The sequence below is a fragment of the Bacillus methanolicus PB1 genome, assembly GCF_000262755.1.
Lineage (GTDB): Bacteria > Bacillota > Bacilli > Bacillales > Cytobacillaceae > Bacillus_Z > Bacillus_Z methanolicus.
Genome location: NZ_AFEU01000001.1, coordinates 461,372 through 519,042, shown reverse-complemented (window position 1 = coordinate 519,042; position 57,671 = coordinate 461,372). Strand labels below are relative to the sequence as shown.

The 57,671-nt window shown below is 36.7% G+C and carries 52 protein-coding genes, 3 pseudogenes and 1 riboswitch (1 of these 56 cut by a window edge); of the genes and pseudogenes, 42 read left to right on the top strand and 13 right to left on the bottom strand.

All coding sequences use genetic code 11. The annotated features are described in order from the left end of the window. From PB1_RS02390 to PB1_RS02345, 9 genes and pseudogenes are all read left to right on the top strand, one after another. Positions 1 to 1,498: the 3' portion of an ATP-dependent nuclease gene (locus tag PB1_RS02390; protein ID WP_003350534.1), read on the top strand. It extends 635 nt beyond the left edge of the window; 1,498 of the gene's 2,133 nt are visible here — the last part of the coding sequence; its start codon lies off the left edge, out of view; its stop codon occupies positions 1,496 to 1,498. A gap of 776 nt (positions 1,499 to 2,274) precedes the next feature. Then, a complete protein-coding gene (locus PB1_RS02385) occupies positions 2,275 to 2,742 on the top strand; it encodes a hypothetical protein (protein ID WP_003350532.1) in 468 nt (155 codons plus the stop codon). Positions 2,743 to 3,264: 522 nt separating this feature from the next. After that, positions 3,265 to 3,456 (top strand): hypothetical protein, encoded by a 192-nt coding sequence (locus PB1_RS02375; RefSeq protein WP_003350530.1) that lies wholly within the window; start codon positions 3,265 to 3,267, stop codon positions 3,454 to 3,456. Between the two features lie 566 nt (positions 3,457 to 4,022). Continuing rightward, positions 4,023 to 4,186, top strand: a pseudogene (locus PB1_RS17305) (IS1595 family transposase); the annotation flags it as partial. Between the two features lie 905 nt (positions 4,187 to 5,091). After that, the gene (locus tag PB1_RS02365; protein ID WP_003350526.1) at positions 5,092 to 5,655 is read left to right on the top strand and encodes a hypothetical protein; all 564 of its coding nucleotides are present in this window, start codon (positions 5,092 to 5,094) and stop codon (positions 5,653 to 5,655) included. 457 nt (positions 5,656 to 6,112) lie between these two features. Next, the gene (locus PB1_RS02360) at positions 6,113 to 6,346 is read left to right on the top strand and encodes a hypothetical protein (protein WP_003350524.1); all 234 of its coding nucleotides are present in this window, start codon (positions 6,113 to 6,115) and stop codon (positions 6,344 to 6,346) included. Between the two features lie 106 nt (positions 6,347 to 6,452). Beyond that, positions 6,453 to 6,695 (top strand): hypothetical protein, encoded by a 243-nt coding sequence (locus PB1_RS02355; RefSeq protein WP_003350523.1) that lies wholly within the window; start codon positions 6,453 to 6,455, stop codon positions 6,693 to 6,695. Positions 6,696 to 6,712: 17 nt separating this feature from the next. Next, complete coding sequence (locus PB1_RS02350) at positions 6,713 to 6,922, top strand: helix-turn-helix domain-containing protein (protein WP_003350522.1); 210 nt, start codon at positions 6,713 to 6,715, stop codon at positions 6,920 to 6,922. Between the two features lie 90 nt (positions 6,923 to 7,012). Next, complete coding sequence (locus tag PB1_RS02345) at positions 7,013 to 7,897, top strand: hypothetical protein (protein ID WP_003350521.1); 885 nt, start codon at positions 7,013 to 7,015, stop codon at positions 7,895 to 7,897. 463 nt (positions 7,898 to 8,360) lie between these two features. Here the strand turns inward: PB1_RS02345 and PB1_RS02340 are convergent, their stop codons facing one another. Then, positions 8,361 to 9,575: an IS4 family transposase gene (locus PB1_RS02340; protein WP_003350293.1), complete on the bottom strand. Its 1,215-nt coding sequence runs from the start codon at positions 9,573 to 9,575 to the stop codon at positions 8,361 to 8,363. 579 nt (positions 9,576 to 10,154) lie between these two features. Then, positions 10,155 to 10,244, top strand: a riboswitch (cyclic di-GMP riboswitch). 270 nt (positions 10,245 to 10,514) lie between these two features. Here PB1_RS02340 and PB1_RS02335 point away from each other — a divergent pair. The 5 genes from PB1_RS02335 to PB1_RS02315 all read left to right on the top strand — a co-directional run bounded on the left by PB1_RS02335 (position 10,515) and on the right by PB1_RS02315 (position 16,787). Further along, positions 10,515 to 12,260: a methyl-accepting chemotaxis protein gene (locus PB1_RS02335; RefSeq protein ID WP_003350520.1), complete on the top strand. Its 1,746-nt coding sequence runs from the start codon at positions 10,515 to 10,517 to the stop codon at positions 12,258 to 12,260. Positions 12,261 to 12,308: 48 nt separating this feature from the next. Further along, positions 12,309 to 15,260: an amino acid adenylation domain-containing protein gene (locus tag PB1_RS02330; RefSeq protein ID WP_003350518.1), complete on the top strand. Its 2,952-nt coding sequence runs from the start codon at positions 12,309 to 12,311 to the stop codon at positions 15,258 to 15,260. Between the two features lie 36 nt (positions 15,261 to 15,296). Next, positions 15,297 to 15,872 (top strand): 4'-phosphopantetheinyl transferase family protein, encoded by a 576-nt coding sequence (locus PB1_RS02325; RefSeq protein WP_003350516.1) that lies wholly within the window; start codon positions 15,297 to 15,299, stop codon positions 15,870 to 15,872. Positions 15,873 to 16,047: 175 nt separating this feature from the next. Continuing rightward, positions 16,048 to 16,359 carry a hypothetical protein gene (locus PB1_RS02320; RefSeq protein ID WP_003350515.1) on the top strand — a complete coding sequence of 104 codons (312 nt, stop codon included), beginning with the start codon at positions 16,048 to 16,050 and terminating at the stop codon, positions 16,357 to 16,359. A gap of 149 nt (positions 16,360 to 16,508) precedes the next feature. After that, positions 16,509 to 16,787, top strand: coding sequence for a type I restriction enzyme endonuclease domain-containing protein (locus PB1_RS02315; protein WP_003350514.1), 279 nt, complete (start codon positions 16,509 to 16,511; stop codon positions 16,785 to 16,787). A gap of 39 nt (positions 16,788 to 16,826) precedes the next feature. On the opposite strand, the gene PB1_RS02310 is transcribed toward PB1_RS02315, so the two are convergent. Together PB1_RS02310 and PB1_RS02305 are read right to left on the bottom strand one after the other, a co-directional pair. Continuing rightward, positions 16,827 to 17,579, bottom strand: coding sequence for a M48 family metallopeptidase (locus PB1_RS02310; protein WP_238533074.1), 753 nt, complete (start codon positions 17,577 to 17,579; stop codon positions 16,827 to 16,829). Positions 17,580 to 17,856: 277 nt separating this feature from the next. Then, positions 17,857 to 18,765 (bottom strand): LysR family transcriptional regulator, encoded by a 909-nt coding sequence (locus tag PB1_RS02305; protein WP_003350512.1) that lies wholly within the window; start codon positions 18,763 to 18,765, stop codon positions 17,857 to 17,859. A gap of 322 nt (positions 18,766 to 19,087) precedes the next feature. Here PB1_RS02305 and PB1_RS02300 point away from each other — a divergent pair, with 322 nt between their 5' ends. The 5 genes from PB1_RS02300 to bioC all read left to right on the top strand — a co-directional run bounded on the left by PB1_RS02300 (position 19,088) and on the right by bioC (position 25,647). Further along, positions 19,088 to 20,908: an assimilatory sulfite reductase (NADPH) flavoprotein subunit gene (locus PB1_RS02300; RefSeq protein ID WP_003350511.1), complete on the top strand. Its 1,821-nt coding sequence runs from the start codon at positions 19,088 to 19,090 to the stop codon at positions 20,906 to 20,908. Positions 20,909 to 20,935: 27 nt separating this feature from the next. Continuing rightward, positions 20,936 to 22,654, top strand: coding sequence for an assimilatory sulfite reductase (NADPH) hemoprotein subunit (gene cysI / locus PB1_RS02295; protein WP_003350510.1), 1,719 nt, complete (start codon positions 20,936 to 20,938; stop codon positions 22,652 to 22,654). A gap of 268 nt (positions 22,655 to 22,922) precedes the next feature. Beyond that, entirely contained in the window at positions 22,923 to 24,104 is a 1,182-nt protein-coding gene (gene bioF / locus PB1_RS02290) for an 8-amino-7-oxononanoate synthase (protein ID WP_003350509.1), read from the top strand. Continuing rightward, positions 24,101 to 24,826: an alpha/beta fold hydrolase gene (locus PB1_RS02285; RefSeq protein WP_003350507.1), complete on the top strand. Its 726-nt coding sequence runs from the start codon at positions 24,101 to 24,103 to the stop codon at positions 24,824 to 24,826. The genes bioF and PB1_RS02285 overlap by 4 nt, the downstream gene beginning before the upstream one ends. Further along, positions 24,823 to 25,647 (top strand): malonyl-ACP O-methyltransferase BioC, encoded by an 825-nt coding sequence (bioC, locus tag PB1_RS02280; RefSeq protein WP_003350505.1) that lies wholly within the window; start codon positions 24,823 to 24,825, stop codon positions 25,645 to 25,647. Before PB1_RS02285 ends, bioC begins: the two co-directional genes overlap by 4 nt. Before the next feature lie 360 nt (positions 25,648 to 26,007). Here the strand turns inward: bioC and PB1_RS02275 are convergent, their stop codons facing one another. Together PB1_RS02275 and PB1_RS02270 are read right to left on the bottom strand one after the other, a co-directional pair. After that, complete coding sequence (locus tag PB1_RS02275) at positions 26,008 to 26,535, bottom strand: hypothetical protein (protein WP_003350503.1); 528 nt, start codon at positions 26,533 to 26,535, stop codon at positions 26,008 to 26,010. 317 nt (positions 26,536 to 26,852) lie between these two features. After that, positions 26,853 to 28,289, bottom strand: coding sequence for a DDE-type integrase/transposase/recombinase (locus tag PB1_RS02270; protein ID WP_003350502.1), 1,437 nt, complete (start codon positions 28,287 to 28,289; stop codon positions 26,853 to 26,855). A gap of 168 nt (positions 28,290 to 28,457) precedes the next feature. Between PB1_RS02270 and PB1_RS16515 the strand changes: the two genes are divergently transcribed. The 10 genes from PB1_RS16515 to PB1_RS02220 all read left to right on the top strand — a co-directional run bounded on the left by PB1_RS16515 (position 28,458) and on the right by PB1_RS02220 (position 38,474). Beyond that, positions 28,458 to 29,150 carry a TetR/AcrR family transcriptional regulator C-terminal domain-containing protein gene (locus PB1_RS16515; protein WP_003350501.1) on the top strand — a complete coding sequence of 231 codons (693 nt, stop codon included), beginning with the start codon at positions 28,458 to 28,460 and terminating at the stop codon, positions 29,148 to 29,150. Between the two features lie 92 nt (positions 29,151 to 29,242). Further along, on the top strand, positions 29,243 to 30,514 hold the full coding sequence (locus PB1_RS02260; protein ID WP_003350500.1) for a DUF445 domain-containing protein: 1,272 nt from the start codon (positions 29,243 to 29,245) through the stop codon (positions 30,512 to 30,514). Between the two features lie 166 nt (positions 30,515 to 30,680). Further along, entirely contained in the window at positions 30,681 to 32,171 is a 1,491-nt protein-coding gene (gene glpK, locus PB1_RS02255; protein WP_003350499.1) for a glycerol kinase GlpK, read from the top strand. 284 nt (positions 32,172 to 32,455) lie between these two features. Further along, the gene (gene dhaK, locus PB1_RS02250) at positions 32,456 to 33,451 is read left to right on the top strand and encodes a dihydroxyacetone kinase subunit DhaK (protein ID WP_003350498.1); all 996 of its coding nucleotides are present in this window, start codon (positions 32,456 to 32,458) and stop codon (positions 33,449 to 33,451) included. A gap of 19 nt (positions 33,452 to 33,470) precedes the next feature. Next, positions 33,471 to 34,094 carry a dihydroxyacetone kinase subunit DhaL gene (gene dhaL / locus PB1_RS02245; RefSeq protein WP_003350496.1) on the top strand — a complete coding sequence of 208 codons (624 nt, stop codon included), beginning with the start codon at positions 33,471 to 33,473 and terminating at the stop codon, positions 34,092 to 34,094. Next, positions 34,094 to 34,486 carry a dihydroxyacetone kinase phosphoryl donor subunit DhaM gene (gene dhaM / locus PB1_RS02240; RefSeq protein ID WP_003350494.1) on the top strand — a complete coding sequence of 131 codons (393 nt, stop codon included), beginning with the start codon at positions 34,094 to 34,096 and terminating at the stop codon, positions 34,484 to 34,486. The genes dhaL and dhaM overlap by 1 nt, the downstream gene beginning before the upstream one ends. 25 nt (positions 34,487 to 34,511) lie before the next feature. Beyond that, the gene (locus tag PB1_RS02235; RefSeq protein WP_003350493.1) at positions 34,512 to 34,757 is read left to right on the top strand and encodes an HPr family phosphocarrier protein; all 246 of its coding nucleotides are present in this window, start codon (positions 34,512 to 34,514) and stop codon (positions 34,755 to 34,757) included. A 332-nt stretch (positions 34,758 to 35,089) separates the two neighbouring features. Then, positions 35,090 to 36,379 carry a UDP-glucose dehydrogenase family protein gene (locus PB1_RS02230; protein WP_003350492.1) on the top strand — a complete coding sequence of 430 codons (1,290 nt, stop codon included), beginning with the start codon at positions 35,090 to 35,092 and terminating at the stop codon, positions 36,377 to 36,379. After that, the gene (locus tag PB1_RS02225) at positions 36,376 to 37,335 is read left to right on the top strand and encodes an NAD-dependent epimerase/dehydratase family protein (protein ID WP_003350491.1); all 960 of its coding nucleotides are present in this window, start codon (positions 36,376 to 36,378) and stop codon (positions 37,333 to 37,335) included. Before PB1_RS02230 ends, PB1_RS02225 begins: the two co-directional genes overlap by 4 nt. Before the next feature lie 62 nt (positions 37,336 to 37,397). Then, on the top strand, positions 37,398 to 38,474 hold the full coding sequence (locus PB1_RS02220; protein ID WP_003350490.1) for a glycosyltransferase family 4 protein: 1,077 nt from the start codon (positions 37,398 to 37,400) through the stop codon (positions 38,472 to 38,474). A gap of 211 nt (positions 38,475 to 38,685) precedes the next feature. Here PB1_RS02220 and PB1_RS02215 read toward each other — a convergent pair whose 3' ends face one another. From PB1_RS02215 to PB1_RS02200, 4 genes are all read right to left on the bottom strand, one after another. Further along, on the bottom strand, positions 38,686 to 39,057 hold the full coding sequence (locus tag PB1_RS02215) for a hypothetical protein (RefSeq protein ID WP_003350489.1): 372 nt from the start codon (positions 39,055 to 39,057) through the stop codon (positions 38,686 to 38,688). A gap of 61 nt (positions 39,058 to 39,118) precedes the next feature. Continuing rightward, complete coding sequence (locus tag PB1_RS02210; protein WP_003350488.1) at positions 39,119 to 39,598, bottom strand: hypothetical protein; 480 nt, start codon at positions 39,596 to 39,598, stop codon at positions 39,119 to 39,121. Further along, positions 39,591 to 40,667, bottom strand: coding sequence for a CotS family spore coat protein (locus PB1_RS02205; protein WP_050979082.1), 1,077 nt, complete (start codon positions 40,665 to 40,667; stop codon positions 39,591 to 39,593). The genes PB1_RS02210 and PB1_RS02205 overlap by 8 nt, the downstream gene beginning before the upstream one ends. 15 nt (positions 40,668 to 40,682) lie before the next feature. Further along, positions 40,683 to 41,819: a glycosyltransferase family 4 protein gene (locus tag PB1_RS02200; protein ID WP_003350486.1), complete on the bottom strand. Its 1,137-nt coding sequence runs from the start codon at positions 41,817 to 41,819 to the stop codon at positions 40,683 to 40,685. A gap of 216 nt (positions 41,820 to 42,035) precedes the next feature. Between PB1_RS02200 and PB1_RS02195 the strand changes: the two genes are divergently transcribed. The 5 genes from PB1_RS02195 to PB1_RS02180 all read left to right on the top strand — a co-directional run bounded on the left by PB1_RS02195 (position 42,036) and on the right by PB1_RS02180 (position 48,108). After that, complete coding sequence (locus PB1_RS02195; protein ID WP_003350484.1) at positions 42,036 to 43,121, top strand: CotS family spore coat protein; 1,086 nt, start codon at positions 42,036 to 42,038, stop codon at positions 43,119 to 43,121. A gap of 325 nt (positions 43,122 to 43,446) precedes the next feature. After that, a complete protein-coding gene (locus tag PB1_RS17760) occupies positions 43,447 to 43,614 on the top strand; it encodes a hypothetical protein (RefSeq protein WP_003350482.1) in 168 nt (55 codons plus the stop codon). Positions 43,615 to 43,797: 183 nt separating this feature from the next. Further along, the gene (locus PB1_RS02190; RefSeq protein WP_003350481.1) at positions 43,798 to 44,598 is read left to right on the top strand and encodes a cyanophycinase; all 801 of its coding nucleotides are present in this window, start codon (positions 43,798 to 43,800) and stop codon (positions 44,596 to 44,598) included. A 4-nt stretch (positions 44,599 to 44,602) separates the two neighbouring features. Continuing rightward, entirely contained in the window at positions 44,603 to 47,239 is a 2,637-nt protein-coding gene (gene cphA, locus PB1_RS02185) for a cyanophycin synthetase (RefSeq protein ID WP_003350480.1), read from the top strand. 125 nt (positions 47,240 to 47,364) lie between these two features. After that, entirely contained in the window at positions 47,365 to 48,108 is a 744-nt protein-coding gene (locus PB1_RS02180; protein WP_003350479.1) for a hypothetical protein, read from the top strand. 118 nt (positions 48,109 to 48,226) lie between these two features. Here the strand turns inward: PB1_RS02180 and PB1_RS16745 are convergent, their stop codons facing one another. Together PB1_RS16745 and PB1_RS16740 are read right to left on the bottom strand one after the other, a co-directional pair. Beyond that, a complete protein-coding gene (locus PB1_RS16745; RefSeq protein WP_003350478.1) occupies positions 48,227 to 48,340 on the bottom strand; it encodes a YjcZ family sporulation protein in 114 nt (37 codons plus the stop codon). 22 nt (positions 48,341 to 48,362) lie between these two features. Next, entirely contained in the window at positions 48,363 to 48,473 is a 111-nt protein-coding gene (locus PB1_RS16740; RefSeq protein ID WP_003350477.1) for a YjcZ family sporulation protein, read from the bottom strand. A gap of 363 nt (positions 48,474 to 48,836) precedes the next feature. Between PB1_RS16740 and PB1_RS17970 the strand changes: the two are divergent. From PB1_RS17970 to PB1_RS02170, 3 genes and pseudogenes are all read left to right on the top strand, one after another. After that, positions 48,837 to 48,987, top strand: a pseudogene (locus tag PB1_RS17970) (NAD-dependent protein deacylase); the annotation flags it as partial. 55 nt (positions 48,988 to 49,042) lie between these two features. Continuing rightward, a complete protein-coding gene (locus tag PB1_RS02175) occupies positions 49,043 to 49,279 on the top strand; it encodes a YueH family protein (protein ID WP_003350476.1) in 237 nt (78 codons plus the stop codon). 154 nt (positions 49,280 to 49,433) lie between these two features. Further along, positions 49,434 to 51,017: a peptide chain release factor 3 gene (locus tag PB1_RS02170; RefSeq protein ID WP_003350474.1), complete on the top strand. Its 1,584-nt coding sequence runs from the start codon at positions 49,434 to 49,436 to the stop codon at positions 51,015 to 51,017. Positions 51,018 to 51,089: 72 nt separating this feature from the next. Here the strand turns inward: PB1_RS02170 and pdxR are convergent, their stop codons facing one another. Beyond that, entirely contained in the window at positions 51,090 to 52,490 is a 1,401-nt protein-coding gene (pdxR, locus tag PB1_RS02165; protein ID WP_003350472.1) for a MocR-like pyridoxine biosynthesis transcription factor PdxR, read from the bottom strand. A 169-nt stretch (positions 52,491 to 52,659) separates the two neighbouring features. Here pdxR and PB1_RS02160 point away from each other — a divergent pair, with 169 nt between their 5' ends. The 5 genes and pseudogenes from PB1_RS02160 to PB1_RS02140 all read left to right on the top strand — a co-directional run bounded on the left by PB1_RS02160 (position 52,660) and on the right by PB1_RS02140 (position 57,268). Further along, complete coding sequence (locus tag PB1_RS02160) at positions 52,660 to 53,973, top strand: APC family permease (protein ID WP_003350471.1); 1,314 nt, start codon at positions 52,660 to 52,662, stop codon at positions 53,971 to 53,973. Continuing rightward, a pseudogene (locus PB1_RS16730) lies at positions 53,940 to 54,173 on the top strand (aldehyde dehydrogenase family protein); the annotation flags it as partial. The gene PB1_RS02160 and the pseudogene PB1_RS16730, both read left to right, overlap by 34 nt. Positions 54,174 to 54,467: 294 nt before the next feature. Beyond that, positions 54,468 to 54,938 carry a hypothetical protein gene (locus PB1_RS02150; RefSeq protein WP_003350469.1) on the top strand — a complete coding sequence of 157 codons (471 nt, stop codon included), beginning with the start codon at positions 54,468 to 54,470 and terminating at the stop codon, positions 54,936 to 54,938. 315 nt (positions 54,939 to 55,253) lie between these two features. Next, positions 55,254 to 56,000, top strand: coding sequence for an RNA polymerase sigma factor SigI (gene sigI / locus PB1_RS02145; RefSeq protein WP_003350468.1), 747 nt, complete (start codon positions 55,254 to 55,256; stop codon positions 55,998 to 56,000). After that, positions 55,997 to 57,268 (top strand): anti-sigma factor domain-containing protein, encoded by a 1,272-nt coding sequence (locus tag PB1_RS02140; protein WP_003350467.1) that lies wholly within the window; start codon positions 55,997 to 55,999, stop codon positions 57,266 to 57,268. The genes sigI and PB1_RS02140 overlap by 4 nt, the downstream gene beginning before the upstream one ends. A 30-nt stretch (positions 57,269 to 57,298) precedes the next feature. On the opposite strand, the gene PB1_RS02135 is transcribed toward PB1_RS02140, so the two are convergent. Continuing rightward, positions 57,299 to 57,499 carry an alpha/beta-type small acid-soluble spore protein gene (locus PB1_RS02135; RefSeq protein WP_003350466.1) on the bottom strand — a complete coding sequence of 67 codons (201 nt, stop codon included), beginning with the start codon at positions 57,497 to 57,499 and terminating at the stop codon, positions 57,299 to 57,301. Positions 57,500 to 57,671 lie beyond the last annotated feature (172 nt).

Here is a 57,671-nt window from a genome sequence, read left to right as displayed (position 1 = left end):
TAGAGAGCCTGCTAATCAGTTAAAGGCAAATAACTGGACTTGGTACGGTAAACTACTTAAATCACTGTGGGATAGTAAAAGTGAAGGTATTAATGAGGAAATTAAAACTCAAAGTGATTTAATAAGAAAGTCTATTGATAAAGTCTTTGAGGATGCAACTGAGGATCTAAAAGAAAAACTACATGAATTAATAAATTACAGTTATATTAGTTTTAGAATGCTTCCGAATGCTAATGATGATGCATATAAAAATATAAGTATCTATGTAAACGATGGATATGAATCGAAATTATCGGAAAAGGGTTCTGGTATTCAGAGTGCTTTAATAATAGGTCTCTTTTCATATTATTGCTCTACTTTTCATAAAACAAATTCAGTATTAGCCGTTGAGGAACCAGAACTATTTCTACATCCTCATGCTCGAAGGATGTTATCAAATAAATTAGATGAATTTGTTTCTCTGAATGATAATTTCAATAATCAAGTAATTATTGCTACTCACAGTCAAGAGTTCATTAGAAATACAGAAATTGAAAATATTATTGTAGTAAGAAAACCGAAAAATAGTAACAAAACTAAAACTTATAGTCTCTCTAAGGATGAAAAAACTATTCAAGATATACAAAAAATAAAACAATTATTATGGAGTAAAAATTCTGAGTTATTTTTTGCAGATAAAGTAATATTAGTTGAAGGTGGAGAAGAATATATAATTCCATCTATTGCAGATTTCACTTTTGACCAACATGGCATTTTGGATAAACAAAATGTATCGGTAATTAAGGTAGGAGGTAAAACTCAGTTTGGAATATATTTAACTTTATTGAAGGATTTGGGAATTGATTATTTTGTTATTGCAGACTTTGATTATTTAGAAAATGGATTAGAACAAATCGGAAACTTTATTGACGGTTTTGATCATAATGCTCTTGGCCAAATCAGAACTGAGATGATGAAGTATAAAGATGATTATAAAAAGTCAAAAGAAATTAGAAAGAAGATATTAGATCCTAATCAAAAAGACGCAAAAACTCTTTGCTATATTTTGGATGATATGTGTTCAAAGCAAGAATTTAATGATGATTTATTGAGTTTATGGGAATTTTTAAGACCAAAGGTTATTAAAAAAGTAAGTTATAAAGATTTTGAATCGGATTTATATTTTAGAAAAAAGTTAGATGAATATTTAGATAATTTGTTAAAAAATAATGTGATGATACTAAAAAGTGGTGAACTAGAGGATTATTATAAGGAATTAGCAATTGAAGTAACAAAAGGGGTTACTGGAAAAGAATTAAAGGTTTTAAAACTGTTAGAAATAGTAGATAAGGGAGATTATAAAATTAACGAATTACTTAATATAGATGATTATCAGAAAGCAATTTTACAGGTCTTATCTATAGGTAAAACATCAAAGCCAAAAAACAATAAAATTTCAAAATCTGAACATATAGAGTTGGAACTTACTGTGAGGCAAGAGGATGAAATCCGTATATAATGAAATTGGATTAAAAGAAGGAAAAATAGTAATTTCCGAAGGAGTAGAAAATTTCAAAAAGATTCTTAAAGAAAAAGGCAGCCATTTTTATTTAACAACATAAGTTTACTACTTTAAAGTAATTTCCAAAAGAATTAGATTTTCCAACTGTTATTGAAAATGGGTAAGATAAATTCTGGTTCGCTTCATCTTAGTCTTCATTTGCATTAAAGATTTGAATTAAGTGAATAGGAAGTAAGAGAGAATGCAAGGAAATTAGCAGCAGAATTTATATTGGCTTCTAAGATTGGTAAGGGTAGAGGTGTAAAAACTCTTTCTATTAATTTTCCCGCTTCGTCTGTTTAACTTAAAATATAAGTAAATAATAATATCATTCACACTCTTTCTTTACACAGCCGTTCACAATCTGTACTAAGAGGTAAGGAGTGTGATTTTTTATGCCTACTATTGCTTTATCTTACATTGAATTTATAAATTTAGCAAAATAAGGAAAATGAGAGGTTTTCGAAGAATTAATACATAGATATTGCTTCCGGTTTGGACAAGAACGACATTTATCAAGAGGTTCTCAAAGGATTGTTCAATGCCGTGAGGTATCGAATATAATGGAGAGAGACATTTTGAAAGCCTTGCTTCTACAAGTATTTTCCAAAGGGATAAAGTAGAACAAATAGTTCAAACATTTATTCGTGATCGGACCTGACAGCCAATCCGCAAGTGCGTTAATATGGTCATATATATACAAAATATAGATTCGGAGAGGAGTGATAGAAAAAATGAATAAAGTTATAAACTTTTCAATAAATACAGATGTTGCATATAGACTATTAGAAACACGTCGTCAAAAGTTAGCATTTATATTGCCATTTATATTTTTTTCTGTATTTATTACTGCTATTTTAGATACTGCCTTATTCTTTATGCCATTCCATAACCCTTTGCAGGGTTTGATTTGCTATCTGATATACCCTCCTCTGATGTTTATGTTTGGACTTTTGTACTACAAGAATTATAAGAATATTTACATTAAAAGAGATAAAATGAAGATAAACACTCTACCGCTTGGGATTGGATATTGTGTCATTGGATTCCTCGTTGGATCTGCAATCTATCTTATTAGTGGGCAAATCGTGTTTTTGTTAATCTTTACTGTTATTGCTGCCTCTGGAACATTCATTTGGATGAATTGCCAAGAGTTTATTCATCGGATGGAAGAAGAAATATGGGCGGAAAAAAATAAATAAAAATTTAATGTTTGACACTCTTTTTTTGTGCGAGCGAGACCTATCGAAGTCAGAAGGAACTCTCCTTTTCGGAGGGTTCTTTTTTGTTTATCTACTCGAATGTTCGTTCTTATTTTCGTAGATAAAAAGCAGTGTTTAATCTTTAAATATTCAATAGATAAGTATATTGAATCCCAAACTGAAAAAGAAATGGAAGCAATTATATATTACTTTATGTATGGTTATACAACACGCGAAATAGCGAATGAACTTGGTACCCACCATACTACTTACAACGATACAAATGAGAAATACAAAAAATTGTATATAAATTTTTTGTAACACCTACAAACAAGGCTAAAGAAGTCGTATACATAGTGAAGGCAATTGCAACTGCTTGTTTGCTTTCATATATATCACCTTCTCTTGTTCGGCACTCTTTTTAAAAATGGGGCGATCGGTGTATGCTAGTCGATCCGTTTTTATTTATTTTTAATGTAAATAATGTTAATAATGGGAATAAAAACAAAAGAGGTTATGAAAATGAAATATTTCTGGTATTTCTGTTTCTTGTTATCACTAATGTCAGGATTACTTGGAGTGTTTGCCGTATTTCTAGATACATTATTTTTTGAAGAGGTTATCTTCACAGCAATGGAGGTATTTCAATTCATTTATTTACTGGCACTAGCAGCACTAATAAAAGTATATATTTTTCCAAAAATAAGGGGCTAGATGTGTACTTCATTTATCAAAGTAATAGGACTTATGACTTCCTATCTTATACTTCTGAATACTATAAGAAGAAAGAAAACAGGAAAGGATTAATTTCTTTATACATAGCATACTGTATCATAGTAATGAAATGGAGATAGTAGCAGTGCTATCTTCTTTTTTTATTTTCTAGGTTTTGTTAATCAATACTGTTGATAAAATTAATAAAGTAAAAGCGACCATACTAAGAAAGGTCGCTTTAAAAACTATCTTATACTATTTTGCGGAGTTTTTATAAAACGCATTAAAAGTGCAGTTCCTGTAATGTTTGAAATTATACTTATACCAAGCAATACACTCCATAGAGGGGTAGGCAAGGTAAGAGTTAATGATAACATTAAGAAAATTAAACCGAGTGACACAAAAACAATATTTTTATTATTCAATTTCATCACCTCACTTTTGTATATTATAGCAAATGATTTCCAATTTTTATTATTGTTATTAGTTTTTTTATTTACGGTTAATCCATTAAATGGTTTCCGTTTCTTACATTAATTATAGATAATTGTTCTAAGACTGTTATTTTTCAAGGAGTTGCAACAAATTACTTGGATAACTACCTTTATTATTTCCGTTGGCTTGAAATGGGTAAAAAAATAGCACTAGATGAGCAAGTTAATCAAATGCTTATTTCTGCTTGTCAAAATCTAATAAGATAACAGTCAACAATTTAAGAGGAATTGTGTAAATATCAATTGTTACTAAGTCTTTTTATGCCTAAATGTAAGATTAAACCCATCATACTCCAGATATTTAAAATAATACCTGCTATTAGTAGGAACCACTCTACAAACTGAGGGGAATTTGTAGTTAAAGGAATAGTTGTGGTGCTGCAACCTATTACTAACATTGCTAATAACAAAGGTAAGTTCTTTACCAAATCATGGCACCTCCTATTTATATTTAACAATAATTGTATTATTATAACATACTCTATTTTTTTCAAAAAACAACAAAGTTTACGAAAACAGCCTTCCAGAAAAAGGACTTCCAACTGGTCCTTAATTTTTTTACTGATTATCAACAGTTATCGTTTAACAGAGCCATTTTCTAAAAAATTTTTTCTAAAGAAAAAGGGTTTCTTAATTTGAAATGGAAGAGTCCATCATAAAACTTGTCACTCAAGACAGTTTTGGTATTCTCCTTTCTGTAAAGGTAAGATTATATACGCTTCGGGAGTAGTTCCTGCTCCCACCCTTTTACAGAAAAATACACACTATTAGGAGGTATGATCTCTATGACAGTATCTTTTATCACACAATTTACAATGGGTTTTGTTTATCTAACTTTGCTCCTAATTGTTTTAGGAATGTTTACTTCTATATATCTTTTATCTAAAAGAGAATAAAAAAGAAAAGTTATCAGAAAAAGTAAGTGTGATATTCTCTCACATATTCACATTCGTATCTACTGGAGGAATTATCTACTAAGTATTAACAACTGCTATATTATGGTATTTTTTATTGTAGAACTAAAAGAAGTTTACTCAAGAGAATTTGTACTTTGGCCAAAAGACAAATGGAAAGAAGGCAGGAAAGAAAGAGCACCTGTCTTCTTTCTTTTATAAAAAACATTTATTAGGAGTGTGTAAAAATGGATTACAACAGATTAACAAGACCTTTTGAGCCTAGCCAAATCCGTGAACGGCAAGGAAAAAAGAATATGATATATAGATATGTTCCTGTTTATCATATTGAAGAGAGATTAATGGAATTACCTCCCGGATCTTGGAGTTTTGTTGTAAAAGATCATTTCGAAAAGAATGGGGAGATTGCTGTTCTTGGTTCTCTTACAATCAACGGAACAACAAGGGAGGCTTGGGGAAGTTCTGCTTTAGAAGGAAAAACTCTAGGAGACTGCATGAAGAGTGCAAGTGCCCTTTCACTAACGAAATGTGCCTCGCTGTTCGGTGTGCCTTGTGTATTCAGAGAAACTTCAATCAGTCAACAACAGAGACCGCAGCAACAATATCAACAACCTCAACAACGGCAACAAGAGATTAAAAATGTTCAATATGCTTGTATGGATTGCGGATCTATTATTTCAGAGGCAGAAGTTAATTTCAGTAAGAAGTATGCTGACACTTTCTTTGGGAAAACTCTTTGCAGAGAATGTCAACAGTTTTACAGAAATAATCAAATAAGGAGAGTTAAGTAATGACTAAGCAGGTAGATTGGAAAGAGTTTATCAAACAATTTATCAAGAGATTAGAAAAAGCAGATAAGAAAAAGAATTTTAAAAATTTTAAAGTTATCAAGTAGAAGATTTTTTTCTTCTACTTTTTTGTTTTTTTTTGCAAAAAGGTCCTTTACAAGAAATTTATTCTATAGTAATATAAATATACAAACAACATATATATACATTTAACTAAACTCTTATTTATACAAGGATAAAATATACACGTACAATTAAATACCCATCTTTTATACTATACACTATTTTTCTTATTTTAGAATTTAGTATTGTGGGTATTGTTGTGTAATTTGCCTTTGTATAAGTAAGAGTTTTTTTGTTGCTTTTATTTGTTTCTTATATATATGCTGTTTTTTTGCCTCCTAAAAAATACACAAAGAGGTTTTATACCAAATACATTTAACTTTAGGAGGAGTGCAAAATGCAAATAGTAGACAAACCTTACAAATCTTTTATGTTTACATTATTAATCGAAAAGGAAGGGCAACAAACAAGAGAAATTCACTTCGAAGGAAATTTAGAAAACATTTTCGAAGAAGAACAATTTCTCAAGGAACTTGATGAATTACCAAAATTCGCTCAATCAATCTTTTCAATGTTGGAGTATGCTGCATCTAGTAAAGTTTTATCAAAAGCATACTTCAACATATTATAGACGCTAATAAATTATGAGGCAGGTCTTCCTGCCTTATAAAACCTCCTAAAAAATACACAGAGGGGTTTTATACCAAAAAATATTCCATTTTAGGAGGAGATTAATTATGAAAAATTTGATTGAACAAACATTATTAGAAGGAAAGTTAGTAATACAATACGTCCACAGAGAAACCAAAATAGAAGAATTTATCAATAATTTTAAAAGAGTATCAGACGCATTAACTAGATATCAAATGATAATACCGAACACTGTTAAACATTTCTTGGAATTCGCAGATGGACTTAAAGTTAGTACAGAAGAGGAGGCAAGTTCTAAATCAGTTAGAAAGTTTTGTTTCATTTACTAAAAAAGGGGGTATCCTGCATGGCTAAAAAGATATACACATCTGAAGAGGATATCCCTTTTGTTCTCACTGCTGAAGACATAAGAGATATTCTAGGTATAGGAACAACTTCTGCGTATGAATTGCTGAACAGTGGAGAGTTCCACACGGTCAGAGTTGGAAAACAGATAAGAGTAAGTAAAAAAGTATTCCTTGACTGGCTATATTCTTCAAAAGAGGTTGCATCTTAAGATGTAATCTCTTTTTTTTATAAAAAAATAAGGAAAAATATAACAATTATTGATAGAATATTTTTAACTGAATATAAAGGAGGATATAGAATGACAGAACAACTGATATTTGATATAACTTCTTGTGAAGAAGCATTAAAATCACTAGAAGCATTTTTAGATTTAAATGAACGGGAAATTGTTAAGTTTATTGCTAATAATAAAGGAGATATTTCATCAGAAGATTTCATTGAAGCCTTTAATATTTCTGAAGAAAAATTACTTTCAAAAGAACTATTACCTGTCTCTTTGCATGTAACAACAAATAACGATAACTGTGCCACTATTAAAAAATTCGGTTTGATGGATCTACAAAAGGCAGTAACACTTGATACTCCACTAAATAGATATCTAAAAAGTATGGGAATAACAATTGATGTAGAAAATAAAGAGATTCATTATAAGGACAAAGTGTATGATATTAGTAAGAAATATAATGGGATTAATGCGGGAAGCAAGGATGAATCTTTGAATTCTGTCATTCACAAGTTGTTCATAGACTTTCAAATAAATTCTTTTTTCTATGATAAGAATGTATTAAATTATGATGGAGATATCAGAAGAGGACCGGAGTTCTTAATAAATTTAGCAAATTTATTAAGGAATAGTGATATCGAAAATATTTGGAAACAAAACAAAGATAATAAATGTTATGTTATAAAGTTTTTTGCTCCTCTTTCCAAATATACAAATTACTCTTTTTTGAATTATGTAGATGAGGATTGGGAGGAAGAAGCACTAAAATTAGAAATGGTGAAAGCAATTATTAAAAAATCTCTTTATCGTATACATGATGATATTTTTTATGATGGTGCAGAGGAAGGTTTCTCATATATCAAACCTCATGAGGTTATTCCATTCTCAAATATTATAAAAATATATTCTGAGGAAGAATATTTAGAAGCATACAATATTAAAGAGGAATCTACGTGGTGAATCACGGTGAATTTTTGGTGAAGTAGTAGATAAAAAATGATAGAGTTAGATAATGCTAGATAAGAAATTAAATCTCTTTAAACCCGCTTAAACACATAGTAGATAAGGCTAAATGCAATTACATGAAATCAGTCAGAAAACAAAAATGCTACTTTGACAGGGTTGGGGTCGGCGGTTCGAGCCCGTCACAGATCATCACAAGAAGGAGGCTGTCTCATAAGGGTCTGACCCCATGCACATTTATCAATATATAGCACATTTATCCAATATTATGTCCTATATATTGTGTTATGGGGTCTGACCCCACTAGCCTTGCATAAAAGTAAATAAATTCAATATTTTACTTTATTTAACATAATCTTTTTTAATCTAGATGCAAAAAAGGCTAACTCCATTTAAGTTAGCCTTTTTTGTCCCATTTATTTGAATTTATGTATATTAATTGTAATTTATACTTCGTTTATTATTTTTCCTTTTTTGGCTTTATCATTGCTACTTTTTCTGCAAAAACTAAGTCTTCTTCCTTTTTTTTAGGTACTTTTTGTCGCCCTTTTGATGTCCTTGTACACCTTCGATTCAGTTCTTTTTCAAATTCCTGCCAAGATAAATGTAAATAGGTTCGGATTAACCGCAGTACTCCCCATATTGTTTTTTTCGTTTGTGTCTTTAGTTTTATTTGTAGTACTAGCCCATAGGCAATCAGCGAAAGAAACATCTGATTCCAGATTCCTTGGGGTTTTGTACTCCAAATTTTGGTTGAACGAAGATGTTGTTTAATCCATCTAAAGAAGATCTCAATCGCCCACCGATGACGGTAGATTTCCATTATTTGTTCAGGCGGTAAGTCAAAGCGTGTGGTAATAATTCGGTATAGATGTCCTTCTTCATCAAAAAATTCGACGAGACGTACCGGGTGCAATTTCTCGTTCGAGGTTACACCAATCTTTACTGTCGCATCCATACGAATCAACGGATGGTTTAAAATTTTTCTATCGAGATAGATTACCTTGTGCTGCTCTTTAATTCTTACAATGAAAGAAATACCACGTTCCGCCCAGTTATTGATTTTTTTATGAGAAGCATATCCACGATCCATGACGTAAGTTGAATCAGATTCAACCACAAGGAAGTCGGAACCTTCAAAATCACTGACATTTCCAGTTGATGGAATAATTTGGTCTGGAAAAGCAATGTCTGGAGAAGCTACCACTAAACGGGTGTGCATTTTTACCTGAGTAGAATTTTTTGATACATAAGCCCAGTTAGCTAACTGTTCAGGCAGCTTAAAGGAAGAAGAGTCAATTATGGCTAATCTCCCAATTCCCTTTGGTAGACCAGATAAATTTCTAGTTTGAATTTCAATATCTTTGACCACTCGAAAAAAAAGATCTTGTACCCATTCAGTTGGTAATTCATTTATCCTACGGCTTAGTTGTGAACCACTTATGCTTTCTAAATTTAGGCTTTTCATGAGGTCTTTATCAGCCCGTAATTTCTCCTCTATATCAGTATATGAGCTCCAATTACCCAGCTGAGCAGCAACAAAAATTTTTACAAGGGCATCAGCTCTTAATTTTTTTTGATCATAGTTTAAAAGAGGACAGGAAAGCTTTTCCGTAGATAAAAGGGAAAAACATTGACGAACAACAGATGGTTGAGCTATATTTACATTGCTCATGATAAAAACTCCTTTGTAGAAAACTTGTTGATGGGACAACAAGCTAACAATTCTACAATAGGAGTTTTTTTCTTTTTAGTAAACCTTTTTTTATTTTCCTGAATTTGTAACCTTTGCAAGGCTAGTGGTCTGACCCTTGGGCTTTTGAGACAACCTCTTTTTTTGTGTATAATTACGAACATATGTACTATTATATGTTTATAGATTCAATAAAGGATGGATTCATGTGCAGAAATTTTGAAAATGAATTAAATAATATCAATAATCTTTTGTTAGCAAACGGATAGCAAACAACGAAATGAAATACTAAAATGAATCTGTTTCATAAAATGTGTCCAAATTAGGGGGGCAAACCGATGTCAGCTATATATGTGCTGCTTCATACGAAGAGAAATGTGTAATAATGTAACCTAAAATTCTAAATACGGGGTAAATTGTTCAATACGCTCATTAAATTTCACAAATAATAAGAACGATATGTGACGAATTTGTGAATTTTTTTGAACGAGGTAAAAATTTCTTATCTTTTGCCGGTATATATAGTAGAGGCTCACTTTTGGTTCTATTTCTTAAATTTACATATTTATTTGGCAAACTGCTCGAAAGGGTAGGACGCAAAGCTAAAGGGGCTACATCTATTTATAATAGACATGCCAGCCAGTTGCACTTCGTCTTAAATTTCGTTTCGATTCTTTACGAAGTTTTTTAGATGAACTCGTCCAAGCACCTGTCCTCTTTAGTTTACTAGACTAAAGAGGACAGTTTTTTTTGTAAGTTCAGATTGAAAAATCGACATAAGTTGTATAATCAAGTGAAGTAAAAGAATAGTTCAAATGGTTTATACATATGTCTGAAAATCAATCTGTATTTATGTAAATTCAAGCAGCAAACTAGCATTTACATAATAAAATGCTACTTCATTTTGAGGAGGAATAAAAATTGTTAAAAAACATGAATTTTTTCACCAAGAATATGTTGTTTTCGATAGTGAGTGTTGTGATTGTAGGAGTAGCACTTATTGGGATGGGCTATATTATCCAAGGTAATTTGTTAGAAAATCAGTTAAAACAGCAATCGGAAGAAATTACAAGATCTTGGATGAAGAAGATAGATGCCGATAAAGTAAAAAAAGCTTATAAAACCGAAGATATAAAAAGTAAAGAACATCAAGAGTTAACTGCTTTATTAGATCAGTTAAGTGAATATAATCCGAATATTGCTCAAGGATACATATTTGGTACTGAATTGGCGGGGAAGAATGGAAATGAAACATCTATTGTCGCGAATTCTACCAAAATATGGGAGGTGTTGAGAGAATCAGGATTAAAAGTAGGGGATATGTATGCTCAGCCTGATGTGGTAGTGGAAGCAATTAAGAATTTAAAGAAAGAAAAAAAAGTTCAATTTACTAAAATTTATAAAGATGATTTAGGTACTTGGATGACAATTTTACATCCGATTATAAATAGTAAAGGTGAGGTATTTGCTTATTTTGGAGTTGATATAGATGCTTCAAACATAGCGGAAGGGCAAAAAGATTTACTGTTCAACTCAGGAATCTCTTTAATTGTTATTTTAATGTTATTAATTGCAGTGCAATATTTTTTATTAAAAATTTCATTAAAGCCGTTAACTAATTTAATGCAAGGTATTGAAGAAGCAAGTAAAGGAAACTTGAATATTTCTGTGAAAGAAGGAAAAGATGAATTAGGCCAGGTGAATCAAAAGTTTAATGGAATGATCAATGTAATAAAAGGTACGGTAAGTAGAATTCGACATACTTCGAAAGAGATTGCCGAGAATTCAGAAAGACTTTATGCATCGTTTGAAACAAGTTATAAAGCAGCTTACAATATTACAAACTCGGTAGAAACGGTACAAAAATTATTAGAAAGACAAGCTAAATCTATTAATGAGTCTTCGGTTTCGGTGGAACAGATTTCTAAAGAAATAATTAGCATTGCCAATAATACGAATGAAGTTTATGAGCTTTCAGAAGGGGTAACTAAGCTTTCTGATATTGGGAAAACGTCTACTGATAAAGTTGCAGAGCAGATGGAGAAAATTAATCTTAATGTAGAAAACTCCGATAAAGCAATCAACGAGCTTGTGATTGTGTCGGATGAAATTCAAGAAATATTACAAGTAATAACCAATATTTCAAATAATACAAATTTATTGGCATTAAATGCTTCGATTGAGGCTGCCAGAGCAGGCGAGCAAGGGAAAGGATTTGCTGTAGTAGCAAATGAAGTGAAAAAATTATCGGAGCAATCTGCAAACTCGGTAGAGAACATACAAAAACTGATTGATAAAGTAAAAGAACAAGTAAATAAAGTAGTAGATTCTATGGAAATCATAAAAAATGATGTGAGTGAAGGGATTGAAATTACAGTAAGTACAAATGAAGTATTTGGAAAGATTTATGATTCTATATTGGAAGTAGCTAATAAATTGCAAGTAGTCTCTTCTTCCTCTCAACAAATTTCTGCAGGAGTTGAAGAATCTTCTGCTATGATTATTGAATTGTCAAGCAACGCTGAAAATATTACTAAAAGATATGATGATATTGTAGAAAATATCCAGGAACAAGAATCTTCGTTTGAAAATATAAAAGAGACAGTGAGTTACTTAACAGAAACATCAAAAGAATTAAAAAAGCTTAGTGATCAATTTAACATATAATTGAAACCTCCTAAAAGAGGGTTATTCAACAAGAATGGAGGGTATCAAATGAAGAATATTGTGGAAGGATTTAAATTATCTGTAAAAAAATTTCCGGATCAAATAGCGATTAAAGATAAGAATCGATATTTAACATATAAAGAACTAGATAAAAAATCGTCGCGTGTAGCTTTGGAATTAATAAAAAATGGACTAAAAAAAGGACAGTTTGTAAGCATTTTTCTTAAAAGAAGCGTCGATACTGTAGTCTCCATTTTAGGCATTTTAAAAGCTGGTGGAGCGTATGTACCATTAGATCCAGCACATCCTGAAGAAAGAAATCGATATATTATCGTAGATACTCAATCACCATTTTTGATAACGAAATCAGATTGGCTTGAAAAAATTAAAAAACTAAATGTAAGATCGAAAAATATATTGTTGGATTGTTTAGCTGACAATGATGAAGATGTATCGGTAAACATTCAAGAGAATGATTTAGCTTATGTGATTTATACATCAGGCACTACCGGCAATCCTAAAGGTACTTTATTGAGACATGTCGGGGTATTAAATTTAGTTTCATGGAAACAGAGAGTGTTCAATATTAGACCGGAAGATCGAGTATTACAATTTGCTACGTTTAGTTTTGATGCTTCAGTACCTGAAACATTTGTTTCCTTATTTAATGGTTCGATTTTGTATTTAATTGATGATGAGGATAGAATGTCTGCTGAACATTTTCTTAAAACAATCGATAGAGAAGGAATTACTGTCATTCCTGCCATACCGACTGTATTTTGTAACCAGTTATCAAAATATGCTAAAACACATGGCAAACGGAAACTTGGAAAGGTAAGGGCTATAGGAGTAGCAGGAGAATTGCTAACAGGTGAGGTTGCAAGAAACTTTAAAAAGCAGTTTGGAAATGAAACGACATTATTTAATTTATATGGACCAACGGAAACGACGGTAGCGGCTTCGTATTATAAGGTACCTGATGAAATAGATGAAAATTTGTATAGTGTTCCAATTGGAAAAGCAATTGATGGTACTAAGTTATATGTAGTGAATGAGAAAGAAGAGAGATGTAAAGTAGGCGAGATTGGTGAATTGTGGATTGCATCTGCAGGTATTTCTTTAGGTTATTTGAATCAACCAGAGAAAACTGCAGAAGTGTTTATTAAAAATCCTTTTGAGGATATTTTTGAAGGAATGGTATACAAATCCGGAGATCTAGTAAAAGAATTAGAAGATGGGAACTTAGTGTTTATCGATAGAAAAGATACTCAAGTTAAAATTCGAGGACATCGTATTGAGATTTCTGAAATTGAGAATCGGATGTGTCAGATTGAAGGAATTCATGATGCTGTAGTAGTCGTAGAAGAAGACAACGCAGAGAAAATATTAAAAGCTTTTTACATTTCTACGAATGAGTTGGGCCATGCTTTTATTATCAATGAGTTAAAAAAGAAATTGCCGCGTTACATGATTCCTTCTAAAATGAAAAGAATTGAAGAGTTGCCTTTTGCTCCTACAGGAAAAGTAGATAGAAAGAAATTAGCGATGACTGAAGCTGATCGAGTAATATTAGTGACCGATGATATTGTACATCCTAGAAATCAGGTAGAGGAAGATATTTTAAATGCGTGGAAAAAAGTATTAAACATTGAAGGAATTGGAATAAAAGAAGATTTCTTTGAAGTTGGTGGACATTCTTTAAAAATTATTGAAGTATTAGCAGAGATAAAGAAAAAGTATAGAGGATTATTTATTAAGGATTTCTTTGATTTGCGCACAGTAGAAAAATTAGCCGCAAAAACAATGGAAGAGCACAAAAAAGCGGTTCAAGTAAAAGAAAAAACATTTGTACAATTAAAAGAATATCCTGTGTTAAAAGTAGATAAGATCTTACCTAAAGTAAAGAGTGTGATATTAACAGGGGCAACCGGATTCCTCGGTAGTCACTTATTGAAAAGATTGGCCGATAAGAAAATTCATATGTATGCGATTGTGCGAGGAAACCAACCTGAAGAGCGATTGAAAGAAAAGTTGAATAAATATTTTCACATGGAGATGAATGAGTATATTCACGTGGTGAATGGAAACTTAACACAGAGATTTTTAGGGTTGCCTGTAGACCAGTTTAAGGAGTTAGCTTTCAAAGCTGATGCTGTTGTACATAGTGCCGCGGATGTTAGGCATTATGGAGAGCGGCAGCATTTTGAGAAAGTCAATGTAGAAGGTACGAAACATATGTTAGAACTATTGGATGTGAATCCAGATTTGGTATTCCATCATATTTCAACGGTAGGAACTGTGGAAGATTTACTATTAGAAGGAAAGTGGATGGAGTTACAAGGAAAAACCAATATTCCGGAGGATTTGCAATTAAATAATGTGTATACAGACACGAAATTGAAAGCTGAGAGATTGGTTTTAGATAAAGTCAAAGAAGGCTATCAATCATTTATTTATAGAATGGGAAATTTAACGGGAAGAGCATCTGATGGAGTATTTCAGGAGAACATTGATCGTAATGCATTTTATCGGATGATGAAATTAATGATACTAGTTGGAAAAGCACCTGATGTAAATTGGATGGTTGATTTTACACCCATTGATTTTGCCAGTGCAGTTTTAACGACTTCCCTGCTGAAAACTCATCATGATAGACGGGTCTATCATGTCAATCATCCAGAACCTATTCATTATTGCAAATTTATAGAGTTATTGAATAAAGTGGGTTATAAGGTAGAATTGATGGATAAGATAGAATATGAAGAATTTGTATTAAATCTAGAAACTTCTGAGGAAGCTAGAAATTTATTGGTTGCACAATTAGACGGTGACGGTGCGAAAGATTCTGAAGCGGTCTTTGATAGCAGGGATACGATGACTTCTTTGGGAATAAAAAATATTCCTGAAATCAATAAAGAATATGTTAAAAAATTAATAGATCATGCTTTGGAAGTTGGATTTATTAAGGCTAATAAATTAGTAAAAGAAGTATTAGTGTAATCCTGATACTTCTTTTTTTTGGTGGTATGTGGGATCGTGGATGTATATATATTTCAAGACTGGAAGTTTTGCAAAAAAGAAATAAATGAGAGCATCATCACCGATAAAGAACAGATGTATATAAAGAAGTATGGAAACGGTAGAGAATCCATACTTTCTTTACTTTTAGTAAAGTCTGTTTTAGGCGAAGTGGAAATTTGGAGAGATGAAAGAGGAAAACCTTTATTAGTCAATGATGAAGGATTTGTAAATTGGTCTCATAATGAAGAGTATTTGGTATTAGCAGTTAGTAGAGAAGGTCCTGTTGGTGTGGATATTGAGTCGTTAAGTATAGACTATCAAGAAGAGGCGTATGGTTGGATTTTACATGATGAGGAAAAAGAACGGATGAAACAGGGAGTGAAATTTTCTGAAATATGGACAAGGAAAGAGGCTTATGTAAAGTATCTAGGGGTGGGAATTGATGAAGATTTGAATAAGTGGAATTCTTTTGATAAGGATTTTATAAAGTCTTTTAAATTTAAGAATGCTGTAATTAGTGTATGCGCTGAAAAGATTGGCAAGATCAATGTATATGTAAACGGGTATATTCTAAACAGGGCCGGTCTCTAAAGGATTTGAGAGAAGAATACAATCAGGTTAAACAACTATTTATTGTCCAGCTGTAGACCTGCAAATACAATGTTTATTGCACTTAAAAATTGAATATTAAATTCTTTTCAAGATTAAAGAGGAAATTCCTCTCTTTGTGTCGAAACATTAATAGTAAAGAAGGGAAGGTGCTAATATGGAAATAAAAAAATTAATTCAAGAAGGCGAAGATTTAAAATATAATCTTAATAAGAGTAATTATGAAAAAATAATAGATTGGATTAGAAAATCACAATCGTATGTTGAGACAAAATATAATGGCATAGAATTTACTAAGACTTTCTGTTCAACTGCTAAATCTTTTATTAATATTGTCCAATCACAAGAATTATATAATGAGGAATACTTTACTCAATTAATAAGTAGTTTAAAAGAATGTAAGGAATATGAAGCTTTTCTTTATGGTCGAACAGACGAAATTGAAAATTTAGATGATTACATTGTTTAGCACTCTTTTTTAAGGGTGCTTTTTATTTATCTGGAAAAGGTGTGATGCTGCAACATTAATAAAAGAAGACTTATTTTTGTTTTCTCTTATTTAAAGTACCTTACTTACTATATCTGATCGAACGTCTTAGGAATTGGATGAAGAAAACCGTGATCCCCAATCGGCTTCAATATCCGTTTTATCAATTGTTTCAACAGCTTCTTCCAGACGAAGAACATAAAGATGCGATTGATGCGTTGACACATCTTGTAACAGACATCATTGCAGAAGAAAGCCTAGCAATTGATTGGGTGAATAAAGAAGATGTGAAACGTGAGATGAGGAAGAAAATTAAAAAGCAACTGCGGGCCAGTATTATCCCTAAAGACCAATTAGAAAGCGTAACCCAACAGATTATGTCATTAGCAATGGTGCATTACAAACGATAAACGATTGAAAGCCTCCTGACTTAAGGAGGCTTTCGTCATCTATAAAGTTAATGTTGGACCGTTTATACGTAACCATTCTTTTCTCTGTTCATAGTCCGATATCACAGATTTAACAAAATGCCAAAAATCATCTGAATGATTTGGATATTTCATATGGGCCAATTCATGTACTAATAAATAATCGATAATCGGCATTGGCGCCATCATAATTCTCCAGTTTAAATAAATGGCCCCTTCATTTGTACATGTCCCCCAGCGCATTTTTTGTTCTTTTAATTTAATCTTTGTCGGAATGACACCCATTTTAGAATGATAAACTTCCAGACGTTCTTGCAACTTCTTTTCTCCGTAACGTATATACCAGTCTTTGAATGCTTGTTGAAAGTATGGTATTCTCTCTTCTTCTGTTAAATGCGGAGGTAGCGTAGCAATAAATTTACTTTGTTTAAATAGAAATATTGGCTTTATAACTTCTTCACTTTTCAATACTTTTAGCCGATAGTTACGCCCTAAATAAGCAAATTTCTCCCCACTTACAAATTCTTTAGGAGCGGGGGGATCGGAAATTTGATTCAATGCCTGCCACTTATCAATAATCCATGGGGCTTTTTTATAAAGGATAGAATCTAAAAGTGTAGGATCTATTCCCTCAGGAGCAACTACTTTGACTCCTTCTAACCACTCAACAGATATCGTGACGTCCTGCTTTTCTGGCTTATACTCTACTGCATAATCTATCGTTGTCCTGCCATATTGAAAGCTAGGCATAGAAATAAATACTCCTTTGTTCATTTGATTGTCTCTCATTTTATCCTTGAGAAAACAAAAGGTCAACCTTTAATCCGGAGAAGGCGTATAGGTTCCATATGCAGATGGGCGGGGCGGTAAATATCGTCCCGCTCATATTATGAGTGTTAGTGGTTGAAGTGCTATTACGATCGCTATCAAAATAACTAAAACCGGTCCTACACTTGCTTTCCTTTACCGTATCAAGATCAATCACTGGAGAGCTGCTGGATTGCATCATAAACAGGGCCACTGCAGACAATTTAGGGACAAAAAAGCAAGCTCAAAATTGGATTTCTTTCTTGCTGTTAGGCCATTTTTTGTTTAATGCATTTATAAAAGTCTTCACGTTCTTTTTATCTTGCAAAATGGGGGAATAAATGTAGGAAAGCGTTCGGTAAAAGGACTGATCTTTCAACTGTATAATAGAAAGATTCCTATGCTGTACATCTCTTTCAATGACACTGCGGGATAGGAGAGAAAGCCCCATACCATTGATCAGTGTTTCTTTAATTCCCTGATTGCTGCTTATGGTAAGAAGCGATTTCACTTTCAAACCATTTGAACGAATGACGTGGTTAAGATATTCACGTGTACCTGATCCAACTTCTCTGGTTACCCATGCTTGATTTTGAAGGTCAGCCATTGTAACTTCATCTTTACAGGCAAGTTCATGTTTGTTCGAAGAAACAATAAATAACTCATCTTGCATAAAAGAGTGTACGGAAAGCTCCTTTTCATTTGTTTGACCTTCAATTAAGCCTATATCGACTTGATACAACCGGACAGATTGAACGATTTCTTCCGTGTTTCCAATTGTAACTTGCAGTTCAAGTTCTGGATAGTCGTTTTGAAGGTCAAGAAGTAAAGTAGGCAAGATATACTCGCCGATTGTAAAACTAGCGCCTATTTTTAATACTCCTTTTATGGAGTTATCATGTTCGAGAATGTCTTGTTTAGTCTGTTCATAGATCGTGATCATTTGCTTTGCGCGATCATATAAAATCTCTCCGGATGGGGTGATTTGCAAGAATTTTGGAGAACGCAGAAATAATTTTGTATGGAATTCTTTTTCCAAATTTTTTATGTGCAAACTTACAGTTGGTTGTGACATGAGAAGGATTTCGGCTGTTTTTGTGAAATTTTTAACTTCTGCAAGGGTTACAAATGTTTTTAACTCTTCATAGTACAAAGATATCCCGCCTTATTATTAGTAATCTTAATAGTAATAATAATTTATATTTATTTTACTAATGCCGTGTTTTAAGGTAAAGTTAATTTAAAACTTTTGTTAAAAATCATACTATTACGATAAATAACCTTGAAAAGAGCCTATCCCTAGTCATTTTCGGATGGTTTATAACATTATAACCGACTTAATTTATAGGGAAAATCTAGATTCGATAAAAAGAATCATTTTTCACTTAAAAGTAAAACGGAAGAAATTTTGAAAACTGTCATTTTAAATAAGAGTACCTAAGATAAGTTTTTATTCCTTTGTGAGGTGGATACCGTTGCAACTTCAAGTAATGAACAGTCCGTTTAATCAGGAGCAGGCAGATCTACTAAACCGCCTTCTGTCGACATTGACAGAAACACAAAAAGTCTGGCTGAGCGGTTATCTGGCTGCGTCCCATTCTAATTTCGTTTTGGGAACTCCAGAAGTGCCGGCGGCAGAACTTCCTTCGGGGAGCACCGGGCAGACAATCTCAAAAGAAGTGACCATTCTATACGGATCCCAGACGGGCAACGCCCGGGGGCTAGCGGAGAAGGCAGGAAAGACGCTTGAGGGCCGCGGATTTCAGGCAACAGTTTTGTCGATGAGCGATTTTAAGCCGAACAATTTGAAGAAGGTCCAAAACCTGCTTATTATCGTGAGCACACATGGAGAAGGCGACCCTCCGGATAATGCTCTGTCGTTCCATGAATTTCTTCATGGCAGGAGGGCGCCAAAGCTTGACGGTCTCCGCTTTTCTGTTTTGGCGCTAGGTGACAGCTCGTATGAGTTTTTTTGCCAAACGGGAAAAGAATTTGATGCTCGGTTAGAAGAGCTTGGTGGCACTCGGATTTATCCGCGCTTTGACTGCGATCTTGACTATGATGAGCCGGCGGTCGAATGGCTTGAAGGAGTCATTGACGGCTTAAGGGAAGAGAATGAAGAAAAGGCTGAATTTCCGCAAGGTTCAACGCCTCAGGCAGTTGGATCGGTGTATTCCAGAACAAATCCGTTTAGAGCAGAAGTGCTTGAAAATATCAATTTGAACGGTCGTGGCTCAAATAAAGAAACGCGCCATATCGAGTTATCGCTTGAAGGGTCTGGTCTCACATTCGAACCGGGTGACAGCCTCGGAATTTATCCGGAAAACGATCCGGCTCTTGTGGGCATGCTTCTTGAGGAAATGAAATGGGATCCGGAAGAAATCGTGACGGTCAATAAACAAGGAGATGTCCGACCGCTCAAAGAAGCGCTCATCTCCCACTTTGAAATTACTGTTTTAACAAAACCGCTTCTTGAAAAGGCGGCGAAGCTTTCAGCGAATGAAGAATTACGTAAGTTATTATCACCGGGCAATGAAGAAAAATTAAAAGCATATCTTGAAGGGCGCGATTTGCTTGATTTGGTCCGTGATTTTGGTCCGTGGAGTGTATCGGCGCAAGAGTTTATCTCCATTCTCAGAAAAATGCCGCCCCGCCTTTATTCGATTGCGAGCAGTTTATCCGCGAATCCGGATGAAGTGCATTTAACAATCGGCGCCGTCCGGTATCATACACACGGCCGCGAACGAAAAGGTGTCTGCTCGATTTTATGTGCGGAGCGTCTGCGGCCAGGGGACACGCTACCGATTTACATTCAGCATAACCAAAACTTTAAACTGCCAAATAATCCGGATACGCCGATCATCATGATTGGACCGGGAACAGGCATTGCCCCGTTCCGCTCCTTTATGCAGGAACGTGAAGAAATCGGGGCGAAAGGAAAATCATGGCTGTTTTTCGGCGACCAGCATTTCGTGACGGATTTCCTTTACCAGACAGAATGGCAAAAGTGGCTGAAAGACGGCGTGCTGACGAAAATGGATGTCGCGTTTTCGCGTGACACGGATGAAAAGGTGTATGTGCAGCACCGCATGCTTGAACACAGCAAAGAATTGTTTGAGTGGCTTCAAGAAGGAGCAGTTGTTTATATTTGCGGCGATGAGAAAAACATGGCACATGACGTCCATAACACTTTACTTGAGATTATCGAAAAAGAAGGCGGCATGAGCCGTGAAAAAGCGGAAGACTATCTTGCTGGCATGCAGCAGCAAAAACGTTACCAGCGTGATGTATATTAATTTTCTGTATGAAAGGAGTTTTGCAACATGTTGCACCAAATTTTAAAAGCCCCGGAAGGACCGCCAAGCGATGTAGAACGCATTAAAGAAAAAAGCGACTATTTACGCGGCACGCTGAGGGAATCGATGCAGGACCGGCTCAGCGCCGGAATTCCCGATGATGACAATCGCCTGATGAAATTTCACGGTAGTTACTTGCAGGATGACCGGGATCTGCGCAACGAACGCCAAAAGCAAAAACTTGAACCTGCCTATCAGTTCATGCTCCGCGTCCGTTTGCCGGGCGGTGTAGCAACTCCGGCCCAATGGCTTGTCATGGACGAACTTGCCCAAAAAAACGCAAACGGCACCTTAAAACTGACAACTCGCATGACGTTTCAAATGCATGGGATTTTAAAATGGAATATGAAAAAAACGATCCAGGAAATCCATGCGTCCCTTTTGGATACGATTGCGGCGTGCGGGGACGTGAACCGGAATGTTATGTGCAACCCGAACCCATTTCAATCTGAGATTCATTCCGAAGTATATGAATGGTCGAAACGATTAAGCGATTATTTGTTGCCGCGCACAAAAGCATATCATGAGATTTGGCTTGATGAAGAAAAAGTGGCTGGCACGCCTGAAATGGAAGAAGTTGAACCAATGTACGGACCGCTTTATTTGCCGCGGAAGTTTAAGATCGGTATCGCCGTTCCGCCATCAAATGACATTGATGTTTTTTCGCAGGACCTTGGATTCATTGCGATTGTTGAAGATGGCAAGCTTGTCGGTTTTAACGTGGCGATCGGCGGCGGCATGGGTATGACGCACGGCGACAAAACGACATATCCGCAGCTTGCCAAAGTAATCGGTTTTTGTACACCAGGCCAAATTCTTGAGGTGGCGGAAAAAGTCATCACGATACAGCGTGACTACGGGAACCGTTCGGAACGCAAAAATGCCCGGTTTAAGTACACGGTTGACCGGCTCGGGCTGGAAACAGTCAAGGATGAACTGGAAAACCGCCTCGGCTGGAGGCTTGTCGAAGCGAAACCGTTTCATTTCGACCATAACGGCGACCGTTACGGCTGGGTGGAAGGCGTTCAAGGAAAATGGCATTTTACGCTGTTTGTCCAAGGCGGACGCATTGCGGATTTTGATGATTATAAACTGAAGACCGGCCTGCGCGAAATCGCTAAAATCCATACCGGTGATTTCCGGCTTACGGCCAATCAAAACCTGATCATCGCCAATGTATCCAGCCAGAATAAGGAAAAGATAAGTGAATTGATCGAGCAATACGGTTTGACAGATGGCAAGCATTATACAGCACTCCGCCGCAGTTCCCTGGCTTGCGTCGCTCTTCCGACGTGCGGACTTGCGATGGCAGAAGCAGAACGCTATTTGCCCGTCCTTCTTGACAAGATTGATGCCATTATTGATGAAAACGGTCTACGCGACAAAGAAATTACCATCCGTATGACTGGCTGCCCGAACGGCTGTGCCCGGCATGCGCTCGGCGAAATTGGATTTATCGGCAAGGCGCCCGGCAAATACAATATGTATCTTGGCGCAGCTTTTGACGGCAGCCGCTTAAGCAAAATGTACCGCGAAAACATCGGGGAAGAAGAAATTTTGAGCGAATTGCGTGTGCTTCTTTCCCGCTACGCAAAAGAACGGCAGGAAGGCGAGCACTTCGGTGACTTTGTCATCCGGGCAGGTATAGTCAAAGCTACGACAGACGGCACGAATTTCCATGATTGATCAAGAAATCAGAGACAGGAACGCATTCCTGTCTCTTTTTTATCCCAAACCAAAAAACAGTTTAACATCGTTCCTTACAAAGAGGAGTTATTTTCACAATTAGTTGATCTTGATAAGGCAGCCGTAGGCGGGTCTTAAAAATGTAAATGTTTCTTTTGAATAGAATTAAGAAAAAGATTGTTTGAATTATTTTCATATGTTATGATTGTTTATTATGTTAACTTAATATTATTTAAGGTTAACATTTTAGTGGATAAGGTGGGATAGGATGCGCTCGTGGGAGGAACAAATGAAAGCAGAATTGCTGCATTTAGAGACAAAAGCGCAAAGAAGGAGCTTACCATCCATCGATTTTTTGAACGATTCGTCCATCATCATGAATGGCCGGAAGCTTCTCAATCTTGCGTCAAACAATTATCTTGGATTAGCTGGTGACATGCGGCTCATTGAAGCAAGTAAACATGCGGCAAATAAATACGGTGCAAGCTCTACGGCATCGAGATTAATTGTTGGAAACTATTCCCTGTATGAACGTGTAGAAACAGAACTGGCGAGATGGAAAGGAACAGAATCAGCACTTATTTTCAACAGCGGATATACAGCCAATATAGGCATCTTTTCTGCTCTCGTCGGTCGCAATGACCTCGTGTTTAGTGATAAATGGAACCATGCAAGCATAAATGATGGAATTATTTTAAGCCGAGCGGAAATGAAGCGCTATAAACATAACGATCTTGATCATTTAGAAGCACTTTTAAAAAAAGCACCGCAACATAAGCGAAAACTTATTGTAACAGATACCGTCTTCAGTATGGACGGCGATATTGCTCCATTAAAAGGGCTCGTTGAACTCAAAGAAAAGTATGGAGCGATTTTAATGGTCGATGAGGCCCATAGCAGCGGCGTTTACGGTGAAGGAGGAGAGGGGCTTGTTTATGATTTAGGTCTTCAAGAACAAGTGGACGTACAAATGGGGACATTCAGCAAAGCACTCGGCTCTTTCGGTGCATATGTGACCGGAAAAAAGTGGCTGATTAATTATTTTGTGAATAAAATGAGGAGTTTCATTTTTACAACGGCATTGCCGCCCGCTGTATTAGGTTCGATTCAAGCTGCGATTCATATCGTCCAACAAGAGACAGCGCGCCGGAAACAGCTTCACGATTATAGTCAATATTTTCGTACAAAACTTCGTGATCTCGGTTTCAACATTGGTACAAGCGTGACACAAATTGTACCAGTGATTGTCGGCTCCAATGAGTCAACGGTGCAATTTAGTGAACGACTGCAGGAAAGAGGCATTGCGGCTGTCGCCATTCGGCCTCCCACGGTTCCAGAAGGGACTGCAAGAATTCGTTTCTCTCTCATGGCGACGTTAACGAAGGATGAACTAGACCGGGCGATTAACGAAATCGCTTCAATCGGTCAAGAAATGGGGATTATTTCATGAAAGAGCAAAAACATATCGTCTTCATTCCAGGATGGGGAATGAGAGGAACGATTTGGTCACCGCTTGCCGAAAAATTGAAAACATCTTTTTCCGTTTATTATGTCGAATGGGATGGAGTTGAAACGATGGCCGATTATAAACAAAAGGCAGTTCAACTCGTTGAAGAAAACGGTCTTTCTTCTTTCATTGCAATTGGCTGGTCGCTCGGGGCACTCATTGCTTTAGAGCTTGCCAATTCCTTTCCAGAGAAAATCGATCGACTTGTTCTCATTAGCGGAACGAGCCGATTTATTAAGGGAGATGGCTATGACGCTGGCTGGGAACGGCGAGTAGTCGAACGAATGAAACGGCAATTAGTTCGAAATCGCAAGCAAACACTTTCTTCATTTTTTGCTTCGCTATTTTGTGAAGAGGAACAAGAAAAAGCACTTGATTTTGAACATTATTTTCACAACTCTGACGATCAAGTACTTCTTGTTGGACTCGATTATTTAATGACAGCTGATGTTCGTTTCGATCTGCGTAATATCGCCTCACCACTTTTACTTGTTCATGGCGAAAAAGACGCCATCTGTCCACCGGCAGCTTCGCGTTATATAGCAGAACAAACACGTGAAAATGCGATTTTAAAATTTTTGCCTAAAACCGGACATGTTCCGTTTTTAACAAAAACAGATGAATGCGCCCGGCTGATTGAAACGTTTGCAGGAGGAAAAGGATGATCGATAAACAATTGCTGCAAAAAAGATTTAGCGAAAGTGCAAAAACGTATGACCAATTCGCAAACGTCCAGAAAAAAATGGCTGATTGCTTATTGAAACAGTTAATGATGAAAAGAAGCGATTCGTCTCCGCTTCATATTCTTGAAATCGGTTGTGGGACAGGCTATCTCACTGCCAAACTGTCCCGTCATTTTCAACATGCGACCATCACCGCCATCGACTTGGCTCCGGGAATGATTGAAATCGCCAAACAGCGGATTTCTGGCAAGCGGATTCACTTCCTCTGCGGTGATATCGAGGAAATGGAGCTAAATGACCGGTACGATCTCATTCTCTCTAATGCCACATTTCAATGGCTGAATCACTTGGAATCGACACTTTCTCGTCTAAGCTCCATTTTAAACAGAGATGGAATGATTCTTTTTTCAACCTTTGGATGCAAGACATTTCAAGAACTTCATACTTCCTTTCAACGAGCGATGCAAAAGTTACAGCTTGATACAAACGCTCGCCTCGGCCAGCCTTTTTACACATTAGAGGACTTGCTGGAACTGTGTGAGTGCTCTGTTCAAGCGGTTCATCCAACTTCGACGATTTTCGGAACAGAAACGATTGAAACGGAACGATTTCATTCCGTCAAAGACTTTTTTACCTCACTAAGAAAAATAGGCGCAACCAATAGCAACAAAGGTCCATACTTCCAGCGACCTTCCGTCCTTAAAGAAATGATGAACATATACGAACAAGATTTTCAAGAAAATAACCTCATTTTCACAACATATCATTGTTTGTTCGCAGGAATTGAATGCCGGACTCGCTGATAAAGCGAGTAAAGATTTTTCAGAAAGCGCTTACATAATAAATCTCCCCATCGTATACTAAAAATTAAGATGTATTTTTTCAATACAAGGGGGATGAGGATGGAACATTTAGATAAACAATTTGAAACGTTAGTCATTCATCATGGCTATGATTCAAAGGAACATCTTGGAAGTTTGTCCGTGCCAATTTCTTAAAATCCTTTAATACCACAAAGGAGAAAAATCGTTTCGAAAAAACCGCAAAAGTAGTTTTTACCTGCGAGTTCCGCGATTTAATAATTACTGAAGAAGGGGTCTTTGGGGTTAGGTTCCGCAAATGAAACGTTTTTCAAGTAGAACTGGATAAATTTTAAAGAGTCTCTATTCTTGTAAACTTATTATTTTCTTTTTACGCTTTCCCCAAGGTTTTAGAACTGAAATAACAACAATAAATACTAATATCGTTGTTTGAATGGCGGCTGCCATCAATAGCATGTTCCGATTAAACAAGTAATCTGGGTTTTGTAAAGCATGCAACCCTTTTGATGATGTAATTTTGATAGAACGTTGGACAAATATATTGAGAATATTACCTAAACCAAAAATTAACAAAGTCAAAACTTCCTTTGTGATAATCCAATAATATTTTGTAAAACCCCAGTGAGTTTTAATGGATAACATAACCCCTGTAATAATAACACCTAAAAGACCGGGTATAATAAGCGAAAGATCAACTGTGTGCATAAGTGAATGAGAAACCGTAAGTATATTTCCACTATCCGTATTAAGTATGGTGATAAGAAGAACCCATTGAGTGAATGATCCCCCTAAAAACATAACAGTAAAGAAAAGATGAAAAATTAATAACCAGTTTCTTAGCAATAACTTTTTTTGTTTATTTTCTTTCATTAAATTCTCCTCCGCCTTTGCAGTTTAATCTAACACTGTTAGATTAACTTAATAATGCTATACTTGTCGGTAGTGTCAAAAGTTCTATGAAAACTCAGTATTGGAAGGATGTGTTCTACCGAAAATAGAGAAAATGCCGCCGCAATCGCTCTTGACAAACACGTCAATGGTTTAATTTTGAACCAACAAGGGCGAAGGGAACAAAAAGAAGGCACACCAAAGAAGCCCTTGCCAATTCCCATTTTAAACCATTGACTGGTTCGGTTTGTCAAGAGTTCGCTTCGCCGATGCTGGTAAGGGCTCTGCTAAACAAAAAGTTAGGCAGTTTGCTCTACTAGCCATTGTTGAGCTAAACCAATCAGTTTTGTCCAACGTGCAGGCATATTCGGCAGTTCTTTTAGTTCTGGAATAACTACAGGCACTTTGCCTTCTAGGGCTGAATGTGGCCGCAAGAAGTTAAAGTAAGCTACAAACAAGGTCACATAAGAAACGGATCCGTGATCGGATCCAAATCCGTGTGTCGATCTGTAATTGCCCTTAAATGTTCGATTCAGTCTTTCAATGATTTGTTTTAGCGGTCTGTATTCCGTGGAAACCAGGTCTTCGTTGGTTAGTCCAATGACCTGCTTCACATCAAATGTAATACCGTGTTGGGCAAAAAAGTGTTGTGCTAAAAGGTAAATTGGATTGCCATCTACGACAAAGGTGAGGTCTTCCGGGATCTCTTTCATCTTCCATAAGACCTCATCAATCGCACGGATGGCAGACACCGTATCACGATTTGGAGAAACAGGGTAGGACAGAATAATCTTCTTTACCGCATCAAAAAAGAAAAAAAGATAATGCCAACGGCCATTCACCTTTATGTATGTTTCGTCTCCGCAGAATTGATCAGAGAGCTCATAAGGATAATGATCCACATAAGGTTTGAGCATCAGTGCTACGCTGTTTTCGTAATTCAATATACTCTGGTGAGAGATGTTTACACCGTGAACATCCTTCATCAGTGCAGCTGTTTTCCGAGCTGATAGGCCATAGTTAACATGGTAAGTTAAAATGAGTCCTAATGTATGCGGTGACACATGAAGCCTGGACAAATCCACTTTTGGCTTCTTAGGTGAATGTTTAGCTAACGGCTGATAATCAATTTGAAACTGACGGAATATGTATCGAACTTTAAAAGACTGAGGATCCTTTTCGAACTGCTTTTTCTCTTTTTTAGACATTCCTTGCAGTTTCTTTTTGTAATACGGACAGTCATTGTTTTTGCACTTAAATACGAGAAAATCTTTTCTTTCCTTGATCTTCTCGAGTGTTTTAGAACAGTGTGGGCATTTGAGTACAGCCTCTTTGGCATATTGGTTCTTTTTATTAAACAGACACGCACACACCTTACATTGATACTGTCCTTTGCCTCCGTTATTGGCATAAAGATAATCGGACGGAGCACCACACCTTGGACATTTCATGGATGAAGGTACCTTACCTTTTGAATGGGAACGCCTCTGAACAGGTTTGAGAGGTTTCCCGTTCTTCTCCAAATATTCTGTGAGAAGAATTTGATAATCAAGCTTTTGTAGAGTTTCAATAATCGGTAGCTCATCCACCTGAAGTTTTTGATAAGGCTTATTTACAGGCTTTTCTGTTGGCTTATCAAACATGTTTTTTCCAATTAGAAGAGTAAGTAATGTTCGAATCATTTGATCTTGGTGCTTGATATATTCAAGCAAATAGGTTAATAATTGAGGTAACAACTTGTCACTTCCTTGTTTTAGGATTGGTGTGTGTGTGGTTACCTCACTAATACCCTAAAACAATGGGGGTGGCAAGTTTTTTGTTTATAAAACCTTAAATATCAATAAATTATCCAAATTTTATCTAAAAATTTTTGACAATACGTACTTGTCAAGGGAGGTAATTCTATGACTACAAATGGACGAACTAATAACAAGAATTCAAATACTCGGAATGAAGCACTAGATAAAGAAAGAATTGTTCAAACCGCAATCGTTTTACTTAATAAAGAAGGTTATCATAACTTAACAATGCGTAAATTGGCAGCGGCTCTTGATATACGTGCAGCCTCGCTATATTGGTATATCAAGAATAAAGATGAATTGATACAGTTAATTTCCGATGAGATAAGCAGTAAGATTCCTTTGCCTGATTCAAAAAAAAATTGGAAAGATCAATTAAAATCCATTGCAATATCATATCGGGGTGTCTTGCTTTCTATACGAGACTCTGCAGAAGTGATGGCTTATACTATACCTATAACTCCCCATAGACTCCGATTAATTGAAAATCTGTATCAGATTTTAATTCAGGCAGGGTTTTCCCCAGCAGATGTGGTTTCAACTGCGGCTTTTTATAATAATTACATTCTATCATTCGTAATGGATGAGATGAAGATGATTCATAATCAAGGTTTGAATACAGAAAAAGCAAGGGATGAAGTAATTAACATATTTAAATCTTTACCATCTGATAAATATCCTGCAATTGTTAAGCTTGCGGACTATTCAACAAGTCTTGAAATGGATAAACAATTTGAATTTGGACTTGATGTTTTATTATCAGGTCTGAGTAAAAGATTAGAGAAAAATGATTTATAAAATATTAGAAAATGAAACGCAAAAAATAAACATTTGTGAATTTCCTTATCATTTGGTTATAGTAAAGTTATATCATAAAGGATGAGGGAAACATGATGTCTAAAAAGTTAAAACAACCAAAGAAATCAAAGCTCTTAGCCAGTTTTTCGCTTGTTGTTATGGGGAGCGGTTTTGTTGCAACCATTCCTTTTCAAGGATCGTTTCTAGGCGGCTTACTGCAAGGCGGCTTTGAAGCCGGTCTTGTGGGTGGATTAGCTGACTGGTTTGCCGTTACCGCTTTATTCCGGCATCCAATGGGTTTGCCCATTCCCCATACAGCTCTTTTGCCAAAAAATCGGCAGCGAATGACAAATGCGCTTGTCTCCACACTTGAAAATGACTGGCTTTCTAAAGAAAGCATTAGAAATAAAATCAAACAAATTAATTTTACAGAAAAAATTTTGTCAGTCCTTGAGAAAGAGATTTATTCAGATTCAATTAAAAAGAGCGCAATGTCACTCGCGGCACAATTGATCAGCCATATTAATGTTGAAAAAATTACTCCTTATATTGAAAAAGAAATAAAGTCTTCTTTTCATTCAATTGAAATGAGTACTGTCTTACATACTGCCATCAATCAAATTCTCATTCATGGATATGATGAGAAGGCGTTAGATTTTCTTCTTGGCAAGGCAGAGGAATGGATAAGAAAAGGTGACACGAAGATTCAACTCGGCAACATGGCAATTCGGGCACTTGACAATATAGAGTTAGACGGTTTTCTGCAGTTTGCGCTTAAATCATTTCAGAATTTATTGAATGAAGAAAAACTCGGCAGCATTTTACAAAACATACTCCTTAGTGTGGTAAGCAGGTTGCGTAAGGTAGATGATACAAACAGAAAGGTATTGCTTCTACATATTCGTACGGAATTGAAAAACATACAAAACAACAAGAAGTTATTGGAAGAAATTGAAAAATGGAAGGGCCAATTAATTGCTGACTGGAAACCTGCGGAAAAAATAAATGAAATCTTGCAGAATACTCAACAGAAAGCATTGGCCTTTGTTCAAGACAGCGAGTTTATAGATTCTTATCTTCTTCCATTTTCAACACGATTTTTGAACAATTTAAAGGAAGATAAAGAAAAAATCACGAATATTGAAAACTGGATACAAAAACAATTCTCAAATCTTCTTGAAGAAAATCATTCAAAAATAGGCAAGCTTGTACAGGAGAATCTTGATAAGCTGGATGATGAAACGCTTATTCATATGATGGAAAATAACATCGGAAAAGACTTGCAGTGGATTCGGGTGAATGGAGCCGTTTGCGGTTTTATTATCGGGATTTTCTTAACAGTAATCAAAGCGCTTATTTATTGATTCATTTTTATATGGTTCTCTGACAGAATTATGGCTTCATTTTGGTGAAGATTCGCATATTCAAATAGATACGATTATTTTAAGTTTTTCTCTGATCAATTAATAAAAATTAAAAACAATCGGCTCACATATATTTGTCAAAAAATGATAGAAGGGGAGGGATTTAATGGAAAAGTATATTTTATCTTTAGATCAGGGTACGACAAGTTCTCGAGCAATTCTTTTTAATAAAAATGGGGAGATTGTTCACATTGCTCAAAAGGAATTCACACAACTTTTTCTGAAACCGGGATGGGTTGAGCATAATGCAAATGAAATTTGGGGATCAATTTTAGCTGTCATTGCAAGTGTTTTGTCAGAATCGGGTGTAAAACCTGACCAAATAGCAGCAATAGGAATCACAAACCAGCGTGAAACAACAGTTGTTTGGGATAAAGAAACAGGCAGCCCTGTATATAATGCAATTGTTTGGCAATCGAGGCAAACGAACGGAATTTGTGAAGAGTTAAAAGGAAAAGGGTACAATGATCTTTTTCGGAAAAAAACCGGGTTGTTAATTGATGCATACTTCTCAGGAACAAAAGTTAAATGGATCCTTGATCATGTAGAGGGTGCCCGAAAGAAAGCAGAACAGGGAAAATTATTATTCGGCACGATTGATACATGGCTGATTTGGAAGCTTTCCGGCGGCCGTGCTCATGTAACTGACTACAGTAATGCTTCCCGCACATTAATGTATAATATTCACGAATTGAAGTGGGACGAAGAATTGTTGGATATTCTTAGTATTCCAAAATCTATGCTGCCTGATGTAAGACCTTCTTCGGAAATTTACGCGCGCACAATCGATTATCATTTTTTTGGTAAAGAAGTCCCAATTGCGGGAGCAGCCGGCGACCAGCAGGCGGCCCTTTTCGGCCAGGCTTGCTTTGAGGAAGGAATGGCGAAAAATACGTATGGAACCGGTTGCTTTATGCTTATGAATACGGGGAAGAAAGCAGTGCGTTCCGAACATGGCCTGTTAACAACCATTGCATGGGGTTTAAATGGGAAGGTGGAATACGCACTTGAAGGAAGCATTTTTGTTGCAGGTTCGGCTATTCAATGGCTCCGCGATGGTTTGAGAATGTTGAAAAGTGCGAAAGATAGTGAAAAATATGCGTTAAAAGTTGAATCAACCGAAGGAGTTTACGTCGTACCGGCTTTTGTCGGTTTAGGTACTCCATACTGGGATAGTGATGTAAGAGGTGCGGTATTTGGTCTCACACGAGGGACTAGTAAAGAACATTTTATCCGAGCAACATTAGAGTCTCTTGCTTATCAAACAAAAGATGTATTGTCGGCAATGGAAGCGGATTCAGGGATTAAGCTGAAAACGCTCCGTGTAGATGGCGGCGCCGTTATGAACAATTTTTTAATGGAATTCCAGAGTGATATATTAAATGTTCCTGTTGAAAGACCTGTAGTAAATGAAACAACTGCTTTAGGAGCTGCATATCTGGCAGGTTTAGCGGTGGGGTACTGGGATAGCCAAGAAGAAATTGCGGCTCAATGGGCGATCGACCGCTTATTTGAACCGCAAATGTCCGATGAAGTCCGTGGCCAACTCTACATTGGATGGAAGAAAGCCGTAAAAGCTGCAATGTATTTTAAGTAAAATTTCAAACCATTGATATCGTATTTGGATTAAGATAACACCGATTTTATAAACGGGTCTGACTCCCTCCAACAATGACAATATATAGAATGTCTATATGTTGTATTGGAGAGGTCCGCCCCGCTTTTTTATATAAAGAAAAAAACGAAAAATTTTTAAATTTGTTATAATATTATATTATTATGATAAATTTGAATCTAACAAATAAACCACCTTCACATTTAAGGTTTTTGAATTTTGGACAAGATTTATTTTTTCATGAAAAAGTGTAAGGAGGAAACAAGATGAAAAAATTGATTAATCAACCGGAAAATGTAGTGCAAGAAATGATAGAGGGTTTTGTGGCTGCATATCCAAAGAGTCTTAAGCGAGTTCCTAACACAAATGTAATTGTTCGCGCTGATGCTCCTGTTCAAGGAAAGGTTGGAATTGTAAGCGGTGGAGGGAGTGGCCATGAACCTGCACACGGGGGATATGTTGGTAAAGGAATGCTGGATGGAGCGGTTGCCGGCGAAGTTTTTACTTCTCCGACCCCTGACCAAGTTTTTGAAGCGATCAAAGCTGTTGATGGCGGCAAGGGTGTTCTGCTTATCATTAAAAATTACACAGGTGATGTAATGAATTTTGAAATGGCCGCAGAATTAGCGGAAGCAGAAGGAATTCAAGTATTAAAAGTAGTCGTAAATGATGACGTAGCGGTAGAAAACTCTACATATACAGTCGGCAGAAGGGGAATTGCCGGAACGGTTTTTGTCCATAAAATATCTGGTGCTTTAGCTGAAATGGGAGCTTCTCTTGAAGAAGTAGCAGCTGTGGCAAACAAGGTAGTAGAGAATTTGAGCTCCATGGGAATGGCGTTAACGCCTTGTACAGTGCCTGCCGCAGGAAAACCGGGCTTTACAATTGGAGAATCTGAAATGGAAATTGGAATGGGCATCCATGGGGAACCGGGAATTGAAAGAAGTGAGATCAAATCAGCTGATGAAGTGGCAGAAATTCTTCTTAACAAAGTGCTCGATCAGCTGCAATTAAATGAAAACGACAAAGTAGCCGTTATGATTAACGGGCTTGGAGCAACTCCATTAATGGAGCTTTATATTGTAAATAACAAAGTATCAAAAATTTTGAAGGAGAAAAATATTACTGTCCATGAGACTTTTATTGGCGAATATATGACATCTTTGGAAATGGCAGGCTGTTCGATCACCCTTCTTCGCCTTGATGATCAACTGACAGAACTGTTAGATGCAAGTGCTGATACAATAGCTTTTAAGAAATAAACAGAAAGGAGTATTTGAAATGAGTTTTGGAGTGGATGAAGCTAAGTTGTGGCTCAAACAATTGAATGAAGTTTACCAGCAGCAAAAAATGTATTTAACAGAGTTGGACCAGGCTATAGGCGATGGGGACCACGGAATCAATATGGCCAGGGGCTTCAACGAGGTAATACAGAAAATCGAAAATACCGATTATGTTGATTTAGGCTCTCTATTTAAGGATACAGGGATGATTTTACTTTCAAAAGTAGGCGGTGCATCAGGCCCTTTATATGGAACAGCTTTTATAAAAGCAGCTGTATCTTTAAAAGATAAGAAAGAAATCACTATTACAGAATTAACTGATGCATTGACCGAGGCATTGGAAGGAATAAAAATAAGAGGCAAGGCCGGCAATCATGAAAAGACGATGATTGATGTATGGATACCTGTTGTGGACTTCTTAAGATCTCACGGCGAGAATCTGAATTGGGACGATTTAATACAATTATCTCGTGAAAAAATGGAAGAGACTAGGGATTTAGAGGCTAAAAAAGGGAGGGCTTCTTATCTGGGACCTCGCTCGGTCGGACATATTGATCCCGGGGCGGCATCTTCTCATTTCTTTTTCACAGAATTAGCAAAAGTTTGTAAAGGAGCAGAATAATGAATTATGTTGGCATCGTTTTAATTTCTCACAGCCCGGAAATAGTAAAGGGATTGGAGTCGCTGTTAAAACAAATTCAGGAAAATGTTCCCCTGGCGATTGCGGGCGGTACGGATGAAAATGAGATTGGTACAGACGTGTTTAAAATTAAGCAAGCAATAGAATCCGTTTATTCAGAAAAGGGAGTTGTCATCCTGTTTGATCTGGGCAGTGCCCTTTTAAATGCTGAAATGGCTATTGAAATGCTCGAGGATTATCCAAATATAAAAATAGCTGATGCTCCGATTGTGGAGGGAGCATATGCAGCAGTGATCGAGGCCGGGATCGGCGGCACTCTGGAGGAAGTTGCCGCTGCAGCGGAGGGAGCAAAGAATTTGCAAAAGGTACATTGATAGGCTTACTTATGAGGTGAACAAAATGATAGAAAGACAAATTACGATTTCAATAGAAAATGGTCTGCATGCAAGACCGGCAGCAGAACTTGTAAAAAAACTAAACCAGTTCAAAAGTACAGTCTCTTTTTATGATGGAGAAAAGAAAATTAATCCGAAAAGTGTCTTAAGCATGATGACATCTTCAATTAAACAAGGGCAAACAATTCGTGTTGTCGTAGATGGAATTGATGAGGAAGAAACGATGGATTGGCTTACTAATAATTTATGAAAGGCGGCGGGGGACAGGCCCGTCGCCTTTCATGTTTAACGCGATGAGGGCCAGACCCTAAGTCTATTTTGGCGATGATATTGAGCAAATTTTCGGAAGACTGCGTGTTCCATATCCGGCTGCAGGTATGATCGCTTTTCTTATCATGAATATCTCCCCTAAAAAGCATTGTTTCTACTATTCTATTCGGAAAGTTTTATTAGGTAACTTTGTCCTTATAAAATATGTGCACACTTCATGAACGGGAAGCTTTTGGGCTTTCCTTCTGTCACAACACCAACTTGTCTGCTAATACAATATATAAGCGGAAACGTAAAGGAAGGAGATACTTCATGAACATATGCGTTCTTGGAGCGGGGTATGTGGGGCTGACGACGACAGCTGTACTTGCGGAATTAGGACATGATGTCATTTGTATCGATAAAGATCCTGATAAGATAAATCAGCTCCGGCAAAATCATGTTCCTATTTACGAGCCGGGGTTAGCAGAACTCATAAAAAATAATTCCAACCGCATTACATTCTGTACGGACAGCCAAAAAGGAATCATAAAATCTGATGCAATTATTATAGCTGTTGGAACTCCTACCGACCAGGATGGGAAACCTGATTTAACTTATGTGCTTTCCGTAATAGAAGAATTATCAGCATCAATTTTTTCTTATAAAACGATCATTACAAAAAGTACTGTTCCTCCAGGAACGAACGAAATGATCGAACAATTATTAATTAAGAAAGGTGTTAAACGGGAATATTTTGATATTGTTTCAAATCCCGAATTTCTAAGGGAAGGTTCGGCCGTTTATGATATGTTTCATTCAGACAAGACGGTTATCGGCTTGAAAAAGCACGATTTACGATCACTGCCAATTATGAGGGAAATTTATAACGGCCTCGAAGCTCCTTTTATCGTTACGAGCCTTACAGGTGCAGAGCTGATAAAGTATGCTAATAATGCCTTTTTAGCAACAAAAATATCTTTTATCAATGAAATGTCAAGAATATGTGATGCATATGGAGTTGACATTGAGGAAATATCAAAAGGAATCGGTACGGATCCGCGAATCGGCTCTCAATTTCTCCAAGCCGGCCTCGGATACGGGGGTTCTTGTTTTCCTAAAGATTTGCAAGCATTGTACTATGCCGCGGTTTCAAAAAATGTTACAGCACAAATTTTACAAGCCGTTCAAAAGGTTAATGAAACACAGATTGATTTATATTTGAAAAAACTGCAATCTGTGATGCCGGATTTGCGTGATAAAAAAATTGCTGTCCTGGGAATCTCCTTCAAGCCGAATACAGATGATACTAGATATTCAAGAGCGGTCGCATTAATAGAAAAATTAATTAGTCAAGGATGCCGGCTTTCAGCTTTTGACCCGATAGCCAGGCTGCCAGAACATGTTCTTGAAAAAGCAAATCAGGCAGAAACCTTGGAAGAGTCTATTGATCAGGCAGATTGCCTCATTCTTGCAACAGAATGGGAAGATTTTATTCATTTAGATTGGAAACATGTAAAAGAAAAAATGAAAGGAAATATCATCGTTGACGGTAGAAATTGTCTTGAGCCTGAAAAGTTGAAGGCGCTTGGATTTCAATACATTGGAGTTGGTCGTGGATGAAAGTTCTTGTAACAGGAGCAGCTGGATTCATCGGTTCACATTTGTGTGAAGAATTGCTCCTCAGCAAAGACGTGGAAAAATTAATTGGAGTTGATTTTTTTATCGGACCAACTCCCGCCGGAATGAAAAAAGATAATTTATTTCAACTTTTGGAACATCCAAAGTTTGAATTTATTAGAAATAATTTATTGACAATGCCGCTTGATGATTTGATTGCAGGGACAGATGTTGTTTATCACCTGGCTGCTATTCCCGGAGTCCGATCAAGCTGGGGATATGACTTTAAACATTATGTTGATCATAACATATTAGCGACCCAGCGGTTGTTGGAGGCTTGTAAAAACAAAAGCCTCAAAAAATTTATCTATGCTTCTACCTCATCTATTTATGGAGAAAAACATGGCAGTGTTTCAGAAGATCAATTGCCGGAACCTTTATCGCCGTACGGAATTACAAAACTAAGCGGAGAACATTTATGCCGGGTATACGAAAAGTATTTTGGCCTTCCATTAGTAATTCTCCGATACTTTACAGTCTATGGTCCCCGCCAACGTCCGGATATGGCTTTTCACCGATTTATTCGCCAATTCATAAAAAATGAGCCTGTTACAATTTTTGGTGATGGAAAACAAACGAGAGACTTTACGTTTATAAATGATTGCAGAAGAGCTACTGCTTCGGTCCTTATAAATGACAGAGCAGTTGGACAAACGATTAATATCGGAGGAAAAGAGCGGGCTTCAGTATTGGAGGTTCTTGACGTTCTTGAGGAGATTTCGGGCATAAAAGCTAAACGCATTTTTTTTGATCAGCCGGCTGGTGAACCGAAACATACATGGGCATCCATATCAAAAGCGAAGGAGCTTCTTGATTATAACCCCGTTACGGGATTAAAGGAAGGCTTGAAGCAGGAGTACCTATATTTATTAAATTTTTATAGAGATGATAAAAAATGAATATAGCCTTTATTTGTACGGAAAAGCTTCCATCACCCGCTATAAAAGGAGGAGCCATTCAGATGATGATTGACGGAGTGGTTCCTTATTTTGCAAAGAATCATTCCTTAACAGTGTTTTCCATATCTGACCCGGAGCTTCTTGATCGCGAGAAAGTGGATAATGTTGAGTACATTCGCTTTCCGAGAAAAAATTACCGTTTGATGGTTGCTGAAGAATTAAAAAACCATCATTTCGATATCATTCATGTCTTTAATCGTCCTAAAAATGTAAACTTGTATAAAATGTCATCTCCGAACAGCAAGATCGTTTTAAGTCTTCATAATGATATGTTCTCAGAAAAGAAAATTTCAAGGATTGATGGGGAAGAAGCGATTGAGCAAGCAGCACAAATTACAGCAGTCAGCGACTATATAAAAACAACTGTTGTAAATCGCTTTCCTCTGGCAGAAAGAAAAATTAATGTTCTTTATTCAGGAGTTGATTTGGATAGATTTAAACCGGTTTGGACAGAAGACGGTGAAAGAAAAAGGAGACAATTAAGGGATAAATACGGAATCCAAGATAAAAAAGTGATTCTTTTTGTTGGAAGATTAAGTAAAACTAAGGGGCCTCATATTTTAATTAAGGCTATGGAAGAAATTGTTGGAAAACATAACGATGCAGTTCTTGTCATTGTAGGAGGGAAGTGGTTCAGCGATAATCGGATAAATGGTTATGTAAACATGCTATATGAACTTGCACAGCCATTCAAGGATCAAATTATTTTTACAAAGTATATTCCATCATCTGACATACCGGATATGTTTTTAATGGCTGATGTTTTTATTTGCAGTTCACAATGGAACGAACCGCTTGCCCGGGTTCATTATGAAGCAATGGCGGCAGGCATTCCCGTCATTACAACAGACCGGGGAGGAAATGCGGAAGTAGTCATACATGGCTTTAATGGCTTATTGATAAATAATTACAAGAACCCTAAACATTTTGCACAAGCGGTTGACTATATATTTTCGAATCAGGATCATGCAAAATTAATGGCACAAACCGGAAGAAAGTTGATTGAACTGAATTTTTGCTTTCAGCATGTGTATGAGCGCCTTGAAAAAGTGTATGATCGAGCGCTGAATAAAGAATAGAAAAGAACTAGCGGGCTGACTCATAAGGGTCAGACTCCCTCCAACATAAACAATATATAGAATGGTTTTATTAGGTCTATATATTGTATTGGAGGGGTCTGACCCTTTGCTTTTAAGCAAGCCCGTTTTCGATTAAGTTATTCATCGCCTTTTATTCGCACTCTTTTCTTGATCTCTCGCTTGGTACTACCTTCTCGTTTTGATCACTTGATTAGTCTTCTTCAGATTCCTCATCGCCATCATAATCATCGACAGACTCGTCATCTTCTGTTTCTTCATCTTCATCATAATCATCGTCAGACTCGTTCTCTTCGGATTCTTCTTCGGAACCATAACCATCGACAGACTCGTCATCTTCGGATTCTTCTTCGTAATCATAACCATCGACAGACTCGTCGTCTTCGGATTCTTCTTCGTAATCATAATCAACGTCAGACTCGTCTTCTTCTGCAGTCAATGATTCTTCTTTCTGACCGTTTGATTCAGATGACTCTACTTCATCATAGAAATTAGATAATTCTCCTTCTTTATAATCATATTCAAGATCAGTATTTTCCTTTAATTTATAGTTGACAATTTCCATCAGTATAATCCTCCTGAAATATTTTGTTTTATCCTAAATTATGCTGTTCTGTAATGAATGATTACACTCTTACTCTCGATTTGTTTTTAACTAAATGCGTAAGAAATGGTGTGGATTTTGATCTATCATCTATAATGATTCTTACTCTTGGAAGAGGAATTTCCTCAATGACAGGCACTTCCTCTTCAAGATTTTCATCTAAATATTCTTCAGAAAATTCTTTAATATCAGTTGCCTTTGTTAATTCTATTTCCTCTTCCTTGATAAAGTTGGAAGTTTCCTCATCTTGTTTCGCAGTTTTAACTTTATTTTCTTTAAAAGAATGAGAAAAATTATTGGTTGAAGGGTATTCAATTACTTGAGCACTAAATATTTCTTGAAAATTGTTTAATCCGGTATATTGTTTTTCTTGAATAGCTTCAGGATCGTCAAGGATTTTTTCGTACTCCGAAAAACTCCATCCCATTGGACCGGGAGGGGAAAACGTGAATTTTTCGAGTTCTAGCTTTGGAATAAGGTTCTTGTCTTCTTTTTCAGGCATTTTTCTTCCCCCCGTTCTGTTCCTTTATTTCAAGATATATATCTGAAAAACTGTTCAAAAATTCATCTTTTGAATTTTCAACTGCTACAATGTTTTGCAGCGCCCACATATATTTTTCGTCTGACCATGAACGCTTTTGTCCAAGATAATATTTATGAATAATGGAACAAAATAGATGCGGAAAAGCCAAATCTGTCCAAAGGATGCGGTAATGGTTTTCTGATAACGGATGGACAGTATCATAAGAACGGAGCATATGAATTGCAAGATCATGATCCCAGACAGACATTTTTTTCATCACTTTGTTCAGGAGGATTCGCAAATCTCTTGAAGGCAAGTCTTGCGTGATGGAGTGGAGTTCTTTCATATAAGCCGATCCATCCACTTCAATTAATCGGGCAAGCGTAAAATCTTGCTGGCAGAAACCTCCTTCATTTAATACTTCCATCGTACATTGCTTGTAATAAGGTTCATCTAAGTTTTGTAATGCGTCTCTGCCTCTTTGAAGCATTTTTTCGGCATGCTCCAAAAATAGGATCGAGAATGGATCGTTTGGCAATGATTCAGCAATTTTCTTTTGGCCTTCAAGTTCTTGAAGCTTCCACCTATATAATTTTTGCCATTTGTTCAGACGAGCCCGTTTTTTGCTTTCTTTTATCGGTTGGTACCCTTTTGAAGCCTCATAAAATTGGGCGGCAAACTCTAGTGTTTTTCCAAGGTGTTCTTTACTATAGTACGACATTTCATTTCCGGTGACTTTATCATACATAACAAAAGCAGCGTTTCCTAAACCGAGACATAAGGAACCATTCTTTGTCAAATGAATTGGAGCGATCGGCAGTCCTTTTTCAAGCAGATGCAGATGGGCATTTGCAATGTAAAGCATTCTTCTTGGATTCATCACAGCCTGCTTTAATATTTTTACGCCGTCACTAGTATGAATCTCCCATGTTTTCCGCCCGCTTTTATTAGAAAGAAGGGTGATATCCTTAACATCAAAAGGATAATAATCAATAATTCCTTCAAGATAATCATGGTTTAATTTGTTTGGTTCTTCCACATCACTCATCCTTTCTAATGATGATTATCTCATTGCTTCTTTATAAATACTTAAAAGATTTTTTGAAACGGTGTCCCATCCAAATTCTCTTTCAACTTTAGCGCGACCGTATTTTCCAAGGCGGTGGCGAAGGCTTGAATCGCTTAAAAGCTGATTAATTCGTACTGCATAGGCTTCCGGATTTTCAAAGTCATAAACAATGTAGCCATTTTTTCCTTCCTCAATGACTTCCGGATTACCACCCCGATTGCTTGTAATAAGCGGCAAACCGGCTGCCATTGCTTCATAATGTACACGGGCAAGGGGTTCCTGCCATTGGGAAGAACAGACAAATAGGTCAGACATCGTGTAGAGTCCGGGAATATCGCGTGGTTTAACGAATTTGATGAAAGTAACATTTTCCGGATAAAGAGAACCAAATGTATAAAGATGCTTCACATAATTATTTATATTGTCATCTCCAAACCATTTTGACCCTACGAAGACCATCATGACATCAGAATGCTCTTCAATGATTTTCGGCATTGCTTGAAGCAGCACATGGGGTCCTTTGACTTTGCTCAAGCGTCCTACAAAAAGGACAATTTTTCTTCCTTCAAGTCCAATTTCATCTCTTAGTCTTTTTCGGATTCGTGAACCTTCGGTTGTCCAATGCGGTTGATAATCCACCAAATCGACACCGGAATAAACCGTCTTTGTTTTCGATTGTGCACTCGGAAAACGAGAAGTAATGGTTTTGCCGATATAGTTGCTGACGGTGATGATTTTTGAAACCCTGGAAATACAATCTCTTCCTTCTTGATCCGATATTTTATCAGGCGCGAACATATCGTTATGAACACTAAGTACGAATTTTGTTTCAGGTGAAGCCTCAGCCAGTGTTTTTATCCAGGAAGGCCGATTGCAAACATGGACGACATCGTATTCAGCGCCACGTACATGCCTTGCCAGTTGTTCCAAATAACTGTGTTCATCAAACCGCAAATATTTGACATAGTTTCTTTCTTCGGAATCTTTTAATTCGGGATCTTTGATAGAAATAACTGTAACATCCGCGGTTCTCCCGATAATTGAAGCAACTGAATCGAGATATATTTGAATGGCTCCGCCGCGTATTGCCGGCACAGGAAGCTTTTCTGTAGCTACAAGTGCAATTTTCATATACGTTTCCTCCATTCACGTTACAGGTAATGAAAGGAAAAAAATATTCCTGTTTCTTTATGATACGAGTCAAGTAGGGACACGGTGAGTTATCCTATACTTGTTTATTAAAAAGGGCATATATCACAGGAGATATACCCAATTTAGCTAAATGAACCGGAAAATAAGGGCAAGGATGGGTGTGTTTCCATACATTGATTAGAAGAAGGTATAAGGATGGTGAATAATTTGGCGGAAAAACAGGTTAAAAATGTAATCGAAAATGAAGAGAACGGAGAATTTGTTCTGACTCCCGAAGAAGAAGCAAAATTGACTAGACTTGCTGAATCGATTCTCCAATTTTGGGATGTATCCATAACATCTATAGAAGTGATCCAGGGGGGACAGATGGCGTTGGTCTGGAAAATCCACACTTCAGAAGGACCTATCTGTCTCAAACGGATTCACAGACCTGAAAAGAAAGCATTGTTTTCTATAAATGCACAAAATTATCTTGCAACAAAGGGGTTCCGTGTACCGGGAATTATTCCAAATAAAAACGGGGAGCTTTACACAAAATACGGGCCTTTCTTATTCGTTGTATATGATTGGATAGAAGGAAGACCGTTTGAGTTGACGGCTAAAGAAGATTTAGAATTTATCATGATGGGATTGGCAGAATTTCACATTGCGTCCGTCGGTTATAAACCTCCGGAAGGTATCCCTGTCTTTACTAAATTGGGGCGCTGGCCATATCATTATATAAAAAGATGCCAGCATATGGAAACATGGAAGATTTCTGCAAGGAAAATGCAGGACGACACTTTTTCAGAATTATATTTAGCGGAAATTGATGAATTTATCCAAAATGGGAACGATACATTAAACAAATTGCTTGAATCGGCATACCCTTCATGGGTAAGTAAAGTGAAAGAGTCTCCAAACTTATGCCATCAGGATTATGGTACAGGAAACACCCTTCTTGGCGATGACGGAAAAATTTGGATTATTGATCTTGATACGGTATCCTTTGATTTACCTATACGGGATCTCAGAAAAATGATTATCCCTTTACTGGATACAACAGGGGTATGGGATCAGGAAACATTTGACATTATGATAAATGCTTATGAATCCGTATCTCCTTTAACGGAAGAGCAAAAGCAAATAATGTTTATTGATATGCTCTTTCCTTATGAGTTGTATGATATTGTTCGTGAAAAGTATGTAAGAAAGAGCCCGCTCTTAGTTGAAGAATTGGCCGGGGCAATGGAATATGAAAGAATTAAACTTCGGGCACTTCAGGCTCTAATTAAAGATTAAATAACATTTCAAAAAATTCCCGCAGCAGTCGGGATTTTTTATTATCAGAAAGTAAAATCTTACCGGATTTTGAAAACCGTCCAGCTCCCGTGCCTGTCAGGCTAGCCAAGGCACTTCCGCTTTTTTTATTAGGAAACAAGTCTTAATAATTGTTATGTGAAGAGAAAAAAGGATGTTAACATTTAAAGATTTTGTAAAGAAAGATATGGACAACATGAAGATTAGATTAAATATTGTAAATATTTTCATAATTATATTCTTTTTTTTCGGAATTTTTGTATGATAGTTCTGTAGTACAAAGCAACATTCAAGGAGGCAATGAAAAATGAAAAATTTTAAACAATGGTTATTAGCTTTAATGGCAGTTTTCATGGTAGCAGGCTTTGCCACAGGTTGCACCAATGACAATGAAGATCAAGAAACAGATGACACAACTACTGAAGAAAATCAGGATGCTGGAAACACAGAATCTACAGAAGAATCAGGACAATAATAATTATGAAAATGGGGCTGTCCCTAAGGTAATAATTTTTTACCTTTAGGGGCAGCCCTATTTTTTTATTTTTTGTGTATCTCTTTTGCAGGATTGGTAAAAATACATAAAGCCATTGTTTTATTAAATGAATAAATCCCATCTTATGCGGGATTTTTTAATTTTATTCTAAGGTGGTCAATAATGAATGGAGAATTGTTGATTATCGGGGGACATGAAGAAAAGTATAACGGAGAAGGGATTTTGCAAAAATTTATTGAATTGGCAAAAAAAAATAAAGGCTCGATTGGCATTTTGCCAACAGCCTCAGAAATCCCTGATGAGGTCAGTGCTGATTATATAAACGTATTTCGCAAACTTAATGCGGAAGATATTAAAGTATTAAATATTAAGTCCAGAAATGAAGCTAACGCAGAGGATTTTTTGGATACGATGTCACAATTATCAGCCTTATTTATTACAGGCGGAGACCAAAGCCGTTTAGCGGAGATCGTTGGTAAAACAAAATTGTACGACGCGATCTTTGAACGGTGGAAAAACGGGATGGTGATAGCCGGTACGAGTGCCGGGGCCTCCATAATGGGAAAATTCATGATTGCTTCTGCGAAAACAAAAGAAAATGATAAAGGTTTAAAGATTGACATAGAGAGTGGTTTTGGGTTTTTGAACACTTTAATTGATCAGCATTTTTCCCAGAGGGCACGGTTTGGAAGGCTTCTGGGAGCAATAGCGGAAAACCCGAATTTAATTGGGATTGGCATTGATGAAAACACAGCGATTCTTGTAGAAAACGATAAGTTCAAAGTTTATGGCGAGCACCAAGTATTTGTTATCGACGGTAATGAAGGAAGTTTAGTTGATTTGGCAATCTCAGAAAGTGGAGGCGAAGAGCTGACAATATCCAATTTTAAATTGCACACACTTACAAATGGCTTTAGCTTTGATCTGAATACCCGACAACTAATAAATAGAAAAGAGGATTAAATGAATGAAGATCAACCGAGTAAGGTATTTGAAAGGCCCTAATTATTTCAGTCTCAGGCCTGCCATTTGGATTGAACTGGATATAGAAGAACTAGAATTACTGCCTTCAAATGCTATTCCCGGATTTACTGACAGACTTTTAGAACTTATCCCAAGCCTGAAAACGCATACGTGTTCGCTCGGGTATCAAGGCGGCTTTCTAGATCGGTTGAAAGAAGGCACTTGGATGGGACATATACTTGAGCATATGGCAATCGAACTTCAAGTACTTGCCGGCATTGATGCGAGACGGGGGAAAACGATTACAAGCAATAAAAAAGGAATCTATTTCATCACTTTTGATTATCAAGAACCAAAATCCGGACTCCAAGCTTTTAAATCGGCAATGGAAATTATTGAAAAAATATTGAAAGGTGATCCTTTAGTACCAATTCAAAAATATATTTCGGAAATTTCGGACCTTTATTTTAAAAACAAACTTGGACCAAGTACACAGGCAATTTTTGATGCGGCAATGAATGCGAAAATTCCTGTAGAAAGAGTAGGAACTGACAGTTTGCTCAGGCTTGGAACCGGGGCAAAGCAAAAATTTGTCCAGGCCACGATTACAAGTCAGACTTCGTCTCTTGCTGTCGAGAGAGCCTGTGATAAACAAATGACGAAGATGATTCTTTCGAGTTGTGGTGTACCAGTCCCTAAAGGGGAAGTTGTTACGTCGTTGACTGAAATCTTTAAGGCGTCTGAAAGAATCGGTTTTCCGCTTGTCATAAAACCGCTTAAAGGCAGACAAGGGCAAGGAGTTATTACAAATATTAGAAATAAAGATGAGTTATTTAATGTTGTAAATTGTTTAGATAAACATGTGAAAGAATTTATTATTGAGCGTTTTTATGATGGAAACGATTACAGGCTTTTAGTTGTTAATCAAAAATTAGTAGCAGCAAGCCTTCGGAATCCGCCATTTGTTATCGGAAACGGTCAGGATACGATTCGGAAATTGATTGAACTTGAAAATGAAAATCCGAAACGCGGAGAAGGGCATGAAAAACCAATGTCGAAAATTCCGCTTAATTTTACAGTAATATGTTATCTTGAAAAATTTGATTTAACTCTTGATTCAGTACCAGAAAAAGGCCAGATTGTACAGGTGGTCGGAAATGCAAATTTATCCACCGGAGGGCAAGCAATTGATGTAACTGACGAGGTCCACCCATCAATAAGAGAGATGGCTATTACGGCTGCGAAAGCTATTGGACTGGATGTTGCAGGAATTGATTTTATATGTAAGGACATAACGAAACCGCTAAATCGTGAAGATTCAGTGGTCGTTGAAGTAAATGCTGCACCGGGAATCCGCATGCACCATTTTCCGAGCAAAGGAAAAAAAAGAGATGTCGGCAAAGAAATTGTCGAATATCTTTTTAAGAGCCGGGAAGAAGCATGTATCCCCATCATTTCTGTTACAGGCACGAATGGAAAAACGACAACTGCCCGATTGATCAAACATTTAATCGAAGAAGATAACTTTACGGTTGGAATGGCCAATTCGGATGGTGTTTACATTGGTAATCAGTGTATTGATGAAGGAGATTGCAGCGGTCCAATAAGCACAAGAATGGTTCTAAGGAATCCGATCGTTGACTTGGCCGTGTTGGAGACAGCCAGGGGCGGAATTCTTCGCGAAGGTCTCGCATTTCGTTATTGTGATGTCGGAATTGTAACAAATGTAAGTGAAGACCATCTTGGACAGGATGGCATTGAAACGTTTGATCAGCTTGTGAAGCTGAAAAGATTAATCCCCGAAGTTGTAATTGAAGGGGGATACTGTGTATTAAATGCCGATGACCCTGAAGTGGTGAAAATGGCAGATTATACAAAAGGAAATATCATTTATACGTCTATAAATGCTCACAACCCTTATATTAATGAAGCAGCTCAAAATGGAGGAATAGCCTGGTATCTTGATCATAAAGGGTGGATTGTTCATGTATCGGAAAACGTCAAAACAAAATTCCTGCCTTCCCGCGAAATTCCAATCACGATAAACGGTACAGCCAAGCATAATATTGCAAATTTATTGCAAGCTTTAGCCGCGGCACACTCTCAAGGCGTTTCGATAAGTCAGTTAAAGGAGCGAGTCCTAACGTTCGAGCCTGATTTTAAACAATCTAAAGGAAGATTTAATAAAATAAGCAAAAACGGCCGGGAAATAGTTGTCGACTATGCACATAATGTTGCCGGGTTAAAGGCTATTTACGATACAATTAAGGAAATTAAAAAAAATCGCATTATCACCGTCCTTTCCGCACCTGGAGACAGAAATAACAATGAAGTCGCTAATTTAGCAAAAATAGCTGCAAAGAATTCCAATTTACTTGTTATTAAGGAAGATGGCGATCTGAGAGGAAGAGCTCCGTTTGAAATCGCCGGTATCATGAGGGATTCTGCGCTGCAGGAGGGATTAGGGAGCGAAAATATTTTTATAATTAGAGATGAACTAACAGCGTTTGCTGAGGCATGGGAATTATCAAGGGAAGGAGATCTGCTCCTCTTTTCATATGAGGCGTTTTCTAATGTAACTCAATTTCTTACCATGGTTGATAAAAAACAAATCATTTTAGACAATAAAAGAAGCGGTTAAACAAAAGGACTTGGAGTGAAAGGCTCCAAGTTTTATTTTTTTGGGGAGTTTTGCAATTATAAGCAGAATGGGCTCTTTTTTTTAGTACCTCAACATATATTGATATGGGAAGAGGAGGGGACAGAGTGATTAGGATTAGGATGTTTGGTCTTAACGGCCAATCAACGTTAAGCAACCTCCAGGGGAAGCAAAAAGAAATTTACAAGGCAATTGACAACAGTCCATTTATGTTTGAATACGATACAGTCAATCAACTATTATTTGAATTAATAGTGAGAGAAAACATTATTAATGCATCAATAGATCTCAGCAAGAGCAAGGCTGTCTTTTCATCTTTCAGGACATCGGGCTTTAACCCTGCTTATTGGATCCGCGGCAACAAAGGATATTTGCTAAGATATGACGTTATGCCTGCTGATGCGATAGAAGATATTTTTATCAATAGTCAATATTATGGTTTTGAATGTTCGACTGCAATTGTTATTATTTTTTATAAAGCAGTGCTTGAATCGATAGAACGCCGTATATTTAATTACTTATTCCAAAATTTGCTTGTTTGGGACTGGAATTATGACCGCGATCTTCAGATCATCACCCTTCCCGGAGATGATTTTATTCCGGGTGATGTCGTTTATTTTTTTAACCCGGATTTCGATCAACCAATTTGGATGGGGGAAAATGCGGTATTCCTGGGAGATGGCAAATATTTTGGACATGGGATCGGTATCCGCACTGCTGAACAAATGGTTGAAGCATTGAATACCCGGAGAAGAGAAAATGCCAAAAGAACGGCATATCTATTAGAACAATACAGCAGACTCAACTTTTCATCTTTAGAGAGGTTCGCAAAAAACAAACCAACACTTTAACGCTTTAAAGGGGAGCGGGTCAGGCCCGCTCCCCTTTAAAGCGTTAAAGCGATGTAGAGTGTCCCTCAATATAAAAAGGGTGCTTCCCATTTGGAAAGCACCCCCCCTTTTTTCTAATTTAATATTTGAAACATGCTGCTCCTACAATGATGAGCAGGATAAATAGAACTACGATCAGAGCAAACGTGCCGCCATATCCAGGCCCATACCCGTATCCGCCGTAACAGTGCATTTTGCAACCTCCTTATATTTCATTAATAATATCCAAATCCACCGCAAAAACAGGACGCACCTATAATAATCAATAAAATAAACAGAACAACCAGGAGAGCAAATCCTCCGCCGTATCCGTATTCACCTGACACATTTATAACCTCCTTTTTCTAAGTCAATATATCCTATTCAATTTGCTTCATTTGTGTTATAGACACCTATCTAAATTAGATATTTTTCTTAGATTAAATGCACAGTCATTGATTTGTGTTGGTCCAGCTGATTTTGAGGGTAGATTAGTCCATGCGGAAGCAAAAGGGGAGCCGTATGCCGGAAAAGTAACAGCAAATGGCTCCGTACAAGAACAATAACAACTGTCATTGGAAATTACCGATTTGCTAAGTAGCTGAAGTAATAAACAACCTCGCCGGGGTTTTTTTGTTTACATACATCATCGATAAAAACATGGTACTCTATAATAAAAAATATATAAATAACAGAAAGGAGCGGTGATATTTCCTTTGATTGGAAAGCAGGATGGCGCAAAGCTCGTGATCGTAAATATGGAGCCTACTGAATTTGATGTCTATGAATGCAGACTTAGTCATTCATAACAGAAAAATAGGAGAAGTGCTGCGCGAAGTTAATAACTCACTAACCATTTAAATAAATTTAACGCTTTAAAGCGTTGAGGGCCAGACCCCCGAGGATGGTGACATAAATGAAAATTCGAAAAACAATTGTATATCAAAAAGATACAAAAGTGTTTGTATATGAAAACCGTAAAGAAGAATACATTGTCGTAGCGATTCCTGAAATAGAATGGTCATGTCTGATTTCTTACAGCGAAACTAGAGAAGAGATTGTTAAAAGGCTAAAAGAATCATTATCAAAAACTTTACATGAGAATGCGGAAGAACTTGTGGAACGCATTTACGCATGGACAAGAGAAATGTAAAGGAAATTTGGTGGTTTATTGTTGGTATAAAAGACAGCATTGCAATGCGGAGGTGTCAGCGATATGATGGAGTTTATGGAGAATTTTTTATAGGGGGTTGTTTAGCTCCTCATGACATCGAGGGCGGATACGCTTTTATAGAGAGGAAGACATTATGGCGAAAAATTTTAAAGACGAAGTGCTGTCAAGAAGAACATTTGCAATTATTTCGCATCCTGACGCAGGGAAAACAACACTAACAGAAAAACTGCTCTTGTTTGGCGGTGCCATTCGGGACGCAGGTACTGTAAAAGCAAAAAAGACCGGGAAATTTGCAACAAGTGACTGGATGGAAATCGAAAAACAACGGGGGATTTCCGTTACGTCCAGTGTGATGCAATTTGATTACCAAGGTTTTCGTGTAAATATTCTTGATACACCCGGGCACCAGGACTTTAGTGAAGACACGTACCGTACGTTAACAGCAGTTGACAGCGCAGTGATGATTATTGATTCCGCAAAAGGAATTGAAGAGCAAACAATAAAGCTTTTTAAAGTTTGCCGAATGAGAGGCATACCGATTTTCACGTTTATGAACAAGCTCGACCGGCAAGGAAAAGCTCCGCTTGAGCTGTTGGCCGAGCTCGAAGAAGTTCTTGGTATAGAGTCTTACCCTATGAACTGGCCGATTGGAATGGGAAAAGAATTTTTAGGGATTTATGACCGTTTTTACAATCGGATCGAGCAATTTCGAGTTGAGGATGGCGATCGGTTTGTTGAATTGAACGAAGATGGCAGGATTGTCGGAGATCACTCATTAAAAGAATCTCCTTTATATGAACAAACGCTTGAGGAAGTTTTGCTGTTAAATGAGGCAGGAAACAGCTTCTCCGCTGAACGTGTGGCAGAAGGGACACTTACTCCTGTGTTTTTTGGGAGTGCGCTAACGAATTTTGGGGTACAAACCTTTTTGGAAACGTATTTAAAATTTGCCCCTGCACCGCAAGCGCGAAATTCAACTGCCGGAAAAATCGACCCTCTTTCTGAACAATTTTCAGGGTTTATTTTTAAAATCCAGGCTAACATGAATCCCGCTCACCGTGACCGGATTGCATTTCTTAGAGTTTGCTCCGGAAAATTTGAGCGGGGAATGTCGGTAAACCTGGCCAGAACAGGCAAACAAATAAAGCTTGCCCAATCGACCCGGTTTATGGCCGATGACCGCAGTACAGTGGATGAAGCGGTGAGCGGTGATATTGTTGGGTTATATGATCCCGGTACATATCAAATTGGCGATACACTGACGGGAGGAAAAGAAGTATTTCAATATGACAGTCTTCCGCAATTTACTCCTGAACTGTTTGTAAGGGTAACAGCGAAAAACGTCATGAAGCAAAAGCATTTCCATAAAGGGATTCAGCAGCTCGTTCAAGAAGGAGCAATCCAGCTGTTTAAAACAGTGAAGACGGATGAATATTTGCTTGGGGCCGTTGGACAGCTGCAATTTGAAGTTTTTGAATATCGAATGAAAGCTGAGTATAACGTCGATGTTGTAATGGAACGACTAGGTTCAAAAATTGCCCGCTGGCTCGAAAATGAAGAATTGGACGAAAACCTATCCAGTTCGCGCAGTCTGCTAGTCCGCGACCGTTTTGACAGATATGTTTTCTTATTTGAAAACGACTTTGCACTTCGCTGGTTCCAGGACAAGAACCCTCATATTAAACTTTATAATCCGATGGATGGTTCAAATCCATAAAAAAGTCATTTTTAAAAAAAACAGCCTCTTTTGCGGGGGCTGTTTTTTACATGTTGCAGTTTTTACCATTTCTTAGATCAGAGCATTTTTTAGTCTATGGATTCCTTCTTTAATTTCCTCTAATGTTAGATTCCCATATCCTAAAATGATTTTATTTTGATGCATACCTTTTTGGATCGTATGAAGTTCGACCGGATAAATTTTCACTTTATGTTCTGCAATTATCTCCTTTACCTTTTCATTTGAAAATTCAATATTTTGAAATTCAGCAATCATATGTAATCCTGTTGAATCACCTGAAAGTTTAACCTTATCACCAAATTGTTCAAGTAAACATTTTTTTACATGGTCGCGGCGTGTTTTATATATTTTTTTCATTTTTCTAATATGGCGTTCCAAGTGTCTTTCATCAATGAAACGCGCCAAGGTAAGTTGCTGCAATGAAGGAGTGTGGAGGTCAGTGAACCATTTTAATTCTTTACAACGTTTTGTCAAAGAAGGAGGGAGAATTAAATATCCCAACCTTAGGGCAGGCGATAATATCTTGCTGAAGGTTCCAATGTAAATCACCCTGTCCGGATCAAGCCCTTGAAGCGAATGAATTGGCGCTCCTTGATAACGAAATTCACTGTCATAATCATCCTCTACAATAAAGCAATCAACTTTTCTGGCAAATTGAATAAGTTGAATTCTACGTTGAATTGGGAGCGTCCCGCCAAGTGGAAACTGGTGTGAAGGAGTGACAAAAATAAATCTGGGTTTTTTGTTTTGGGGGATCATATCCGTTCTCATTCCTTGTTCGTCCACTGGTATAGGATGGAGCACTGACCCAGGGGAAGAAAAAATCGTTTGAATTTCGTGCGTAATAGGGTCTTCAATTATTACTTCTTCTCCCCGCGAAAGAAGCAGATTTGCTATAAGCGATAAGGCTTGAGTTGCTCCGGATGTAATAACTAGCTGATCCGGATGACAGTGCACTCCCCTTGTTCTCTTCAAATATCGAGACAGAATATGACGCAGTTCCGATCTCCCTTCAGGATAGCCGTAGCCAAATATAGAATGTGGAGTTTCCACACAGACTTGTTTAGCGATTTGTCCCCATATATGTCTCGGAAACATGTCTAAAGCAGGGACACCTGAACGAAAATCTATTAATTCCGTTGTTTCTTCTGTAATGTCCTGGATTTTAAAAAAAGATAGGTAGTCTGATTTCTTTTGTTGATCCAAAAAGGCTCCTTCTGCAACAAATGTACCGGAACCTTGCCGTGCTTCAATAAATCCTTCTGCTAGTAATTGTTCATAAGCTTCTACAACCACATTCCGTGAAATGCCTAAATTTGAGGCTAGTTCTCGGGTAGGTGGAAGACACTCCCCGGCTGCAAGTTCCCCATTTAATATTCGTGTACGAATTTGTTCATAAACTTGTCGAATTAATGGGATGTTTAATGATCGATCAATAGGTAGCCAAAACATGTTTGCTTCTCCTTTATTCAAAATTGGTACTATAAAAATCTATAATGATTGGTTCTTATCCCTACCATTTTACCATGCTAAATTATAAAAGGAAAAAAATTACATATATTGGAAGAATGTTTAACTTAACTTCTAATTGAAAAAGCAAAACTATTGAAAGGAGAATTTTATGAGCCTAAAAAGAGATTTAGGATGGAAAGAAGCCACCTCTCTTGGCATTGGCGCTATGGTCGGTGCAGGTATTTTTATACTTAGTGGGGTGGCAGCCGGAAAAGCGGGTCCGGCTGTAATGCTCGCTTTTGTAATCGCGGCTATATTAGAAATTTTACTAGGATTGTGCTACGCAGAATTAGCATCGAGATATCCCAGAGCAGGTGGTGCTTATGAATATGTTAGTCAAACAATGGGTTCATTTGTCGGGACGTTAATTGGATGGTCATATTGGGGGGCATGGCTTGCAGCAAGCAGTTTTGTTTCACAAGGATTTGGTAACTACCTTAACTCCTTAACGGGTGCTCCCCCGTTGCTAAGTGCAGTGGCACTCCTTCTTTTTTTAGGATTTATAAATATTTTGGGTATCAAGTTCAGCGGCTTTGTTCAAGTGGCGATTGTAATTGTTGAAATCATCGTACTCCTTTTATTTTTTGCTCTAGGTTTTGGTCATGTGGATTATTCGCTATATACACCTTTTGCTCCTAACGGATTTAATGGAATCCTTGCCGCAGCGTTAGTTGGTTTTCTTTCTATGGTCGGCTGGGATGTGATTGTGGATGCCGGGGAAGAAATGAAAAATCCGGGCAAAACCATTCCAAAGGCTATTTTTTCATCCATTATCATCGTACTTTTTCTTTACTGCGGTCTTTTATTCGTTTCGACAGGTGTTGTCCCTTGGCAGGAACTTGGATCATCAAAAGTACCGGTCGCTTTAGCAAGTCAGCAATTTTTAGGAGACTTCGGCCCTACCTTAGTCAGCATCGTGATTGTTATTTCTTTACCTGCTACAGCTAATGCATTTATTATCTCGATTTCGAGAACTGCCTTTGCCATGGGCCGCAATGGATTTTTGCCGAAAAAAATTGGCTTTATACATCCTCGCTTCCAAACTCCGGTTTACGCTATCTTACTTGGAGTTAGTATTCAAATTATTTTTACATTGGTAAGTTCCATTAATATTGCGGTTAGTGCCACAGGTTTTTTATATCTAATTACTTTTATATTTACGATGTTTGCTTTTTTTATTTCAAGGAAAAGATCCACTCTTGAAGAGAGAGCGACACAGTTTCAAACCCCTTTTTATCTGTTTTTACCAGCCATCGCTTTAATCATCAGCCTTTGTTTACTGATTCCAGTTGGAGGGTCTGGCTTTTTTTCAGGATTGATATGGTTATCAATTGAATTTGCTATTTATGTAATTCGTACTAAATCGATGAAAGCTACTGACAAAAAAAGGTTGTCCAAGTCGCTCATGGAGGAGAGGAAATAGGGGCTGCACTCACAAAAGAAAAGCCGGATTATATATTTTTTACTGGATCCGTAAAAACAGGGAAAATCATTCAAGAACAAGCAGCTAAAGATTTAATTCCTACGACATTGGAACTCGGAGGCAAAGACCCAATGATCGTATTTGCCGATGCTAATAGTAAAAGAACTGCAAAAGGTGCCGTATGGACAGCTTTTAGAAATGTCATTGAACCGACATCGTCGTTTTCCCCAATCCCGTGGCGCAAAGCTTCAACTTCTTTCTTCACTAATTCAACGAATTTCCGAAAAACAGGCCTCTCTACATAAATCCTTTCTGCACTCTTTTACTTTTTATTCCTTTTTCTTGATTTGCCTTATAAAAAATGAAAATTAGCGCAAAATATCATTACTGATGAAATACTGGAGGATTTAGGATGAAACCAAAAATGAAAATGACCGCCGTTTTTCCTTTATTTTTCAAGATTTCTATTAAGGAAATAATTCTTTAATTGTCAAATGAACAAAATAACAAAACTTGAAGCGGTCTTATGGAGCATTGCATTACCTGGTTTCAGCCAATTATTGTATGGCAGCTTTTTTAAAGGAATTTTGTTTGTCGTGTTAGAGGTTATCATCAATTTGAACAGCAACTTTAATTTAGCCATTTTGTACAGTTTTCAATGGGAAATCGAAAAAGCATTAGAAGTGACTGACTTTCAGTGGCTTATGTTTTACCCGTGTTTATATATGATGGCATTGTGGGATGCCTACAAAGCAGCTTGCGAAGAGGAAGAAAAATTTTCTTATCTCCCATTTGTTTTTGGAGCTTACTTTGTTACGGTCGGATTAATTTATTCTCCGACATTTAAGTTTTTTGGAGTCTTTTTCGGCCCTGTTTTCACACCTATGATGTTCTTGATACCGGGAATTTCTATAGGTTTCCTCATAAAATTTTTACTTTTAAAATACAGCAATCAAAAACAATAGTTGCAATATCTGCAGATCAAAGATCTAATTTCGAGGAATAGCTGTTTAAGGATGTTTTTGCAGGAAAATATTCCATATTTAGATTCTTCATCTTTACCCCCACAAAAACTTGAATTTAACACGTAACCATTTAATGAAAAAGTGGCCGCTTAATAAATTTTAGAAGTGAATTAATGAAAAACTTTTAAAGAACAAAATTGTAATTACAATAGAATAATTAGTAGCTGACAGCAATTGCTGTCTTTTCCATTGCCTTACTTAAAAATTCAAACATGCCGTTATATGGTATAATGTGTTGAGTAGAGAGGTGAGGCAATGCTAAGCTTTTTATTCATTGCGAAAAAAAGAAAGAGGACATTGGAAGAAGCGGTTGCGTTAATTAAAAAGGGTGATACAAAACTTCTAAATGAGTTAATTAATTCATATAAGCCGTTTATTGCCAAAACGGTTTCAGCTGTTTGCAAGAGATACATCCATGAATCTGATGATGAATTTAGCATTGGTCTTATTGCCTTTAATGAAGCGATTCAAAAATACTCCCCGGAAAAAGGGAATTCATTGTTAAGCTTCGCAGAAGTTCTTGTAAAAAGAAGAGTAATAGATTATATCCGAAATCAAACGAAAAATCAAAGTTTCAGCCTTTATATTGGTTCTGAACAGGAAGAGGAAGACACCCCGAGATCTTCCATTGAGGATGATATTTCAATTGAAGACTATAAGAAGAAAAACGAAGAAGAAATTCGCAGAGAAGAAATTATTCAATTTCAACAAGTATTAAAAGATTTCGGCTTAACATTTCAGGATTTAGCAGAACATTCTCCGAAGCATGCAGATGCAAGAAAAAATGCGATGTTCGTAGCAAAAACTCTTGTGGAAGATGAAGAACTAAAGGAATTGCTGTTAGAAAAAAAAAGGCTGCCGATTAAGCATTTAGAAAAAAAAGTTAAGGTCAGCAGAAAAACAATTGAACGCAACCGAAAGTATATAATCGCTATTTCAATTATTTTATTAGGGGATTATTTATATTTAAAGGATTATATTAAAGGGGTGTTAGAAACGTGAAAAAGGGGATTATCATGGATATAGACGACGGTTTTTTAACGTTGTTAACCCCTGATGGCGAATTTTTGCGGGCAAGAAAGCAGCATAATCATTATCAAATCGGGCAGGAAGTTGATTTTTTTACTGTTGCGGCAATAGATAGAAAGAAGCCGCTTTTAATGAAATTGTTTGCTTCTTTTAAAGGAAGAGCAGTTGCGGCGGCCGCACTGGCAATGCTTTTTTCACTGATCATGTTTTTTCCCTTTTATCAAAATGGCCAGGTTTATGCATATATGTCGATTGACATAAATCCAAGTCTGGAATTTGGGGTTAATGAAAATCTTCAAGTAATTGAACTGACATCATATAATAAAGAAGGACAAACAATTATTGAGGAAATTGATGATTGGAAAAAAGAAGATTTTGTCATTGTTACAGAAAAAATTCTGGCTAAAATTAAAGAAAAGGGTTACATTAACGAGAATAAAGATATGATCATTTCAACTGTTTATACCGGTAAAAGGGAGAAATCTTCTGACCGGGAAATTTTGAAAGAATTGAATAAAATCGAATCAGACATGCAGAAACAAGATCTTAAAGTGAAAATCGTTGAAGGGACTGCCGAAGAGAGAGAAAAAGCAATTAAGCAAGGTGTCACTACCGGTACATATAAAAAACAGCAAGAAATAATATTCGAAACTTCTTTAATTGAGAAAAAAGAGAGTTCTAAATTTCACAAGAAAAAGGTTAATGCTGCAAATGAAAGAAAAAAACCGTTAGAAGCAAAACAAAATAACAATTTTGTCGATTCAAAGAAAAATGCTCCGCTTGGATTACTGAAAAAAGATAATGAACACAAAAGAGAATTAAAAGAAAAAAATCAAGAGTTGCAAATAAAGGAGAATTCGCCTAAAAAGCAGGATAATAATCAAGTAATCAAACATGAAGAACAACATAAAAAACGGAATAATAATGAAGGATATATCGGAAAAAAGTTAAAAGAAAAGGATGAGAAACACAACCTTCTTGAAAAGAAAATTAAGAATGAACAAAAGAAAATTAATTTTGCCGATGAGAATCAGAAAACTGATAAAGAGAAACATAAAACTATTGAAGTGAAAAATAAATTTAATGAAAAGAAACATAAAACCAATGAAGAGAAATATAGAGCACGTAAAATAAAAAATGCAGGTGAAGAGAAAAATAACACCGTCAAAAAGAATCGAATAAAAAGAGGGGTTTATTATAAAAAAGTCGATCATCATAAAGAAAAGTCCGGTGACATGTAAAACCGGACTTTTTGCCATTTTATTTGATTTTTATTTGTTGTTTTGTCCTGATAATTGGGCTTGAGCTTGTTGTACAAGCCGTTTTGTGATTTCTCCTCCGACGGAACCGTTAGCACGGGATGCCGTATCAGACCCTAAATTAACTCCGAATTCTTGAGCAATTTCATATTTTACTTGGTCTAAGTATTGTTCAAGTCCCGGAACAAGCAATTTATTACTGCTTCTAGCCATTTGTTTCAACTCCTTGCTCATTTTGCAGAGAAAAATTCTCTGTAAAAGTAGTTTGGATCATAAGAAAAAATTCATGTGTGGAAATGTTTATCGGCAATGGCTAAAACCGATTCTTTCTCAAAAAAATGATAAAAAAACGAATGCCAAACAGAACGGCACATATATCAGATTA

Excerpts from the sequence above, each read along its gene's own strand:
- PB1_RS02385 (WP_003350532.1), top strand. The coding sequence starts at position 2,275 with ATGAATAAAGTTATAAACTTTTCAATAAATACAGATGTTGCATATAGA.
- PB1_RS02375 (WP_003350530.1), top strand. The coding sequence starts at position 3,265 with ATGAAATATTTCTGGTATTTCTGTTTCTTGTTATCACTAATGTCAGGA.
- PB1_RS02365 (WP_003350526.1), top strand. The coding sequence starts at position 5,092 with ATGGATTACAACAGATTAACAAGACCTTTTGAGCCTAGCCAAATCCGT.
- PB1_RS02360 (WP_003350524.1), top strand. The coding sequence starts at position 6,113 with ATGCAAATAGTAGACAAACCTTACAAATCTTTTATGTTTACATTATTA.
- PB1_RS02355 (WP_003350523.1), top strand. The coding sequence starts at position 6,453 with ATGAAAAATTTGATTGAACAAACATTATTAGAAGGAAAGTTAGTAATA.
- PB1_RS02350 (WP_003350522.1), top strand. The coding sequence starts at position 6,713 with ATGGCTAAAAAGATATACACATCTGAAGAGGATATCCCTTTTGTTCTC.
- PB1_RS02345 (WP_003350521.1), top strand. The coding sequence starts at position 7,013 with ATGACAGAACAACTGATATTTGATATAACTTCTTGTGAAGAAGCATTA.
- PB1_RS02340 (WP_003350293.1), bottom strand. The coding sequence starts at position 9,575 with ATGAGCAATGTAAATATAGCTCAACCATCTGTTGTTCGTCAATGTTTT.
- PB1_RS02330 (WP_003350518.1), top strand. The coding sequence starts at position 12,309 with ATGAAGAATATTGTGGAAGGATTTAAATTATCTGTAAAAAAATTTCCG.
- PB1_RS02320 (WP_003350515.1), top strand. The coding sequence starts at position 16,048 with ATGGAAATAAAAAAATTAATTCAAGAAGGCGAAGATTTAAAATATAAT.
- PB1_RS02310 (WP_238533074.1), bottom strand. The coding sequence starts at position 17,579 with ATGAACAAAGGAGTATTTATTTCTATGCCTAGCTTTCAATATGGCAGG.
- cysI (WP_003350510.1), top strand. The coding sequence starts at position 20,936 with ATGTTGCACCAAATTTTAAAAGCCCCGGAAGGACCGCCAAGCGATGTA.
- bioF (WP_003350509.1), top strand. The coding sequence starts at position 22,923 with ATGCGCTCGTGGGAGGAACAAATGAAAGCAGAATTGCTGCATTTAGAG.
- PB1_RS02285 (WP_003350507.1), top strand. The coding sequence starts at position 24,101 with ATGAAAGAGCAAAAACATATCGTCTTCATTCCAGGATGGGGAATGAGA.
- bioC (WP_003350505.1), top strand. The coding sequence starts at position 24,823 with ATGATCGATAAACAATTGCTGCAAAAAAGATTTAGCGAAAGTGCAAAA.
- PB1_RS02275 (WP_003350503.1), bottom strand. The coding sequence starts at position 26,535 with ATGAAAGAAAATAAACAAAAAAAGTTATTGCTAAGAAACTGGTTATTA.
- PB1_RS16515 (WP_003350501.1), top strand. The coding sequence starts at position 28,458 with ATGACTACAAATGGACGAACTAATAACAAGAATTCAAATACTCGGAAT.
- PB1_RS02260 (WP_003350500.1), top strand. The coding sequence starts at position 29,243 with ATGATGTCTAAAAAGTTAAAACAACCAAAGAAATCAAAGCTCTTAGCC.
- glpK (WP_003350499.1), top strand. The coding sequence starts at position 30,681 with ATGGAAAAGTATATTTTATCTTTAGATCAGGGTACGACAAGTTCTCGA.
- dhaK (WP_003350498.1), top strand. The coding sequence starts at position 32,456 with ATGAAAAAATTGATTAATCAACCGGAAAATGTAGTGCAAGAAATGATA.
- dhaL (WP_003350496.1), top strand. The coding sequence starts at position 33,471 with ATGAGTTTTGGAGTGGATGAAGCTAAGTTGTGGCTCAAACAATTGAAT.
- dhaM (WP_003350494.1), top strand. The coding sequence starts at position 34,094 with ATGAATTATGTTGGCATCGTTTTAATTTCTCACAGCCCGGAAATAGTA.
- PB1_RS02235 (WP_003350493.1), top strand. The coding sequence starts at position 34,512 with ATGATAGAAAGACAAATTACGATTTCAATAGAAAATGGTCTGCATGCA.
- PB1_RS02230 (WP_003350492.1), top strand. The coding sequence starts at position 35,090 with ATGAACATATGCGTTCTTGGAGCGGGGTATGTGGGGCTGACGACGACA.
- PB1_RS02225 (WP_003350491.1), top strand. The coding sequence starts at position 36,376 with ATGAAAGTTCTTGTAACAGGAGCAGCTGGATTCATCGGTTCACATTTG.
- PB1_RS02220 (WP_003350490.1), top strand. The coding sequence starts at position 37,398 with ATGATGATTGACGGAGTGGTTCCTTATTTTGCAAAGAATCATTCCTTA.
- PB1_RS02215 (WP_003350489.1), bottom strand. The coding sequence starts at position 39,057 with ATGGAAATTGTCAACTATAAATTAAAGGAAAATACTGATCTTGAATAT.
- PB1_RS02210 (WP_003350488.1), bottom strand. The coding sequence starts at position 39,598 with ATGCCTGAAAAAGAAGACAAGAACCTTATTCCAAAGCTAGAACTCGAA.
- PB1_RS02205 (WP_050979082.1), bottom strand. The coding sequence starts at position 40,667 with ATGAGTGATGTGGAAGAACCAAACAAATTAAACCATGATTATCTTGAA.
- PB1_RS02200 (WP_003350486.1), bottom strand. The coding sequence starts at position 41,819 with ATGAAAATTGCACTTGTAGCTACAGAAAAGCTTCCTGTGCCGGCAATA.
- PB1_RS02195 (WP_003350484.1), top strand. The coding sequence starts at position 42,036 with ATGGTGAATAATTTGGCGGAAAAACAGGTTAAAAATGTAATCGAAAAT.
- PB1_RS17760 (WP_003350482.1), top strand. The coding sequence starts at position 43,447 with ATGAAAAATTTTAAACAATGGTTATTAGCTTTAATGGCAGTTTTCATG.
- PB1_RS02190 (WP_003350481.1), top strand. The coding sequence starts at position 43,798 with ATGAATGGAGAATTGTTGATTATCGGGGGACATGAAGAAAAGTATAAC.
- cphA (WP_003350480.1), top strand. The coding sequence starts at position 44,603 with ATGAAGATCAACCGAGTAAGGTATTTGAAAGGCCCTAATTATTTCAGT.
- PB1_RS16745 (WP_003350478.1), bottom strand. The coding sequence starts at position 48,340 with ATGCACTGTTACGGCGGATACGGGTATGGGCCTGGATATGGCGGCACG.
- PB1_RS02175 (WP_003350476.1), top strand. The coding sequence starts at position 49,043 with ATGAAAATTCGAAAAACAATTGTATATCAAAAAGATACAAAAGTGTTT.
- PB1_RS02170 (WP_003350474.1), top strand. The coding sequence starts at position 49,434 with ATGGCGAAAAATTTTAAAGACGAAGTGCTGTCAAGAAGAACATTTGCA.
- pdxR (WP_003350472.1), bottom strand. The coding sequence starts at position 52,490 with ATGTTTTGGCTACCTATTGATCGATCATTAAACATCCCATTAATTCGA.
- PB1_RS02160 (WP_003350471.1), top strand. The coding sequence starts at position 52,660 with ATGAGCCTAAAAAGAGATTTAGGATGGAAAGAAGCCACCTCTCTTGGC.
- PB1_RS02150 (WP_003350469.1), top strand. The coding sequence starts at position 54,468 with ATGAACAAAATAACAAAACTTGAAGCGGTCTTATGGAGCATTGCATTA.
- sigI (WP_003350468.1), top strand. The coding sequence starts at position 55,254 with ATGCTAAGCTTTTTATTCATTGCGAAAAAAAGAAAGAGGACATTGGAA.
- PB1_RS02135 (WP_003350466.1), bottom strand. The coding sequence starts at position 57,499 with ATGGCTAGAAGCAGTAATAAATTGCTTGTTCCGGGACTTGAACAATAC.